The 57,671-nt window shown below is 41.2% G+C and carries 43 protein-coding genes, 1 pseudogene and 2 CRISPR repeat arrays (1 of these 46 running past the window's edge); of the genes and pseudogenes, 19 read left to right on the top strand and 25 right to left on the bottom strand.

Annotation, left to right across the window (positions count from 1 at the left end; translation table 11 throughout):
* On the top strand, positions 1–971 hold the end of the coding sequence (locus HC246_RS24765) for a SpvB/TcaC N-terminal domain-containing protein (protein WP_169366092.1). The gene continues 2,011 nt to the left of window position 1, outside the view; only the last 971 of its 2,982 coding nucleotides appear in the window; the start codon falls outside the window, past its left edge; the stop codon is at positions 969–971.
* On the opposite strand, the gene HC246_RS24760 is transcribed toward HC246_RS24765, so the two are convergent.
* Complete coding sequence (locus HC246_RS24760; RefSeq protein WP_225903043.1) at positions 864–2,006, bottom strand: transposase; 1,143 nt, start codon at positions 2,004–2,006, stop codon at positions 864–866. The two genes, HC246_RS24765 and HC246_RS24760, sit on opposite strands and share 108 nt — an antisense overlap.
* Here HC246_RS24760 and HC246_RS24755 point away from each other — a divergent pair.
* Positions 1,996–2,820: a toxin TcdB middle/C-terminal domain-containing protein gene (locus HC246_RS24755; RefSeq protein WP_169366091.1), complete on the top strand. Its 825-nt coding sequence runs from the start codon at positions 1,996–1,998 to the stop codon at positions 2,818–2,820. The two genes, HC246_RS24760 and HC246_RS24755, sit on opposite strands and share 11 nt — an antisense overlap.
* Before the next feature lie 103 nt (positions 2,821–2,923).
* A complete protein-coding gene (locus HC246_RS26150; protein ID WP_169361634.1) occupies positions 2,924–4,105 on the top strand; it encodes a transposase in 1,182 nt (393 codons plus the stop codon).
* Between the two features lie 15 nt (positions 4,106–4,120).
* Here HC246_RS26150 and HC246_RS24745 read toward each other — a convergent pair whose 3' ends face one another.
* On the bottom strand, positions 4,121–7,450 hold the full coding sequence (locus tag HC246_RS24745) for a UvrD-helicase domain-containing protein (RefSeq protein WP_169366090.1): 3,330 nt from the start codon (positions 7,448–7,450) through the stop codon (positions 4,121–4,123).
* Positions 7,451–7,833: 383 nt separating this feature from the next.
* On the opposite strand from HC246_RS24745, the gene HC246_RS24740 reads away from it, so the two are divergent.
* Genes HC246_RS24740 through HC246_RS24730 form a run of 3 tightly spaced genes read left to right on the top strand, consistent with a single transcriptional unit; the run spans position 7,834 to position 10,024 of the window.
* The gene (locus HC246_RS24740) at positions 7,834–8,457 is read left to right on the top strand and encodes a flavin reductase family protein (RefSeq protein ID WP_169366089.1); all 624 of its coding nucleotides are present in this window, start codon (positions 7,834–7,836) and stop codon (positions 8,455–8,457) included.
* 16 nt (positions 8,458–8,473) lie between these two features.
* Positions 8,474–8,998 carry a GNAT family N-acetyltransferase gene (locus HC246_RS24735; RefSeq protein ID WP_169366088.1) on the top strand — a complete coding sequence of 175 codons (525 nt, stop codon included), beginning with the start codon at positions 8,474–8,476 and terminating at the stop codon, positions 8,996–8,998.
* 42 nt (positions 8,999–9,040) lie between these two features.
* Positions 9,041–10,024: an aldo/keto reductase gene (locus tag HC246_RS24730; RefSeq protein WP_169366087.1), complete on the top strand. Its 984-nt coding sequence runs from the start codon at positions 9,041–9,043 to the stop codon at positions 10,022–10,024.
* A gap of 68 nt (positions 10,025–10,092) precedes the next feature.
* On the opposite strand, the gene HC246_RS24725 is transcribed toward HC246_RS24730, so the two are convergent.
* Entirely contained in the window at positions 10,093–10,242 is a 150-nt protein-coding gene (locus HC246_RS24725) for a hypothetical protein (protein ID WP_169366086.1), read from the bottom strand.
* Between the two features lie 47 nt (positions 10,243–10,289).
* Here HC246_RS24725 and HC246_RS26630 point away from each other — a divergent pair, with 47 nt between their 5' ends.
* From HC246_RS26630 to HC246_RS24710, 4 genes are all read left to right on the top strand, one after another.
* A complete protein-coding gene (locus HC246_RS26630; protein WP_263972580.1) occupies positions 10,290–10,418 on the top strand; it encodes a hypothetical protein in 129 nt (42 codons plus the stop codon).
* A 181-nt stretch (positions 10,419–10,599) separates the two neighbouring features.
* Positions 10,600–11,727, top strand: a complete 1,128-nt coding sequence (locus tag HC246_RS24720) for an ISAs1 family transposase (RefSeq protein ID WP_169366085.1) — start codon at positions 10,600–10,602, stop codon at positions 11,725–11,727.
* Positions 11,728–11,985: 258 nt separating this feature from the next.
* A complete protein-coding gene (locus tag HC246_RS24715; RefSeq protein WP_169366084.1) occupies positions 11,986–12,192 on the top strand; it encodes a hypothetical protein in 207 nt (68 codons plus the stop codon).
* An 87-nt stretch (positions 12,193–12,279) separates the two neighbouring features.
* Complete coding sequence (locus HC246_RS24710) at positions 12,280–12,417, top strand: hypothetical protein (RefSeq protein ID WP_169366083.1); 138 nt, start codon at positions 12,280–12,282, stop codon at positions 12,415–12,417.
* Here HC246_RS24710 and HC246_RS24705 read toward each other — a convergent pair.
* Entirely contained in the window at positions 12,414–12,923 is a 510-nt protein-coding gene (locus HC246_RS24705; protein WP_169366082.1) for a DUF1993 domain-containing protein, read from the bottom strand. The two genes, HC246_RS24710 and HC246_RS24705, sit on opposite strands and share 4 nt — an antisense overlap.
* Before the next feature lie 70 nt (positions 12,924–12,993).
* A complete protein-coding gene (locus tag HC246_RS24700) occupies positions 12,994–13,944 on the bottom strand; it encodes a hypothetical protein (protein WP_169366081.1) in 951 nt (316 codons plus the stop codon).
* Between the two features lie 179 nt (positions 13,945–14,123).
* On the opposite strand from HC246_RS24700, the gene HC246_RS24695 reads away from it, so the two are divergent.
* Positions 14,124–14,306, top strand: coding sequence for a hypothetical protein (locus HC246_RS24695; protein WP_169366080.1), 183 nt, complete (start codon positions 14,124–14,126; stop codon positions 14,304–14,306).
* A 397-nt stretch (positions 14,307–14,703) separates the two neighbouring features.
* Here HC246_RS24695 and HC246_RS24690 read toward each other — a convergent pair whose 3' ends face one another.
* The 3 genes from HC246_RS24690 to HC246_RS24680 are packed head-to-tail and all read right to left on the bottom strand — an operon-like array spanning position 14,704 to position 19,148.
* Positions 14,704–15,096, bottom strand: coding sequence for a hypothetical protein (locus HC246_RS24690; RefSeq protein WP_169366079.1), 393 nt, complete (start codon positions 15,094–15,096; stop codon positions 14,704–14,706).
* Positions 15,096–17,375 (bottom strand): CHASE2 domain-containing protein, encoded by a 2,280-nt coding sequence (locus HC246_RS24685; RefSeq protein ID WP_169366078.1) that lies wholly within the window; start codon positions 17,373–17,375, stop codon positions 15,096–15,098. The genes HC246_RS24690 and HC246_RS24685 overlap by 1 nt, the downstream gene beginning before the upstream one ends.
* An 18-nt stretch (positions 17,376–17,393) precedes the next feature.
* A complete protein-coding gene (locus HC246_RS24680) occupies positions 17,394–19,148 on the bottom strand; it encodes a ShlB/FhaC/HecB family hemolysin secretion/activation protein (RefSeq protein ID WP_318656006.1) in 1,755 nt (584 codons plus the stop codon).
* A 574-nt stretch (positions 19,149–19,722) separates the two neighbouring features.
* Between HC246_RS24680 and HC246_RS24675 the strand changes: the two genes are divergently transcribed.
* From HC246_RS24675 to HC246_RS24665, 3 genes are read left to right on the top strand one after another with little or no spacing between them, the layout of a single operon-like run.
* Positions 19,723–24,060 carry a two-partner secretion domain-containing protein gene (locus tag HC246_RS24675; protein WP_169366077.1) on the top strand — a complete coding sequence of 1,446 codons (4,338 nt, stop codon included), beginning with the start codon at positions 19,723–19,725 and terminating at the stop codon, positions 24,058–24,060.
* A 44-nt stretch (positions 24,061–24,104) separates the two neighbouring features.
* Positions 24,105–26,705, top strand: a complete 2,601-nt coding sequence (locus HC246_RS24670; protein ID WP_225903113.1) for a CHAT domain-containing protein — start codon at positions 24,105–24,107, stop codon at positions 26,703–26,705.
* 38 nt (positions 26,706–26,743) lie between these two features.
* Positions 26,744–27,556, top strand: coding sequence for a DUF928 domain-containing protein (locus tag HC246_RS24665; protein WP_169366076.1), 813 nt, complete (start codon positions 26,744–26,746; stop codon positions 27,554–27,556).
* Positions 27,557–27,747: 191 nt separating this feature from the next.
* Here HC246_RS24665 and HC246_RS27090 read toward each other — a convergent pair.
* Positions 27,748–27,810: pseudogene (locus tag HC246_RS27090) on the bottom strand (DUF4113 domain-containing protein); the annotation flags it as partial.
* Positions 27,811–27,851: 41 nt separating this feature from the next.
* On the bottom strand, positions 27,852–28,301 hold the full coding sequence (locus HC246_RS24655; protein ID WP_169366075.1) for a LexA family protein: 450 nt from the start codon (positions 28,299–28,301) through the stop codon (positions 27,852–27,854).
* Positions 28,302–28,483: 182 nt separating this feature from the next.
* On the opposite strand from HC246_RS24655, the gene HC246_RS26625 reads away from it, so the two are divergent.
* The 3 genes from HC246_RS26625 to HC246_RS24645 all read left to right on the top strand — a co-directional run bounded on the left by HC246_RS26625 (position 28,484) and on the right by HC246_RS24645 (position 30,651).
* Entirely contained in the window at positions 28,484–28,618 is a 135-nt protein-coding gene (locus tag HC246_RS26625; RefSeq protein ID WP_263972579.1) for a hypothetical protein, read from the top strand.
* Between the two features lie 204 nt (positions 28,619–28,822).
* Positions 28,823–29,347 carry an LOG family protein gene (locus HC246_RS24650; RefSeq protein ID WP_169366074.1) on the top strand — a complete coding sequence of 175 codons (525 nt, stop codon included), beginning with the start codon at positions 28,823–28,825 and terminating at the stop codon, positions 29,345–29,347.
* A gap of 35 nt (positions 29,348–29,382) precedes the next feature.
* Positions 29,383–30,651, top strand: coding sequence for a Y-family DNA polymerase (locus HC246_RS24645; protein WP_169366073.1), 1,269 nt, complete (start codon positions 29,383–29,385; stop codon positions 30,649–30,651).
* Here HC246_RS24645 and HC246_RS24640 read toward each other — a convergent pair.
* Together HC246_RS24640 and HC246_RS24635 are read right to left on the bottom strand one after the other, a co-directional pair.
* Complete coding sequence (locus HC246_RS24640) at positions 30,648–30,893, bottom strand: hypothetical protein (RefSeq protein WP_169366072.1); 246 nt, start codon at positions 30,891–30,893, stop codon at positions 30,648–30,650. The genes HC246_RS24645 and HC246_RS24640 overlap by 4 nt on opposite strands.
* Positions 30,894–31,039: 146 nt before the next feature.
* Positions 31,040–31,621: a hypothetical protein gene (locus tag HC246_RS24635; protein WP_169366071.1), complete on the bottom strand. Its 582-nt coding sequence runs from the start codon at positions 31,619–31,621 to the stop codon at positions 31,040–31,042.
* A 661-nt stretch (positions 31,622–32,282) separates the two neighbouring features.
* A CRISPR array of direct repeats spans positions 32,283–39,736; the repeat unit is 37 nt; unit sequence GTTTCAATCCCTAAAAGGGTTTCAGAGGCTTTGAAGC.
* 63 nt (positions 39,737–39,799) lie between these two features.
* Here HC246_RS24635 and HC246_RS24630 point away from each other — a divergent pair.
* The gene (locus HC246_RS24630; protein WP_169365058.1) at positions 39,800–40,642 is read left to right on the top strand and encodes an IS5 family transposase; all 843 of its coding nucleotides are present in this window, start codon (positions 39,800–39,802) and stop codon (positions 40,640–40,642) included.
* A 37-nt stretch (positions 40,643–40,679) separates the two neighbouring features.
* Positions 40,680–44,004: direct repeats of the CRISPR family, unit length 37 nt; unit sequence GTTTCAATCCCTAAAAGGGTTTCAGAGGCTTTGAAGC.
* 269 nt (positions 44,005–44,273) lie between these two features.
* On the opposite strand, the gene cas2 is transcribed toward HC246_RS24630, so the two are convergent.
* The 5 genes from cas2 to cas6 form a co-directional block, all read right to left on the bottom strand.
* Positions 44,274–44,546, bottom strand: coding sequence for a CRISPR-associated endonuclease Cas2 (cas2, locus tag HC246_RS24625; protein ID WP_169366070.1), 273 nt, complete (start codon positions 44,544–44,546; stop codon positions 44,274–44,276).
* A 151-nt stretch (positions 44,547–44,697) separates the two neighbouring features.
* A complete protein-coding gene (gene cas1d / locus HC246_RS24620) occupies positions 44,698–45,702 on the bottom strand; it encodes a type I-D CRISPR-associated endonuclease Cas1d (protein WP_169366069.1) in 1,005 nt (334 codons plus the stop codon).
* Positions 45,703–45,707: 5 nt separating this feature from the next.
* Entirely contained in the window at positions 45,708–46,295 is a 588-nt protein-coding gene (gene cas4 / locus HC246_RS24615; RefSeq protein WP_169366068.1) for a CRISPR-associated protein Cas4, read from the bottom strand.
* 56 nt (positions 46,296–46,351) lie between these two features.
* Positions 46,352–46,711, bottom strand: a complete 360-nt coding sequence (locus tag HC246_RS24610) for a four helix bundle protein (RefSeq protein ID WP_169366067.1) — start codon at positions 46,709–46,711, stop codon at positions 46,352–46,354.
* Positions 46,712–46,871: 160 nt separating this feature from the next.
* Positions 46,872–47,762: a CRISPR-associated endoribonuclease Cas6 gene (gene cas6, locus HC246_RS24605; protein WP_169366066.1), complete on the bottom strand. Its 891-nt coding sequence runs from the start codon at positions 47,760–47,762 to the stop codon at positions 46,872–46,874.
* 2 nt (positions 47,763–47,764) lie between these two features.
* Here cas6 and HC246_RS24600 point away from each other — a divergent pair, with 2 nt between their 5' ends.
* On the top strand, positions 47,765–48,238 hold the full coding sequence (locus HC246_RS24600) for a hypothetical protein (protein WP_169366065.1): 474 nt from the start codon (positions 47,765–47,767) through the stop codon (positions 48,236–48,238).
* A gap of 40 nt (positions 48,239–48,278) precedes the next feature.
* On the opposite strand, the gene HC246_RS24595 is transcribed toward HC246_RS24600, so the two are convergent.
* From HC246_RS24595 to cas3, 8 genes are all read right to left on the bottom strand, one after another.
* A complete protein-coding gene (locus HC246_RS24595; protein WP_169366064.1) occupies positions 48,279–48,833 on the bottom strand; it encodes a Uma2 family endonuclease in 555 nt (184 codons plus the stop codon).
* A 63-nt stretch (positions 48,834–48,896) separates the two neighbouring features.
* On the bottom strand, positions 48,897–49,148 hold the full coding sequence (locus HC246_RS24590; protein ID WP_169366063.1) for a hypothetical protein: 252 nt from the start codon (positions 49,146–49,148) through the stop codon (positions 48,897–48,899).
* Between the two features lie 3 nt (positions 49,149–49,151).
* Positions 49,152–49,853, bottom strand: a complete 702-nt coding sequence (cas5d, locus tag HC246_RS24585; RefSeq protein WP_169366062.1) for a type I-D CRISPR-associated protein Cas5/Csc1 — start codon at positions 49,851–49,853, stop codon at positions 49,152–49,154.
* On the bottom strand, positions 49,853–50,908 hold the full coding sequence (gene cas7d, locus HC246_RS24580; protein ID WP_169366061.1) for a type I-D CRISPR-associated protein Cas7/Csc2: 1,056 nt from the start codon (positions 50,906–50,908) through the stop codon (positions 49,853–49,855). The genes cas5d and cas7d overlap by 1 nt, the downstream gene beginning before the upstream one ends.
* Positions 50,909–50,970: 62 nt before the next feature.
* Positions 50,971–51,582, bottom strand: a complete 612-nt coding sequence (locus HC246_RS24575; RefSeq protein ID WP_169366060.1) for a type I restriction enzyme HsdR N-terminal domain-containing protein — start codon at positions 51,580–51,582, stop codon at positions 50,971–50,973.
* A 14-nt stretch (positions 51,583–51,596) separates the two neighbouring features.
* Positions 51,597–54,941 (bottom strand): type I-D CRISPR-associated protein Cas10d/Csc3, encoded by a 3,345-nt coding sequence (gene cas10d / locus HC246_RS24570; RefSeq protein WP_169366059.1) that lies wholly within the window; start codon positions 54,939–54,941, stop codon positions 51,597–51,599.
* On the bottom strand, positions 54,934–55,440 hold the full coding sequence (locus HC246_RS24565; RefSeq protein WP_169366058.1) for a hypothetical protein: 507 nt from the start codon (positions 55,438–55,440) through the stop codon (positions 54,934–54,936). The genes cas10d and HC246_RS24565 overlap by 8 nt, the downstream gene beginning before the upstream one ends.
* A gap of 265 nt (positions 55,441–55,705) precedes the next feature.
* The coding region (gene cas3 / locus HC246_RS24560) for a type I-D CRISPR-associated helicase Cas3' (protein WP_169366057.1) at positions 55,706–57,671 on the bottom strand (1,966 nt) is incomplete at its 5' end.

Here is a 57,671-nt window from a genome sequence, read left to right as displayed (position 1 = left end):
GGGTACAGGTTTATTTCAACCAGTCGGGGAATGGCTGGTCGGCAAAGCGATTGTTACGATCGTTTCCTGTGATCGATAGTGTTACCTCTGTTACTGTGGTCGATTTACTGGGTAATGGTACGGCTTGTTTGGTGTGGTCATCACCGATGCCTGGAAATGGTCGTAGGGTGATGCGATATATCGATTTGATGGGTGGACAGAAGCCACATTTGCTGATTAAGACGATCAATAATCTGGGTGCAGAAACGGTTGTAGATTATGCACCTTCTACGAAGTTCTATCTGCAAGATTGGTTAGCAGGTAAACCTTGGATTACAAAATTACCTTTTCCCGTGCATGTAGTGGAAAAGGTCACAGTTTTTGACAAATGGCGCAATACCCGTTTTGCTAGCACCTATAGCTATCATCATGGCTATTTTGATGGCATTGAGCGAGAATTTCGTGGCTTTGGACGAGTTGAGCAAACTGATATAGAGGATTTTGGGATCTTTTCCTCGGAAAATATTTCCAGCCCTTACATTAGTGATGACCGAACGCTTTATCAGCCACCTGTGAAAACAATTACTTGGTTTCATACGGGAGCTTTTTTTGACCGCGATCGCATTTTGAACCAATTTCAGCAAGAGTACTTTGCGCCGCAGGCTGAATCGCAACAGGGTAGCGATCGCTTTAGTGAGCAGTTGCTTCCAGAACCAGATTTGGCTGACTTAGATTTATCGGCTGAGGAATGGCGGGAGGCTTTGAGGGCTTGTAAGGGAATGATGTTGCGACAGGAAATATATGAACTAGATGTAGATGTAGATGCTTTCGCAAGGGAGGAGGAGCAACGAGTTACCTCAGATCTTGCACCATTCCTGAATATTCTAAATGGGAATAGGTTTAAGAACAATTTCAAAGCCATGACGAGCAGCAATATCGGCATTAATTCGGATGTATCGGAGAAGCTTCAACCAAAGGACAGAAGGGAATAAAACTGAAAGAGTTAAATCAGATGTAGCTTTCCAATCCAAGATAGGAGGACTCGACCATTGATCAATCCAATGAGCCAAAAGATAAGCAAGGAGAGAGAGGATAAGCCAACGGTAAACACCAAGTTTTGTCGATTGTCCAAAACAATGCAAACCAAAACGATGTTTGATGGTTTTGAAGAAACCCTCAATTGCCCAACGCTTACGCCCCAATATAACCAGATAAGCACCAGAATAAGGATGAGAAGAGACAACAAAGCGTAACTCACGTTTATTATCGGCTCTTTTGAGCCAGAACCAAGAGATGCTCAAAGGCGTAGTTAGCCCTTCGAGCATCTCTTGTTGTCCACGTTTGCCATGGCGATAAAGTTGTTTGACAGTACGTCCATCTTGAAGTTTACGATTGTTGCGTACACCGACAACAATGCGCCAAGACTTGACTCGGACAGAGTTGAAAAACTTGATGGTACTAAACTCAGTATCAGCAAGGACAATCACAGTTCTGTTTTGGGTTAGTTGCTTCGGGACTGTCCCCAATAATTTACAGGCTAAGTCAGAGGGACTGGGGTATCCTTTACCTCGCCATACTCTAAAACTCCACGGTACGCGCCACTCTCCATAGACCAGATACAGTACAACCAAATGTAGTCCTCGCTTGCCGTTGAGTATTCTCACCCATGGGTCAGGTTCGTCTTTAGGGGGATTACTCAAATGTAAAAACTTGCCGCTTTTTTCTAGGGTGGTCAAGTCTATCAGTATCTTTAATGGCACTTGTTTCGATGGACGATACTTGGCGATTTGTCCCAAAACTGCCTGCCTTGTTTCTCGAATCAACCCTTTCGTTGACCAGTTATAGTGATTGAGAAATCGACTTAACGAACTGGCTGATTTTATCTGTGTATGTTCTGGATATGGATGCCCTTGTGCTTCGAGGAATAGTCCCAATATTGCATTCAGACTTGCTTTTTGATACACACTTGGCATCAGACAAATTAGGCTATACACTAGCCCTTGGGCGTACTTAACGATGCTTTCCATAATCGTTATTAAATTTTCTACTACGCCCTTTTTTTCACATCTCTACTTTTTTTGCAACCTTTTTTTAGATTGGTGCAAGATCTCAGTTAAGCTCTTTTCGACTGCATATCACAACTGCCATATTCAACGCCTTCAACATCGTGGGACTAATCGCCATGCAGTTTTTCTGGTGACGGAGAGTGAAGCGATCGCCTATCATTATGAGTTGGATTTACGTTCGGAATCTGTGCAGCCCGATCCCCGTATTGCCCATACTCTCAATCTACGCACGGATGAATATGGCAATGTGTTGGAGTCAATAGCTGTCACCTATCCCCGCATTGGGAGGTATTTAGATTCCACCCTGCGTGATGAATACTTGAACTTGATTGCAGGTGTGCAGCAAGAAAGGCATCTTGTCTACACAGTAAACCGTTTTACTCCCCCTGTCATTGGAGATAACCATTATCGATTGCCTTTGCCTTACGAGGTCACAACCTATGAACTGATGGGGTTTTCACCTAGTTCACCAATATATTTCACCCTAGCTGAATTACGGAATGCGAATCTTAGTAACCCTGATTTAGAGATTCCCTATCACATCAATCGCACGACTCCTGCAAAGAGATTAGTAGAGCAGGTACGAATGCTGTATTTCCGTGATGACATGCAAACTCATCTCCCCTTGGGACAGGTCAATGCTTTAGCAATGCCTTACGAAACCTATAAACTGGCGCTAACCGATGATTTGTTGAATGCAGTGTTATTGGCGCAACTGACTCCAGATGTGAGGCGGGATTTAGCTGATGCGGACTTGAGTGGCTACCCTGATTGACTGACAAAAGTGGTAAGAGAAGTTGCGAGAAAGTATACAGAGATTGAATTTGAGTAAAAAAGAGGCGTATGCTGTTTTTTGAAGAAAAAGGAGCATAGGACAAATGACCCAAAACGCCTCACGTATCTATAATGAACTAATAAAATTCGGGAGTCAATACAGCCAGTGGTCAGATGTGCGCCATTTGGGAGTAATGGCGTGGATGATGGTGGGAATGATCGCCACAGGGAGTGTGAATTTAACGAAGTGGTTAAGCCATATCAACACAAAAGCATTGATCGCCCAAAGCACGCAAAGACAACTATCAAGATGGCTGAACAATCCGCGCATAAATCCAGCTAAGCTATACAGTCCAGTAATCAAAGAGTTAATCGCTAAATGGAAAGAGCCAGAAATATATCTGAGTTTTGATACCAGTCAACTGTGGGAAGAATACAGCATGATCCGATTGTGTGTAGTTCATCAGGGAAGAGCTTTACCGTTATGTTGGCGTGTAATCAAACATCGCAGTAGTAGTGTGGAGATGAGTAGCTATCAAGACATGCTCAAACGCGCATCGAAACTGTTGCCCGTGAATGTCAAAGTAGTTTTATTAGCAGACCGAGCATTTGCTAATCCAGAACTGGTGCGCTATGTGTGGGAATTAAAATGGCAATGTCGGATTCGGATCAAGGGTAATTTCTGGATATATGCCCCCAAGCATGGCTGGCAAACAGTCAAACAATTACATCTTCGTCTTGGTGAAGCTAAGTTGATCCACAATGTTAAAGTTCACAAAACTGAGTCCAAGCGTCTTACCGATGTGCATATTGCGGCGGCTTGGGAATCTGGGAGCCGAGAGTATTGGTATATTCTCAGTACTGAACCTACCACACTCCAAACTTTTTGGGAGTATGGTCTGAGATTCGATATTGAGGAGAATTTCTTGGATGATAAATCTAATGGCTTTGATTTAGAATCTTCGCGTTTACGTTCGGCTCCTGCCATTTCTCGCCTTTGTTTTGTGATAGCACTGACCACCTTGTTTTTAACGGCTCAAGGACTGGCGGTTGCTGATTCTGGCTATCGTCGTTTGGTTGATCCTCATTGGTTTCGTGGGCTTAGTTATCTCAAGATTGGCTGGAACTGGATTCACACCGCTATCACTAAAAACTGGGCTTTCTTGCCTTTCTACTCTTTTACTTCTTATCTTGACTCTCACCCTGCTATTGCTTCTCGTCGAAAACATCTTCAGAAATTATTCCGCATTGAGTTCTATGCTTCTACTCTCGACTATGCTTCATAGACTTTTGTCAGTCAATCAGGCTGAAGGCTTACTTCCGTACTTATAGCCATCAGCTTTGAGTTCGTCTTTAATATCAAAAGTTCCACCTTTTTTTGTATCGGTTTGATTATAAATCTTCATAGTAATGTACCTAATCTCATCAATAGGAGATGGATACATTGACCAGTTAAAAGTGGGAATTGTGATTTTCTTAGTTAATTCTTCAACAAAGGGAGGTACTATACCTCCATCGATTATTATGAATAAATGCTCTTTAGCACGGGTTAAAGCAACATAGAAAAGTCGCCTCTCTTCATCTATGATTTTGTCGATACTATCCCCAAAAATACGACTAAATAACAAGTCGGGATGTATAAGAGGATAACTCTCTGTATCTAATAGAATTACCACTTGCCCTTCTTTACCTTTAAATTGATGAGCAGTCGAAATAGTAACTAATTTTTTTTGAGTATTAGCAATCTTAAGCTTTTTAAGAATATTAGACAAAAAACTCTCAATATCTTTTCCCTTAAAGTCATTTTTACGAGTAATTAATACTACTTCTTTCCCATCCTTAATTAATTTACTTAGCAGCCTCAATATGGCGGGAGTAAAAGAGTCATTCTTATACTCTGTTTTTTCAATAGTAGACAAATTAAATTTGGCAAGATTAACTACATCAACTATTCCTAGTTCTTCTGTAGATGCTTTTGCGGCTATACCCTTCCCTTCCATTAATTTATTGCCAATCTCAACTATCTTAGTTTTCGATCTATAGTTGGTTGGAATGTTTAACTTTTGTGATGGATTAAATATTTGCGAAAATTTCTCATAGTAGTGAAGATCAGAGCCAGCAAAACCATTTATAGCTTGCCAATCATCACCAACGCAGAAAAATAATGCTTCACTATTTTGATTTCTAATTGCCTGAACTAAATTATAGAAAAGTAGCGAAAAGTCCTGATACTCATCAATCATGATGTACTTCAGTGATTTTAGATCGCCAGATTCCGATTTGCGTTTAAATTGAGTAACTCCATCATTTAAAAGTTGGGATGCTCGTTCCATAAGTCCATCAAAATCTTGTTCACCTGTTGCTTCTAGACGTTCTAAGTATGACTTGTAGAAAGCTTGTCCAAGATTTAGAAATCTCCATTCAATTTCACCTGTTTCAGAATTAATAAACTGATGGTTATCAATCTTTTGGCTAAGCTGATCAGGGGTTAAACATAGCTTGCGCGAACGCTGCATTAAACTAACCATTGCTTTTGTAAATCGATCTACAGCCCTATCTTTAATTTTCAACCAAATTTGTTCATCACTTAAACGGTTGAATTCAACTCTCATTATTTCTTGTAGAGTAATTTTTAAAAAGTTATCAAAACTTTCACGTCCTTCTTCTCTCAAGATTTGTAGATCTAGTTCAACAAAATCCCATTCAAAGTTATCTTGCCAAAATCGTCTTTTTTTAGCTGACATTTCATCGTAGTCAGGATCACCTTTCATTCCAAAATATTCAATTACAACTCCTTTTTTCTCAGAAGTGTTAGAAAAAATGGTGAAGTCAGGATGATAGTTCATTCCGTCCCACCAAACATGACGTTCATAAGCAAATTGGATATTGTGTTCAAACAAAAAATCAGCAATTACTTTCTCTCCGTATGATTTGTAATATCTACCATCAATTCCCATCTCAGTTAAAGAACGTCGGAATTGAATTACTTCCTCAGGAGATTTATCGAAACCTTGATGAACAATTTTTGACCAGTCTTCCCTAAATCTTTTTATCATTAGAGTTTTAATCTCTTCATAATAATTGGGAACACGTAAATAGTCATCAATAACACTCTGCAAAGCACGGCTTTGGTCTTGTCCTCCTTTAGGTGCATTGAATAGAAGCTTTTCTGTAGGATGAACTATTGCACGAGCTAAAGCGTGAAATGTCATCACATGAGGCATATCATTTGGCAGATGTTTTTTTAATCTGTCTGTGATTTCTTGCGCTGCTTTACGATTGAATACGAGTAGTAATATTTCTGATGGATGTACACCACAATGCTTTTGTAGAAAGATTGCACGATTAACAAGTGTAGATGTTTTACCACTACCAGCCCTTGCTATTACTTGTACATGGCTATTTACCGTACCAATAGCTAAGGATTGTTCTAGATCGGGTTTATTGCCTAAATTATTCCTTTGTACCCATGACCGAATAAATACTTGTTTCTTTTGTTGATACTCCACTGGTGAAATAAATGGGAAACAGTGATTCTGATAAAAATCGTTAGCTACTAAAAAATCTTTTTCAAATAATTCATTTAATTCTTCAAGTAAAGAAGCTCTCTTTTTCTCCCAAAATAACTTCTTTTTATGATGATATTCTTCAGTATTTATGTATTCTGAGCAAGCGTCCGCATAAAATTTATCTGCATTTTTATAGTCATCCTGAATAAATAAATCTTCTAATTGCAAAAATAGTGATTGCTTTAAATTTTGAAAAAATTGATTGCGTTTGTTTTGATAAACTTCATACGAAATATACTCACTGCATTCATGATGATAGTAACTATCTGCTTCGTGAAATTCAAACCCAGATAATAATTTTTCTAATTGTGAAAATAGTGACTGCCTTAAACTCGACAAAAATTGATTGCGCTTGTTTTGATAAATTTCATGCGAAATATACTCACTACATTCATGATAATAGTAATCATCTGCTTCAGAAAATTTAAGCTCAGATAGCAATTTTTCTAATTCACTTAGCAAATAAGAAAGATCTTGTGAAAAATCATCTAATCCGTCTTCCCATGGTATAGATTGGTGATTAAAGTATTCTTCTTCAAGATACTTTCTATAATTATCAGCAGAATCAAGATAATCATCGCTACTCAAAAAATTTGATAATTCTCTTTCATATTCGTCAGAATTGAGAAAATCATCATCATTAAGTAAATCAGATTCTATTCTTTCAATTGTTTTTTGATCAAATGCTCTCTGCTCCATTTGCTCATGTTGCTCGAAATTCTGATACTCTTCTTCAAGCAATTTGTAAGAGCGTGAATTTAGATGAACATCGCAATTTTGACTATTAAAATATTCATACAAGTTCTCTAAAAGTATAGGAGAAAATTCAATATCTTTAAAGTTATAGTGTAATTCATGCCATGAAAATTGAACTATTTTCCCAGAAAAGTTAATATGAATATCCTTTTTATGGACATCCATAATAAATCGATTGTTATCAACATATGTAATTATTCCCCAATCTCCATCATACGTTTGTATTCTTGACCAAATGGCATTTTGCCACTTATTTAGATCATTGCCCGCATATTTAAATAACAGTTCTAATCGCCATTCGTACATTGTAATTACCTAGATTGTTAGTCGAATAGCCTCAAACGCATGGCTCACATTGACCAAAACCTCATCAATAGATTCCCCCCTCAGTAACTAAATCTGGCAAAAGTGGAGAGGTCACCGTAAAAACCTTCAGACTGTGGAGTTAATAATAATGGGATTTTGTAAAGCATAGTCATAACTAGATTTGTCTAGATATTAATTTGCAAAACTAGTATTAGGCTAGCATTTTAAGACTAAATGGTGAAAGGTGTTAATTTCCTGACAATCGAAATAGTGATTATTAGCTAAAATCCTGTTTTAATCCGTCGTCAAGTTTTGTAGAGCGATCGCTATTCGATGAGACTGTTAAAAGCGATATGATGAAACCAAAAGGTTGACTATTCACTATGCATATAGATCCCAGTACAACATCCTCGCAAGACAACTACAAACTATTAACCAATCTGGTAGTTCCGCGCCCGATCGCATGGGTGACCACTCAAAATAGCGAAGGAGTGATCAACCTCGCCCCCTTCAGTTTCTTTAACGCGATCGGTAGCAATCCCTTGTATCTCGTTATCAGCATCGGTAACAAAGACGATGGCAGCCCCAAAGATACCGCTGCCAACATTATCGCTAATCGAGAATTCGTCGTTAATCTCGTCACAGAAGATTTGTTAAACGCGATGAATATCTCCGCCGCCAACTTCCCAACTGAAGAGAGCGAACTCACCGCCGTTGGACTCCATGGAGCCGCATCAAAACGAGTCAAAGTAGCCCGTATCGCCGAAGCGAAAGCAAGTTTAGAATGTGTACTGCATAGCCAACAGCCATTAGGAGCTTATAACCTCATCATCGGTGAAGTCGTGATGTTTCATGTGGATGACAGCATCATTGGCGATCGCTACCATATAGATGGATTTGCGCCCATCGGTAGAATGGGTTCCCCTGCCTACTATTGTCGGACAACCGATAAGTTTGACCTTCCACGCATTTCTTACGAGCAATGGCAACAAGATAAATACCAATGAGTTCAAAGCAAATTCTATGCAAATTCAAGCGCTTTCTCATTCGACACTCTCATCTGCGGTTGAATTAGCAAACCTAGTTTTTCCTTATCAAAAATTACTAGAAAGAGCAGACTTAGCTTTCCGACTAAGCCTGTCATCTGGATGGATACCAAAACTAATTCTTCGACTAGCGAGTGTTGCGGAGGCTCGTTATTGGGTTGCTCTGAACGAAGATGGAGATGTAATAGGAGTCACTGGACTTTATAAGTATCTTAATGCTAAAGATGATTCACTTTGGCTGGGCTGGACTTGTGTTTCTCCTATGGCGCGAGGTAAGGGAATTGGCGGACAACTAGTAGATTTTGCGATCGCTAAGGCTCGTTCAGAGGGCAAACAATTTCTAAAGCTTTATACCTCTAACCATCCGAATGAAGCCACCGCGCAGTATCTCTACGAACGTAGAGGTTTGCAAATCGTTAGCGAAAAAGAAATACGAGGAACTCCTTTCAAGAGAATATATCGTGAACTAGAGCTTAAACCCAAAAATGATTTCATCGGCTAACGTAAGTTAGTAAAGTAATTACCAGCAAACAGGAAACCAACCATGAAAACCAGAAAACTAGGCAATCAAGGACTAGAAGTATCCGAACTGGGACTCGGCTGTATGGGAATGTCTGAATTTTATGGCAGTGGTGATGAACAAGAAGCGATCGCCACAATTCACCATGCTCTAGACCTCGGTGTAAACTTTCTTGATACCGCCGATATGTACGGACCCTTCATCAACGAAAGGCTAGTCGGCAGAGCCATCAAAGATCGCCGAGATCGCGTCATTCTCGCCACTAAATTTGGTAATGTTCGCAGTGCTGAAGGTGGGCTCGGTATCAATGGTAAACCAGAATATGTGAGACAGTCTTGTGATGCGTCACTACAGCGCTTAGGAGTAGATGTCATCGACCTCTACTATCAACACCGCGTTGACATAACCGTACCCATTGAAGAAACCGTTGGCGCAATGGCAGAACTAGTCCAACAAGGGAAAGTCAGATATCTAGGGCTATCCGAAGCTGCCCCCGCTACAATCCGCCGCGCTCAAGCAATCCATTCTATTTCTGCCCTACAAACAGAATATTCCCTATGGAGTCGAGATCCTGAAGATGAGATCCTACCAACATTGCGAGAACTAGGAATTGGCTTTGTACCCTACAGCCCCTTGGGAAGAGGATTTCTAACAGGTGCGATCGCTAGTCCCGATGATTTTGCTCCCGATGACTTTCGACGGAGATCGCCACGCTTTCAAGGTAAGAACTTTGCCAAGAATCTCGAATTAGTAGAACAGGTAAAAGCGATCGCCAATGAAAAAGGAATCACGGCAGGACAGTTAGCCCTAGCATGGCTCTTGGCTCAAGGCGATGATATCGTGCCAATCCCCGGAACCAAACGTCGTAAATATCTCGAAGAAAATATCGGTGCGGCTACAGTGACTTTGACTGCTGAAGATATCCATCGCATCAATGCAGTAGCACCTCAAGGCATTGCCGCGGGCGATCGCTATCCTGCCCAAAATATGAGTTCACTTAATCGTTAAGCCTACTTGCTCGAAACATAGACGGGACAGATCATCAATATCTCCCGTCTACCTTCACATATCTATCATCATTTAATCAAGTTCCCATACTTAATTTCGGGCTTAATCGCATCAGGGGGATTGAGTAATTGTTGCATTACAGTATTGAGATCGCGTATTCTTTGCTTCATCAGAACCCATTGCATTTCAAGTTTGAATCGGGGGTTGATATAAATCATATATCGATCGCCTTTTAGTAAACTTAAAATTTCAGCCAACTAATTTTATGAAAACAATTCGCTGGATTCGGATAATTCTCTCAACGATTTTTATATTGTTGGGATTGGCTTTTGGCTCATATTTCTATATCAAAGAACATTCACCCGCGATCGCTACTTTCGATGGCTGTGCTTAGCGATCGCTTTTCTACTTTGGGAAAGTGCGGTAAAGAGAAAGAAAATAAAAAAATAAGGGATAGCGAGTCATCCTGAATATGAAGTAGTGGGAGAACCGAGAGAATTCCTCTATGATTCGCCCAGGGCAACCGCATAAAAAAGTGAATAAAATTGGGAGAAAATAACAAAAGAAAAACAGCAATGAATAACCCTATCGAAGTCAGTTTGCTAAGACACTTTGAAGGAGTAGAAGACCCGAGAGATAATCGAGGGAAAGAGCATAACTTGCTAGACATAATCGTAATCGCAATTTGCGCGGTGATAAGTGGGGGAGAAAACTGGGAAGATATAGCGCTATTTGGAGCATCAAAACAAGAATGGCTGGGGACATTTCTTGAACTACCGAATGGGATACCCTGTGATGACACATTTGCAAGAGTGTTTGCACGAGTGAACCCGCAACAGATGCAAAATAGCTTCATCAGTTGGGTGAAATCAGTAAGTCAAGCGCTGCAGGGAGAGGTAGTAGCCATTGATGGCAAAACCTTGAGACAATCCTACGACCGAGGAGCAGACAAAGGCGCAATTCACATGGTGAGTGCATGGGCAAGCGCAAATCGGTTGATATTAGGTCAATGCAAAGTCGATGAAAAATCCAACGAAATCACCGCCATACCAGAGTTATTAAAACTGCTGGAAATTAAAGGTTGTATTGTGACGATTGACGCAATGGGCTGCCAGAAAGAAATAGCTAGCCAAATCGTGCAACAAGGAGCCGATTATGTCTTAGCGCTCAAAGGTAATCAGGGAGGACTATTTGAAGATGTGCAGTGGTTATTTGAGCAAGCTATAAACACTGATTTTGTGGATGTAGACCATGACTTTTGCCAGTCCATAGATAAAGGACATGGGCGTTTAGAAATTCGACGTTGTTGGACTTTATCTAACTTGGATTACCTGACTCAATTGCCTCTATGGGCTGGTTTACAGACTATTGCCTTAGTTCAAAGTGAACGCAGAATCAATGGGAAAGTCTCCTCTGAAAATCGCTACTACATTTCTAGCTTGCCTTCCAATGCAACCGTTATTGCTGAGGCTGTTCGTACTCATTGGTCGATTGAAAATTCATTGCATTGGGTTTTAGATGTCTCTTTTCACGAAGATGCTTCCCGTATTCGCAAAGATAATTCTCCTGAAAATATGGCGATGCTGCGTCACTTTGCTCTTAATCTCTTAAGTCGCGATAAGTCTTCTAAGTTCAGTATGCGGGCGAAACGTAATAAGGCGGCTTGGGATCTGGCTTATCTTATTCATCTCCTTAACCTTTGACTTTTTATGCGGTTGCCCTGATGATTCGCCCTATAGACCGTCACCCTTAAAGCATCGCGAAGTCCAAATTCCAATTTGCAAATTCTAGTTTCGCAAAGAAGAATCATCTATTGGCGGTGCAAAGCACCGCCAATAGATGATTCTTCTTTGTCTTTTGTAAAGTTATTATTCTAAAAATCCTCTATTTTGTAAAATTGTATACAATAAGAACGTCTTACATATGCATTAGCGATTAAATATTTGGAGTTAGTTAGTATTATGTTGGGTCACAGCAGAGCAGCTCATTATCAAGAAGGCTTACGAGATCGCGATGCAGGAAAGCTGCCACGCAAAAAAAACTCTGATTATCTAGAAGCGTATCTTAGCGATCGCCCAGGTGGTCTAGATGTAGTGATGGACTATTTCCCAACGATAGAAGAATATATTCATTGGAAGTTAAATCACTCAAAGTCTTCAAGTATCTAAATAGCTAAAGCCCAAGCAAAGATTGGCGGCGCTTTGCGCCGCCAATCTTTGCTTGGGTTCTTGAAAGGAAATAAAAAAGCTTGCATTTTGCAACCTAATACAACAGGTATGCCAAGTTATGTCAAAGCCGAGTTAGCGATTGCCTATCAATACACACGAGAAATGGATGCTCGGCAGCTCGATCTAGAAATTTGCATAGGTAGTCGTATTCCAAGTAGCAATTAGCGAGGTGCACCCAAGAAATCCCGCTTACCAATCTCAACACCACAATGTCTGAGAATGTCATAAGCCGTCGTTACATGGAAATAGACATTTGGCAAAATGAAAAATAGTAAATAATCTTGTCCTGCAAAAGTCATCGTCTCCTTACCCACAGGTAAAGTAATAACTTTCTCTTCAGAGCCATCAATTTGTTCGGGAGTGAAAGACTCAATATATTTAACTACACTCCGAAGGCGATCGCCCAATTCGGCAAAGGTAGTTTCGTTATCTTCTATCACTGGAGCTTCTACACCAGCCAATCTCGCAATACCACGTCTAGCAATATCAGAGGCAATATGTACTTGACGATTGAACGGCAACATATCGGGAAACAAACGACTGGCAATAAGTACCGCAGGATCAATTTTTTTGGCTTCAGCGTGGGCTGAAGCTTTCTCAAGGATTGCAATTAAATTATTAAGAGATCGGACTAGGGAAGGAACCGCAACTTGATACATGGAAATGGTCATTGATATTTCTCCGATTTCTTTAATTTCTGAATAAACTCATTTTTGTATCCTAAATTACTATAACTGATCTTTAGATCGCTTCAAGCTTTGAATGCTTTTGCCGATGGCTTTCGAGTCGTTCGAGTTCAGCTTGCAATTTAGCAAGTTCTGAGGCTGACTTGCCCTTCCGCAAAATTGGAGTCTCCAATAAAGCTCTTAGATAGCCAATTCTACTTTCAACACCTGATACAGGTTGATTTTTCCTTGGTTCATAGAGACGCAAGCAATCGGCATTGGCTGTTTTGGGGGATGGATTTTGAGAGCGCTCTCCTGTGGAAATTTCAGCTTTTGGCGGACTAAGCCTGCCATGCGTTTCAATCCACATCGGATCGCTACTTTTTTGCTGTGGCTTTGGCGATTGCGTGGAAGCTTGAAAATCAACGTCGGCAAATTTTGGCAATTCTTGCCCTCGCAGGGGCGTTTCAGATCGGGCTAACGCTTTATATAGGGCTTTTTCTGTAACGTCTCTTTCTGTCTGGCTTTCAGCTTGTTCGATGTTTGGTGAAATCGCGGGGGAGGATGGTTCGAGATTGTCTGTGTTTGGTCTGTTACTCGTTTCTTTCTTTGTTTCGGTGAATTCTGGATGCCATAGCTCTTTGTGGTCGTATAGGGTTTCGACTGATACTTTTGCTGTTTTGGCGATCGCTTGTGCCATCCCTCGGATTGTTTCGGGCATTTCTCCTGTTGCTTTCAGTTCGGCTACTGCGTTGCGGATGCGCTTGTGCCGTTCTGCTTGTCTTTGGGCTTTTTGGTTTGCCATTTCTTCTCTGTCTCCTTCTTCGGTTGTTTCGTTGTTTTTGCTGCCCCATGGAAAGTGATTTTTTAGACACCATTTGGCGATGTCTTTGGCTTTTTGGGGCAGTCTCTTGCTGTCGCCGCAATATTTGATAAATCCTGCGGCGGCTTTTGCGGTTTTGGTGATGTATTCGGCGATCGCTTCGATTTCTTCACATCCTAAGAAGACTCGGGCGTATTTGCCCATCAGGTATAGCAGTTGGTTGCTTTGCCCTTTTCCTGTCCATCCTGCTTCGATTTGTTTTTCGAGGTCTTCTCGCCATTGAATTGGGCGGCGGTTGTCTTTGGGTGATTGATAGTTGGCTTTCGCTTCGGCGATCGCTTGGTTTAAGAGTTCTAGGTCTTGTTGCTCTTGGACGGTTAACCATGTTTCAACGAATTGATTTAGGTCGTTGCCAATTATCTGGAGGTCATTGTTTAGGAGGTAACTGCCTGTTTGCAGGGGTAGTCGATGTCCGTTGTATTCGGATTCGTATCGTTTGGTGTTGGGGAAGCTTTCGATTACTCCTGCGGCGATTTCGCAGTTGTTTTTTTGCAGGCAGCTTTTGATCGCGCAGGCGAGTCCGAAGCTGGGTACTTCTTGCCATAGAGGGTAGTAGATGTGAAGTCCTTGGCTGTGCGAGCTTTGGACGATTAAGGGTCTGACTAGTCCGATGTCTTCGAGGGCGTGGAGGACTTGTTGATATTTTTCATGATTGTTGTGGGGGTGATAGGGGCTGGTTTTGTCGATGTCGATCAGGGCGTATTCAGTTTGGTTACCAAATCTTACGCCGATGAGGATTTCTGGGTCTGCCCAATAGTCGTATAGTCGCCTGCCTGATATGGGATACCGTGTTTCGGTTTTCCATTCGGGTTTGCTTATCCGAATCTATGTTTTTGGCGTAGATAAATTTCCACGTATAGGGGAAAAAGCTCGCAAAGGTTTTGGATACTAACTCTGTAGTGGTTAGGGCTTTTGCTTCTCTTCCTTTTGAAATGGGTTTGGATATCCCGATTCCTTAGCGATGCGCTCGGCTGTGGCTTGGCTTAGGTAGCAGCCATAGCTTTCGGAGTTCAGCCATTTTTGATAGGGACTGATGCCGATTTGTGATTCTTTTGATTTACTGAAATCAATGACGATCGCTCCTCTTCCTTCGCTTTCGTAGCCATGCCATGCTACAGCTAGCAATAGTTCGAGGTTAACACCGATAAAATTTACATGGCTTTGCCTCGATTCGCTGCCACTCGGGAGGTCGGATAGGTTGTATTTCAGGCTCATTGTTTCGGGCTTTTCCTCAAAATTAATTTTCTCTAAATCACCTGCTAAGGATTTTCGGCAAGCTTGAAATAATATTTTCATTAACTCGACTCAGTAGCTAAATCTGTTTCATCATAAGAATTGGAATTTGTAGCAGTTTGACGCAGATCGTAAAGCCATTCGGCTACATCGGAGGGGACGGCAGTAAAGCGAATCCAGAAACTATTTTTATTTTCAGGACTAACTTCTACGACTTTGGCATAAATATTATCAATTCTTAGTTCGCGTTCGGAATCGATGAAGGTAATTTGCAAATTAGTTAAAGCCTCAACAGTAAAGTCGCTTTTGATTTCTGCGTTATTTGCTGAAAGTTTGTGTAGAGTACCCGTATATTTTTTTGTCTTAACGTGCTTCCCCTCTAATATTTTCCATTCTATAGAAATAGGTTGAACTAGTTGCACCAGAGTTTCTTTGTCTTCTGGTAGAACTAGATCGTTAATCCCTCCGATATCAAACATGACGATCGCTTCGTTAAATCCCTTGGGCTTAACGCGCATTTGGGCATCTATGCGAACAATGTCTTTAATTTCATGGAGAATTGCTTCGGAAACTAGGACTTGTCCGCCGACGCTATAGGATTCAATTCTCGATCCTAGGTTAACGGTACTTCCCATAACTGTATACTTTGCGCGGCGTTGCGAACCAATATTGCCTGCTAATACTTCGCCTGTATGTAAGCCAATCCCCATGTGGAGAGGGGGGATTTGCATGGCTTCTAGTTTGGCATTAACTTCTGTCATTGCTAGTTGCATGGCGATCGCACAGGTGACTGCTCTTTTTGTATCGTCTTCTCTCTGAATTGGTGCGCCAAACATTACAAAGATGCCATCGCCTACAAATTCATTAATTGTGCCTTGATATTTGGTAATTACTTCAGTCATGACATCAAGATAAAGCGAGATGGCTCTTACACCTTGTTCGGGTTCGATGCGTTCAAATAATGATGAAAATCCTCGCAGGTCAGAAAATAGTACTGTCACTTTACGTTTTTCTCCACCCAACCTTAAGCCTTCAGGAGTTTCTAATAGCTTGGCGACTACTTCATCGGTGAGATAACGTCCAAAGATCTGTCGCATTCCATTTGCACTTCTAGCTGTATAGACGCTCACCGCTATTGCTGAACCGAATAGCGCTAATAAGGAAGGTACTACAGGAATCCACCATCCCCATATAAATGCTATATAACTACCCGCAATAAGTGTTCCTCCTAATATTGGAATTACTAGGGTTTCCCAAGTTAGCTGCATCTGGGTTTGTTCAGATATAACTCTGGTGTATCGTCTCTTCCAGCATAGTAGTCCTCCGATAATTGCCCAGAGGGAAATCCACAGACATTCGACAGTTTTTATCCAAACTTGGATGATCGGTCGTCCGTCTATAGCGCTGCTGATTAATTGACTGGCAATATTCGCATGGATAGTTATGCCACTGGTTGGTGTAAAAGGATGACCTATGGTAGGTCTGTTGTTTGGAGTTATGAAATAATCGCCACTACTTTCTGCGATAACTCCTATTAAAACTAGGCGATCGCGAAAAATATTTTTAGGAGTACGCTCTTCCAGTACATCTGCTAGTGAAACTCTCTGAAAGTCATCCTGAAAATTGCGATAATTTGCTAATATTTGATATCCCCCTGCTTCTGCGCCAACATATCCTCCATCATTTGACTTAAATGGAACAATTATTGCTTTTCCTAGTTGATATTTTTTAATTTTGGCATCTAGGACTTTTGTTTCGATTTTTTCTGCTTTGAGATATTCCTCAGCTAAAGCTGCACTCAAACTAGCAATGGGTTTACCGCGCTTATCTCTCAGTGATAGCAAAACGCGACGGATCTTTCCATCGCCATCGGGAAGTAGGTCATTAGCTGCTAATTGATTGAGTTTTTCGAGAATAGGGGAAGATGGTACACCACCTCCATTTTGACTGCCAAGTACTTTGCGAATACCAATTAGATTTGGGGTCGATGTAAATACTGCTGCAAGTTCTTCATGCCCAGATTCTATGGGCAAATCACGGTATATATCTAGACCAATCACTCGAGGCTGTTGTTGTTTGATTATATTTAGCAGTTTGGCTAAATTAGCATCAGAAATCGGTGAATTGTATTTTTGTATATCGGATTCGTTAATTGCGACAAGTACGATGTGCTCGTCGATCTTTTCGGTCGGTCGCCATTGAAAGAACAGATCGTAGGCATCTAGTTCTAGAGGCTGCAACATTCCTAGGAAACGGAGTCCGAGTACAATACCTGCGGTGGTAGGAACGGTGATGATAAAACCTCGCCATTGCCAAAGTCGCTTTTTTAGGTTGTTCCACATTTCTATGTTTTAGGGTTTCTAGAATGGATTGGCAACCAGAGAAAAGTAAAGCCCACGTTCTTGTAAAGTTTGCTTATCGCCTGTAATTCGACTGAGGGGTATTCCCCAGTCCAACCGCATGGTGAGCCGATCGCTCATTTGAAAGCGCAATCCTACACCTACTGATGCTAGCGTACTAGGATCTGGATTGGTACTGGTGTTATTATTCCATGCTTCGCCAAAATCAAAGAATGGGACAACCTGTAATAGTCCGCTAATTTCAGGAACACGCATGAGGGGAATGCGTAATTCGGCAGACAACATTAGTCCGTTATCTGTTGACACACTATCTTGCCGAAATCCACGCAAGGTTTCTTGTCCACCAAAACTGATCTGTTCCTGTGATAGTAATGGGCGATCGGCAAGTTGCAAATCGCCCCGAAGAAACAAAAGAGTTTCTGGTGCTAACAACCTTACATATTGGGCTTGTCCTCGCCAAGCCAGAAATCGACTATCTGGGAAAGTTGTATTAATAGTAGCTCCAAAAGCATTAATCCCTAGACTAATTTGAGAGCGTGCGGCAAATACTTCTTCACCACTGCGTTGGACATATTCTTGAAAAAATCGAAGTGCAGAAATTTTTGTTTGTCCATTTTCATCCGCACCTTGGGAGGGGTAAGGAATTGTCCCACCCAATAGAGAAGCTTGGCTTTCAGTCCGATTTAAACTCAAACCTAACGCTAGTTCTTGGGAGGTGCTTTGAAGCAAAGGCTGACGAATTGATAATCCATAGTTACGTGAACTGGAGACAATATCAAGAAAATTAAATGGAACTTGGATGACCTTGCTAGAAGAAGTACCAAAACTAAAGCTAATTGTTCCATTGTAGGGATTAAATGGTAACGTATAGCTGGAATCAAAGGAATTGCTCCCGTCGGTATTAGAATATGTTAAGTTTAGGCGGTCTCCTAAACCTGTAAGATTTGCTTCGCTAAGTTGTATTTGACGGCGATCTGTTCCTACGCTGGGTGTACGTCCATTGTCAATGGTAATTGGTAAGCTAAAGGTCTTTGCTTCGGTAACTTTAACGTCTAAATTGTTTAATCCTGGTTGCAAACTTGGAGATAAATTAGCGGAAATACTGTCAATTAGGGGATTTATTTGTAGTAATTGCAACGCTTCTAGTAGTCGGTTGCTATTGAGTGGTTTCTGTGTGGCGATCGCGATGCGTGATTGAATATATCCTTGATTGAGTCTGGTTAAGCCTGTGACTTTGATTTCTTCGATCCCACCTTCAACGATCTGAATTCTAAAGGTTCCACTTTGAAAGTTTTGTTCGGGGATATATGCGCCAGAGGTAACGTATTTGTTATCTAGGTATAGTTTGGTGATTTTGGTGCGAATTTGAAACAGTTCGTTGATGGAAATGGGTTTGTTGAGATAGTCTTTGGTGATTTCTGCTAGTTCGGCATCGCTAAATACAGTACTACCAAGAATCTCGAATTTCTTGACGACAATAGTTTCAGAATTATTATTGCTTGGTATTTCAGGAGTTTGTGGTGTTATAGGCGCTAGTAAACGGTCTGGAGAGGGTAACTTTGTGGGTTCAGGGGGATTGATGGGAATAGTCTTAGGATTGGAGTCGGGAGCAATTGGGCGATTAGGAGGAAGATTTGTTTGAGCGGCTAATGTTTGGGTGAAAGAGCTAGAAGCGATCGCTAACAAAAAAACAGCTTTTTTAAAACTGTTTAAGGGTTTAGGTATACCCCTATACAATTTATTAACATTATTCACAAATTGCACTCCTAAAGCCAAAAACTATGCGTGAAAATTTAACATATTAGAATCAAAAAAGAAAATCGAACAAATCTCGTAAGAGTTTTTAATCAGTAGCTTATTTTGTGGTTCTAAAACATTCGATAAAATACATTTTCATAAAATAATTTGAAGCATAGGATCGACACGTATCCTGACTAAATTATTAAAAACCAATATAAGATTACTAATTTATGCAAAAAAGATGAAGATTGTTGCAAAAGTTTTCTTGTTTTTATAGTTTTTTGACTAGATATTAAGATCAATATTTAGGTTAAATATTTTAATAAAACCATCTTCCACAAATATTTGTTAAGTTTTTTCACTAGTTTTCTAACAACTAAATAATCAGAATATTTGCAATAAAGTAGACTTTACCTAACTTTTTCTAGCTAAACATCTAACTTTTCTAACTTGTCGATAGATTATACAAGGTGATACTTTTGTATAAGTACAATGTATCTAGAATTCTAAAGGCTAATTCTAAAGATTTTAGCTAGTTATTAAGACGTAATTTTTTATGTAAAACCATTAAATCGTGAAACTTTAAGGCATGAAACTAACTCTTCGTGATATCTGTTTATCTTGTGCTTGTGCTTTAAGCTATTTCTCTACTGCATTATCATCAGTTGCACAGATAGTTCCTGATAAGACTCTTCCTATCAACTCTACAGTAACTACATCAGGGTTAGTTCATACAATTAATGGTGGTACGAATGTAGGGAGCAATCTCTATCACAGTTTTCAAGATTTTTCAGTTCCTACCAATAACACTGCTTATTTTAATAATGCCCCACAGGTTCAGAATATCTTGACGCGGGTGACAGGAAATTCTATTTCTAATATTGATGGAACGCTGAAGGCTAATGGTAATGCCAATTTGTATCTTCTCAATCCCAATGGCATTATCTTTGGTGCAAATGCAAAGTTAGATATTGGTGGTACTTTTGTTGGTTCGACAGCTAATAGTTTTAAGTTGCCTGATGGCAGTGAGTTCAGTGCGACGAATCCTCAGGCTCCGCCTTTGTTGACTATGGATATTACTCCTGGTTTGCAGTATGGCGCGACTAACCCTAACTCTACATTGTCAAATGCAGGTAATTTGATTGTTAGTGAAGGGAAAGGAATTACTTTGCAGGGAGGCAACACAACTAATACTGGGATGCTAAAAGCTCCAAGTGGACTAGTTCAAGTATTGGGGAATCAGGTTAGTCTTTTGAACAATGCACAAATTGACGTGTCTGGGACTAACGGCGGGATAGTCTTAATTGGTGGTGATTATCAGGGAAAAGGAATTGTTCCAAACGCACAGCAAACTTTTGTGGATCATGGTGTAGTAATTAATGCAGATGCATTGAATAATGGCAATGGTGGAAGAGTCATTATCTGGGCAGATAAATTAACAGAATTTTATGGCAAAGTAACGGCAAAGGGGGCTGTGATTTTTTCATCAGCTAATTCAGTCGGTGATGGTGGTTTTGTTGAAGTATCAGGAAAGCTAAATCTGATCTTTGATGGCAAGGTAGATTTGAGTACAGCAAATGGGAAATTAGGAACACTATTGCTCGATCCGACAGATGTGATTATTTCTAATGGGTCAACGCCTGGAACAACCATAACTCAAGCATTCCTAGAAGGCTTGGCAAATACGACAAATGTGCTGATTGAAGCAACGAATGATATTACCATTGGAACTCTAACTGGAAACGTACTAAATTTTACTAGTGGTTCTGGTTCAATAACTTTTAAAGCTGATTCTGATGGAAATAATGTTGGTTCATTTTCTATGAATGCTAGCGATGCTATTTATACACGAGGTAGAAATATAGATATCTTAGGAGCTAGAATCGAAATTGGTGGCATATTTAGTACAAATTTTGCTGGAGGTAACAGTGGCAATATTTCACTTAAAGCAAATAGTGACATTACGGTAAAAGGAGCATTTGATTTTACGACCATCTTGAGTACTGATCTAAGCAAAAATGTTTCACTTGGCTCTTTTTCTTTTTCCAACATTACTAGCGCAAGTGACGGAGGAAATATTTCCATATCTTCTAACATTGGAAATGTTAAAATTGATGGAGGTATATATTCAAGCTCAATAACCTTTGGCAATGGGAAAAACACAGGAAATGCAGGAAGTATTTCTATCTCTACTAATTTAGGTAATATAAGTACAAATCATTTAGACTCTAGTGCCCGCAATGCTCTGGGTGTCCAAGGTAACGCGAAGAATGGTGGAGGAATTACAGTTACCTCTAATATGGGAAATATATTTCTGCAAAATATAAGTATAAATACAGATTCATTCTCTGATCTTGGCAATGCTGGAAATGGTGGAGTAGTTTCGATAGCTTCCATTAGAGGCAATATTTTTTTTAAAGACTCAAACATTGTTAGTAGTGTGACTACTAATAAGGGCAATGTAGGTAATGGCGGCTCTATTTTTGTAAAATCCCAGTATGGTGGCATAACCTTAATTAATACTTCACTAGCATCTTATGTATATTCACCTCAAACCACAGGAAATGGAGGAGCGATAACTATTAGTTCAGATACTTCTGATATTTTATTAGATCGCATACCTATTATATTAACAAGTACAAACTCTACCAATGGAAATGTAGGCAATGGTGGTGCGATTACGATAACCTCAAACTCAGGCAATATTTCTCTCCGTGATTATAGTTTGTCTTCTTTTTCTAATTCTATATCAGGAAATGCAGGGAATGGAGGAGAAATTACAGTTGCATCAAATACGGGTAAAGTTCTATTGACAAACAGTTTTTCTAATGGCGGAGGTTTATTATCATTCTCTGCTTCAAAAAATGGTGATGCAGGAAATGGCGGTAAGATTTCGATATTAACAACTCAAGGTGAGATTGTCGGTAGTTCTACATCAATTTATTCTTTTGCTATTTCAGAAACTGGAATAGCGGGAAATGGAGGTGATGTCACGCTTGAAGCACAAAATATTGAGAATATAGAGATTTTAACCCCTTCCTCATTTGCAACTTCTGGTAAGATTCAAATATACTCTCTTGGCAGTTTTCTTCTCACAAACACCAATATTTTATCTAGCAAGCAAGTAAAAATAACATCACCCTTCATTGGGACAAGGACAATTCAAGTTGGAGGCAGTGGACGATCTGGTGATGTATCTATCACTAGCACAGGTGATATCACTTTCAATAATAGTTTGATTCAAAGTGATACAAAGGGTATCGATCCAGCAGGAAATGTGACTATCTCTAGTCCAACATTGGTTATCTTCAATAACAGTTCACTACAAACTAATACTAGTAGTAGTGGCTTAGCAGGAAGCATCACTATCAGTGCTGACAGAGGAGTCTCAATCCTTGGTAACAGTGAACTCAATGCCAAAACTACAAACTCAGGCAAAGCAGGCAATATCACGATCAATACACCGCTTCTAAACCTTGATGGAACTGCTGAAATCACGACCACAGCAACAGCAACATCCACCAATACCGATGGGGGCGGCAGCATTACCCTCAATGCCTCCACAATGAATCTCTTCGGGACAGTCGGCATCTTTGCTGAAACCCAAGGAGTTGCTCCCGCAGGCACTCTAAAACTCAATCCCTATAGCAACGAATTAAACCTCAATATCTCTCTAGCCAACAACTCTGCCATTTCTGCATCGACAATAGCAAAAGGCAATGGTGGCGACTTGAGCCTTACTGCGCCTCAATCAATTACCATCTCAGGTAATGGAAAACTTGCTGTTGAAACATCAGGGACAGGAAAAGCAGGAAATATTAGCTTCATTACATCACAGCTAACCCTCACTGATGGTGTTACAGTTTCAGCTTCCACTGCTGGAGTAGGTAAAGCAGGAGATATTTCTGTTAAAGCCGATAACTTCACAATTTCCAATGGTGCAAGAATTCTCACCACTACATCCAGTACTGGCAAATCTGGAAACATTACCGTAAATGTTGTTGATAACTTTACTCTTGATGGAGCAAAGACTGGTCTATTCGCCAACACTAACACAGGTTCTTCGGGCAATGGAGGCAGCATCTTCGTTGATCCTGCATTTGTTTTAATCAAAAATGGTGCAGCAATCTCAGTTAACAGTGATGGAACTGGATTAGGAGGTAATATTTTCTTAACAGCCGATCGCTTGACCCTGAACAACAACGCCTCAATCTCAGCTGTCACCAAGAGTTCAGATGGCGGCAACATTAACCTAACCGTTCCCACACTCCTCTTGATGCGATACGCCAGCTTAATCTCGGCAACAGCAGGAGACAATATCAATGGCGGCAATGGTGGCAACATTAATATTAATTCTCAATTTGTCGTTGCCAACCGCTTTGAAAATAGCGACATCACCGCAAATGCTTTTAAAGGTGATGGCGGTTTAGTTTCCATTACCGCATATGGCATCTTTGGACTAGAGTTCCGTCCTCAACTAACACCATTTAGTGACATCACAGCTTCATCTGCTCTTGGAAGATCTGGCATCGTTACCCTAAACACTCCCAATATCGATCCCAGTCGCGGCTTGACCACACTCCCTCTTAATCTCGCTGACCAATCCAGACAAGTCAATCAAAGCTGCGCCATTGGCGGCAAACTATCCAAACGCGACAATAGCTTTACCATTTCAGGCAAAGGTGGCTTGCCTAAATCTCCTACGGATGAGCTTTCTAACACTCAGTCCCTAGTAGAACTAGTCAATCCCGTATCGAATAGCAGCAATCAAGCATCTATTAACGAACAAACGCAGAATGTTACCGCCAAAGCTCCTACAGCTATTGTTGAAGCAAATAACATTATTCGAGATAGTCAAGGCTTTATTAGAGTTGTAGCAGCATCTACTCCCCTTAGTCCTGCTATACCGCAGCTTAGCTGTCAGTAGTCACCAAATATTCAAAGAGAAACATATTCCTGAGGAAAATCACCTTGCAACTCAAAATTAGTCAAATCTTTGCTAATAGAATCCTTGCAAACAAAAGTATTGGCACATACCTATTACTGTTACTAATAACTGGCTGGAATGCTCAACCTAGCCTAGCGATAAGTTCTAATCAAAATCCTCCCGAAATCTCAACTGATAAAGTTATTAGTCAACCATCTAACCTGATTCAAATAGGACAGCAACAATACCAAACAGGACAATATGCCAAAGCGATCGCCACATGGCAGCAAGCACTAGATATCTATACAAAACAAGGCGATCGCCTCAATCAATCAGTCACTCTCGATAATCTCGCCCTAGCCTATCAACAACTCGGCAACTGGAAAGAAGCCAATCAAGCGATCGCCAACAGTTTAGAAATTCTGCAATCCAGTCCCAAAGAGTTATCATTACTCGCTCACACCCTCAATATCCAAGGCAACATTCAACTCGCTCAAGGCAACGCCCAAGAAGCCTTAACAACTTGGAAAAAAGCAACAGAAATCTACGAACAATTAGGGGATAAAGATAGTATTATTCGCAGCAAGATCAATCAAAGTCAGGCTCTAAGAGCATTAGGCTTATATCCACAAGCTAAAGAAAATATCAAACAAATACAAGCCGATCTCGAAAATCTTCCCGATACCGCGCTCAAAGCTTCTAGTTTACTCAACCTTGGAGAATCTCTAAGGCTGAGCGGCGACTTTCAAGGAGCTGAAGATCAATTAAACAAAAGTTTAGCTCTTGCTAAGAAACTCGACAACACTCCCATTATTGCTGATGCTCTCCTTAGCTTGGGAAATACCGCCTATAACCTCAAAGACATTCCCAAAGCGATCGCCTACTATCAGCAATTAGCCAATCTTAATATTTCGGCAACACCCAAAATTCAAGCTCAACTAAACCAACTCCAACTCCAGATCGAATCTAAGCAGACAGATTCAGCCCGACAACTCGCAACAGACATCCAAACTCAAATCCAAAACCTACCAACTAGCCGTACTTCAGTCTATGCAAGGGTAAATTTCACCCAAAGCCTACTCAAACTCAATCCCACTTCCCGCGATCGCGAAGCTGCCGCGCAAATCCTCGCCACTGCCGCACAGCAAGCCAAGGAAATCAATGATCCGAGAGCTGAGTCCTATGCGATCGGCTATATGGGTGCACTTTACGAGCAAAATCAACAGCTTGCAGAGGCTAAAAGCTTAACCGAAAGAGCGCTTGTCCTTGCCCAAACTCATAATGCCTCAGATATCGCCTATCGCTGGCAATGGCAACTCGGACGAGTACTTAAGTCTAAAGGCGAAAACAAACAAGCGATCGCCGCCTATAGCGAAGCCGTCAATACCTTAGCTTCCATTCGTGGTGATCTCGTATCTAGCAGTTCAGATGTGCAGTTTTCCTTTCGCGAAAGTGTCGAACCAGTCTATCGTCAACTCGTTGCTTTACTGCTCACTCCCGAACAAGGCAAGGAAGTCAGTCAAGCCAATCTCACCGAAGCGCGGAAGGTTATTGAGTCGCTTCAGCTAGCAGAATTGGATAATTTTTTTAAAGAGGCTTGTCTGACAGGCAAATCCACCCAGATTGATGAGGTAGATCGCCAAGCGGCTGTTGTTTATCCGATTATCTTACCCGACAGTATAGAAGTTGTCATTTCACTCCCTGATAAAGATCGGACTTTACTTCACAAAACCACAAGGATTTCTCAGTCAGATCTCGAAAGCCTTTTGAGTAAACTTCGCCAGAAATTAAGTCGTACTGCCCTTGAGTCAGACACTAAAATTTCCTCTAAAAAAATCTATGATCTCCTGATTAGCAAAGATATCGAGGCAAAATTAAAGGAAAAAGATATCAAAACCTTAGCATTTGTGCTTGATGGCTCCCTTAGAAATTTACCGATGGCGGTTCTCTATGACGGACAGCATTACTTGATTGAGAAATACAATCTCGCTCTCACCCCTGGACTGCAACTCCTCGATCCTCGCCCCCTCAAACGCCAAAAGCTAGAAGTATTTACGGGTGGAGTCAGTAAGAAAACTCAAAATTTTAATGCATTGCCAAATGTCGAGCGTGAGCTGCAACAGATTGCATTAGTTGTTAGTAATCAACCACCGCTTTTAAATGAAGAATTTACGAGTCAAGCCATTCACAATCAAATTAGTAAGATTCCCTATCGAGTTGTTCACTTAGCAACTCATGGTCAGTTTAGTTCTGATATTGATGACACCTATGTTTTGACATGGAACAATCGTCTTAATGTTAAACAACTAGGCGAAATTCTCCAAACTAGAGATCAAGATATTAGAATCCCGATTGAGCTATTAGTTCTCAGTGCTTGCAAAACAGCTAAGGGCGATAATCGTGCTGCCCTTGGTTTAGCGGGAATCGCGGTGCGATCGGGAGCGAGGAGTACGATCGCTAGTCTATGGTCGGTGGAGGATCGGGCAACAGCAACATTTATGGAAAACTTTTATAAAGAATTAGCAAAATCTGGAACAACCAAAGCTGATGCTTTGCGTAACGCTCAGATCAGTCTTCTCAAAAAGCCTGCTTTTACTCATCCTTTTTATTGGTCTCCCTTTGTTCTAATTGGGAACTGGTTGTAATTTAAACAGTCAATTTTTCGAGTATTTAAAAGAAAGTTATGTTTTATAAATATCTGCCGCGCTATTTTTCACTACTGCTTATCGCTGCGTTATTACAAAGTTCCTTATCATCTATCTTTTTAGGACGTGCTAACGCTCAAAAAATCAAAGGATTTGAACCTGCTCCAAGTAATCCACCAAGTTCTTTAGGAGGTGGAGTGCGCGGCTTATTCGATCCACCTGTTGGAGAACCTGACCCCACAGTTAGTATTGGTGGTGGAAGGCGAAATAGCGATGGGAAATGCCCTAAGGATCGTAATAACCAGCCTAAAGATAATCAAGCGAGTGATGCTTTAGAACAACAACTTATTCCTCTACTACCGACTAGTAAGTTTGGGATTACCTATTCATCTAATCCTAAATTTTACGCCTATATTCCCAAGACCTCAGCAGTTGCTGTTGTATTTACCCTTGAGAATCAGGATGGACAGGGAATCGCGCAGAAAAGGCTCGAACTTACTAATACCCCCAGCATTGTGAGCACTCAATTTGATCAACCGTTGGAAATTGGGAAAGATTATAAGTGGTTAGTCTCTGTAGTTTGTGTGGCTGACGATCCTGAAGATACCTTCTCTGAAGGTATTGTTCGCCGTGTCAAACCAAATCTGGCTTTGGTTGGGAAGTTAGAAAAAGCTTCAGACATCGAACGTGTAGAGCTATATGCTAAATCTGGAATTTGGTATGAAGCGCTGGCTAATTTGGCGAAATTAAGACTCGCTCAGCCTAACAATCCTGAAATAAAAGCTATGTGGATCAATTTACTCAAGTCTTCTGGCTTAGAATCTTTAGCTATTTATCCTGTCAATAAATAGGGTTTGCCGAAACAATTTTCAAAATTCAGCCTAAACTCGAATGTGGCTAGAAAAGTAAGTTTTGCTCTAGCCACATTCGAGTCTTGGGCTACCCAATCCTCGAACTGGCTTTGCCTTAATCTCTCGATGATCGCTATTGATCATGTTATTCGGGGTTAGTATTTACTATTTCTGAGATTAAGTGGAACTTTTTACCTAACAATTGGTAGTTCGTTCCAGTTTGAGGTGTAACGTGGCGATCGCTGACTGGATTTCGTTTGCTAAGACTTAGTAAGTCCAGTACCCGTGCGGCTAGTTATTGCAATCGACGTGGACGATGCAGGGCGCGGATAACATAGGTCACAACTCCCCAAATCTGGAATTCTGTGTCTTCAGTGATGCTGATTAATTGGCAGTTGGGATTTTCGGATAGTAGTTGTAGTCGGCGGCGATTGCGGCTGACTCGACGAATTACCAAATCGCTATTGACTGAGGCTACGACTATTTTCTGCTCGGTGACTTCGATTGACCGATCCACTATCAACAGATCTCCTTGCTGCAATCCACTCTCTAGCATTGGCTCTCCCTCAAATCTCATAAAAAAAGTGGTAGCAGGTTGACTAACCAGATAACGATTGAGATCTAAATGGGCTTCGAGCAGATCGTCTGCTGGTGAGGGGAATCCTGCGGAAACTCTGCTCGAATATAGTGGCAACTTTACCCGTGTGTCTGTGCAAGGCTTTTTGATTTGGCTGATACTAACCATTGTGATGCCCTAACTTATATCTATGATTATCGTACATTATTTAAAGCCTTTATGGTTGATTTTTTCTGTTCTCGATAGATAAAAATGGTTGGATAAATTTTGAGGTCGATTGCGATGGGCAGCTCTTGTCGGCTACGGTTAAGCCCAAGATGTTCAAAAAACTGGAGGACACGCAAGCGAATTTGCCTATGTGGGTCGCGGCGATCTCAGACAAGTTGGGGGCTGCTACTCCTCAGGGCTTTATCCTTGATGATGCGAATATCCAAGTCTTTGAAAAGAAACCTAAGGAACCTAAACAGTCTGAGATTGCTGCTTAGTGTGAACGTAATTTCGATTCTCAATTCTCAATCAATTCCCCATCCCAATCATGTTGAAGCGATCGCTCTCTGCAAAGGCGATCGCTTTTCATTTAACAAATAGTGGCATAATCTGCATGATCCAATAACCAGTGATCGGTTCTGAGATCGTCGTGATTTGGGTTTAGCAGATTTTAGTTCCATGTTCTAGTGGAAAATTGAAATATGAAATGGATAGCAATCGCAGGAAGTTGGCGACATACTAATTCGGAAATTGAGAACCAAGTGCGCGAAGAGGCGCGATCTCTATTTGCCTTGGGTGATGGACTTGTTTCAGGTGGCGCGTTGGGTGTGGACTTCTTTGCTACCGATGAAGCTTTACAAGTTGGTGTTGATGCTAATCGATTAAAGATTATTATCCCGTCTACGTTTGAAATATATAGCGCTCACTATTTTTATCGTGCTAGTGAGGGTGTAATTACTCATGAACAAGCGGAATCTTTGATTTCGCAGTTGGAAACTGTCAGGTCAATAGGTTGCTTGATTGAAGGGGATACTCAAATTATTGATAAAGTGGCATATTTCAATCGCATTACCCAAATCATCGATCTTGCCGATGAACTAATTGCTTTTCATGTCAATACAACTGAGGGGACACAGGACACGATTAACAAGGCTAGGGCAAAAGGCATTGAGGTTAAAGTTTTTAGCTATGCAATTAAAATTGATCGCACCAAACCTTGCCCCTAACTTGCTAGAATAAGATTGTCGTACAGTAATCAAATATGTTTGCTCTTGTTGACTGCAATTGCTTCTACGTTAGCTGTGAGCGAGTGTTTGACCCGTCGCTTGAGGGTAAGCCTGTGGTCGTACTGTCGAACAATGATGGTTGTATCGTGGCGCGATCGCCTGAAGCAAAAGCACTCGGTATTCCGATGGGTGCGCCTTACCACAAGTACAAACATCAGCTTCAAAACGCAGGAGCGATCGCACTGTCATCAAATTACGAACTTTACGGAGATATGAGCCATCGTGTCTACGGTGTTCTTTTATCATCTGTTCCAGAAGTCGAGATTTATTCGATTGATGAATGTTTTTTAGATTTATCGGGATTCATGCATTTGGGAACCGATGGCTTAATGGACTTTTGTATGCGGTTGCGACAGAAGGTTCTTAAATATACTGGCATTCCGACAGGTATAGGCATAGCTAAAAACAAGGTTCTATCTAAAGCCGCAAATCATGTAGCTAAACAATCTGTAAGCGGTGTAGCGGAATTAATAACCGATGAGCTGTGTGATCGCGTACTAAACAATCTAGCAGTTGAGGATATTTGGGGCATAAATAAACGCTTAGGATTGAGGCTGAGATCTCATGGCATCGCAACGGCGGCTCAGTTGAGAGATGCAAATGAATCGCTAGTCAAACAAATCATGGGCATTGTCGGTGTTAGGCTCATGTATGAATTGCGGGGGGTATCATGCTTGCCCTTAGAAGCGATCGCCCCACCACAGAAGAATATGGTATGTTCGCGTTCGTTTGGTCAGCCTGTAACTACGATGGCACAAATGCATGAGGCGATCGCCTATCATGCGGCAAGGGCAGCCGCAAAATTGAGACATAGAGAACTACGAGCATCGGTTCTAGGGGTATTTCTGACGACTAACCGATTCCAGCCTAATGACCTGCAATATAGTAATTCGATATCCGTATCTTTGCCGACGGCAACGAATAGCTCTCAAGTATTGATTCGCTATGCAAAGCTCTGTATAACCAGTATTTTTCGAGAAGGATTCAGTTATAAAAAATGTGGCGTTAGTCTCAATGATTTAAGCTCGGTTGATGCAGTGCAGTTGGATTTGCTATCACCCGCAGTCGATTGCCATGATGAAAAGCTAATGGCAGTAATTGACTTGCTAAATAGGCGCTATGGCTCTGGAACGATGCGCTTTGCCAGTGAGGGGATTAAGCAAGAGTGGAAGATGAAAACCGATATGCGATCGCCTAGATACACGACCCGTTGGGATGAGTTGCTGGTGGTGAAAGCAAATTAGGCAGCTTGCAAAATCAATTCGTTAGGAATTGCCACCCAAACTTTAAACTGGTTAGCTTCTGGTGCGATTAATATTGCCATGCCCAAATCCAAATCTCTTCTGCATCCTGCGATCGCTTCGGTGAGGGATTCATAGGCTTTATCGGCAACAAAGGTTTTACCTAGAAGAACAATTGCTTTTTCAGTGCCAGCGATGCTTTTGATGACTATCGAGCGAACTTGGTTTAGTGAATTGAGGATCATTGTCTTTGCCCTGCAAACGTTTTTCTCTATGGGATTAGTATCGCCTTCTATCAAGTTGGGGAGTGCGATCGCTAATCTCTGCTCCTGTGATGATGAATGGGAGAATATGCGATCGCTGTCACAAATTTAAAGGAGATATTGAAAAACTATGGCAGGATAATATGCAACCAAGCTCCTTTCCGAGCGCTATCAGGAGCATTGAGGAAATACTGCGCTTTGGCAGTCTCGAAGCTACCCCCATCCGCAACACAGGCTGAGTAAATTAGATTTTTGGAATACAAGCCGACAAAGCTATTTTCATTGTCTGAGTTGGGATAGGAGAAGCTAGCGCCATCAAATTCACTCCAAGAATCAAAGACATGGAAAGCTTGAATGATACCTGAATCATCAACATCTACACCATTGATCGCAATTACATGACCACTAACAGTTAGGCTTGTGTGAATAATTAGAAATGCCCCTGAGTCTCTAATCGCAGTCAGCATATCGGTCAGACTGGCGTTACCGTTATAGTAATATTTATTGCCAACAGCACTTTTCAGATATTTTCCTATGGTTGCAGGATCACCGGGTGTACCCAGAGATAGTAAAGTTGCTCGAACTGCGGGAATATCTGAGGCAGTTTTTCCCAAAGCTTCACAGATGGCAGCACTCTGACAGGTACAACCATCGGGCTGAACTAGAGCAGCATGATCGGCAGTTTGACGTTTAGTTAAGTAAGTAGTCATTAGAGTTATAAAAAATTAGTAAGAAAATAAACAAGCAACTTCACATAGCAGAGTAAAGTTGCTTATTATATTGTGAGAAAAAGGGTTTCGAGTTTAGACGATTCCCACAAAAATTTGGTTCAGTTTTTTGTGGGAGATTTCTGACGGTCGTAGCGATCGCACCAAGCGCCATAGCACATAGCAACAGAAAAGTCCAAGAATAGTTATTTGTCTCAGCAATTCTCATTATGGAAAAATTACCTTGATCCAGCGTTAGCTATTGAGAATAGTCGCAATAGCTGTCCTTGAAAAGCCGATGTCTTCGTTGAAAATTTGACGGCTTAGGCTAATCAAAAGTCATAATGAGAATTGCTGTATTTGTCTGGATGTGCTGCTCTCAATTGTTGGAGTTGGGTGCGTTGTTCAGGTGTCAAAACAGCAAGGCTTTGCTCCTTGTCACTCTTGTGAATGTCACGGATTTTCTACTTTTGTTCAGATGTGAGATTCAGTGATTTCCATGCACCCTTTTTGTTGCCCGATTGGATTGTAATCGCAAGTTGAGCGCGTTGGTCATCAGTTAATACACTTTCAACTTGCTGTTTAGAGGCTTCATGAAGTGTCTTGAAAGGGTTTCAGAGGCTTTGAAGCGCTTATCCGAGAGCGGGTATATGTGCGAATGGCAGTTTCAATCCCTAAAAGGGTTTCAGAGGCTTTGAAGCAAATGAGCTTTTATTAGCTCCTGTATATCCCTATAGTTTCAATCCCTAAAAGGGTTTCAGAGGCTTTGAAGCAGATTAAATAGATACTCTTCACCGATCTTTCCGTCGTTTCAATCCCTAAAAGGGTTTCAGAGGCTTTGAAGCTCAGCTACGTGATTACACTGCGGCGGCTCTTTCTGCGTTTCAATCCCTAAAAGGGTTGTTGTAGCTCTTGGTATTTGGAAGTTTCAATCCCTAAAAGGGTTTCAGAGGCTTTGAAGCGCTGTTACAGTGTCTTTATAGTTTGGATGCCATAAAGTTTCAATCCCTAAAAGGGTTTCAGAGGCTTTGAAGCAAAAGTCTGTAAAGTTCCGTCTTGAAAGTCTCGCAAGTTTCAATCCCTAAAAGGGTTTCAGAGGCTTTGAAGCTCCACCATTTACCTTGCCAAGAGCGACAAGTAGCGTTTCAATCCCTAAAAGGGTTTCAGAGGCTTTGAAGCTCAATCAAAGCTCCTTTTTAAAGTATTACCCCTAGGTTTCAATCCCTAAAAGGGTTTCAGAGGCTTTGAAGCCTCCCTCGAAGTCGAGTCTTACAGCAAATTTGGGATGTTTCAATCCCTAAAAGGGTTTCAGAGGCTTTGAAGCTTGGAGCAGGCACACAATTCAAGCCCGATCAACCCGTTGTTTCAATCCCTAAAAGGGTTTCAGAGGCTTTGAAGCTGCTTAAGAATTACCGATGCAATTTCCTTAAGCTCGGTTTCAATCCCTAAAAGGGTTTCAGAGGCTTTGAAGCTGCAGTCATATAATTTTTGGATAAATTTTGTTAGTTTTCGTGTTTCAATCCCTAAAAGGGTTTCAGAGGCTTTGAAGCTTGAATGGCTCATACATCCAAACACCATCAGGAATAAAGAGTTTCAATCCCTAAAAGGGTTTCAGAGGCTTTGAAGCAGAATTATTTATCAGCCTTCGGCGATATCACCTTATGTTTCAATCCCTAAAAGGGTTTCAGAGGCTTTGAAGCTAGCGATCGCCTTCCTCGTTTTATCCACCAATATCTAAATCACCTTATGTTTCAATCCCTAAAAGGGTTTCAGAGGCTTTGAAGCTGATGCAGAGAGCAAGCCAGAAAATGTCAATCGTGTTTCAATCCCTAAAAGGGTTTCAGAGGCTTTGAAGCCATTTGAACCCTACAAACCTCTCAATGATCTTAGCTTTCAAGTTTCAATCCCTAAAAGGGTTTCAGAGGCTTTGAAGCAGTCAAAAGGTGTTTATCTTACTGCAAACTGCAATGTTTCAATCCCTAAAAGGGTTTCAGAGGCTTTGAAGCCTGATGCGATCGCCTTGAAAATTGCGGAGTTGTTGCGTTTCAATCCCTAAAAGGGTTTCAGAGGCTTTGAAGCCATGTTGGCGATGAATTGGTAACAACTCCTTCTAGTTTCAATCCCTAAAAGGGTTTCAGAGGCTTTGAAGCGTCACTTTCTCGCAAGCGCCACAAGGCGTGTCTGTGTTTCAATCCCTAAAAGGGTTTCAGAGGCTTTGAAGCTCCAAGATTTTTTGTCCGCACTGTGGCAACGAAAAGTTTCAATCCCTAAAAGGGTTTCAGAGGCTTTGAAGCGGTATGGAATAGGCAAGGCGATCAACTCGATTGTGTTTCAATCCCTAAAAGGGTTTCAGAGGCTTTGAAGCGCGGATACATGGGATTTTCAACCGAAATAGTTTTTGTTTCAATCCCTAAAAGGGTTTCAGAGGCTTTGAAGCTTTCTATCGGTATTATCAGCCCCGAAAAGGTGCTAGTTTCAATCCCTAAAAGGGTTTCAGAGGCTTTGAAGCTTGGGCAACCAATGAGGTTAAGTAGTCAGCGTGTGCCGTTTCAATCCCTAAAAGGGTTTCAGAGGCTTTGAAGCTTTTCCTGCGTTACAACTGAGTTTTCCTGCGTTACGTTTCAATCCCTAAAAGGGTTTCAGAGGCTTTGAAGCCAGAGAAACCTTGTGAACGAGATTCAGTGATAACCAAGGTTTCAATCCCTAAAAGGGTTTCAGAGGCTTTGAAGCACTAGTACACCTAGCAGGTGAGAGCAGCTATTCAGTTTCAATCCCTAAAAGGGTTTCAGAGGCTTTGAAGCTCTTATTCTTGAAATGCTTGCCCTATAAGGGTTTTGTTTCAATCCCTAAAAGGGTTTCAGAGGCTTTGAAGCTTGTTGCCTACGATTTGCGCCATGCCTACGCATTAAGAGGGTTTCAATCCCTAAAAGGGTTTCAGAGGCTTTGAAGCGTGCTGAAACCTTGCCGATCATCCTTAAAGGAGTTCCGTTTCAATCCCTAAAAGGGTTTCAGAGGCTTTGAAGCTGTTGTGTATTTATAGAAAGGAGTTGTGCTATAAAGTTTCAATCCCTAAAAGGGTTTCAGAGGCTTTGAAGCAGGAGCGCCATTAGAAATCAGTTCCACAAAGCAATGTTTCAATCCCTAAAAGGGTTTCAGAGGCTTTGAAGCAGATGCTAAGAACTGAGAAACACTGAAACCTCTAGGTTTCAATCCCTAAAAGGGTTTCAGAGGCTTTGAAGCTCTAAGCGCATTAATTAGGATTGATCCTTTACAGGTTTCAATCCCTAAAAGGGTTTCAGAGGCTTTGAAGCGCTGAGCATCAAAGCATTATGCAAGGTTAAAGCTAAGGTGATAGTAGTTTCAATCCCTAAAAGGGTTTCAGAGGCTTTGAAGCTCAATGGTGCAAGGCTGGTCAACAGTTAGATTGTTGTTTCAATCCCTAAAAGGGTTTCAGAGGCTTTGAAGCACTTAGGATTCAACTTCTTTGTAAGAAGCACAAACTGTTTCAATCCCTAAAAGGGTTTCAGAGGCTTTGAAGCTTGGGATATCGTGGCAATCCTGCGGCTAGGGAACTGTTTCAATCCCTAAAAGGGTTTCAGAGGCTTTGAAGCTCTCACCAATAGCCGCCCCCTTGGGGTGTATTTGGTTTCAATCCCTAAAAGGGTTTCAGAGGCTTTGAAGCTAAGCCGCAAATCCTTTAATGCACTTGGATCGGGGGTTTCAATCCCTAAAAGGGTTTCAGAGGCTTTGAAGCAAGAGTCCTTCCACTTTTTTCAAAAAATCAAGTTCGTTTCAATCCCTAAAAGGGTTTCAGAGGCTTTGAAGCCTCACCTTTTTTAAACAATTTAAGCAATTCTTTGTATGTTTCAATCCCTAAAAGGGTTTCAGAGGCTTTGAAGCGATTGCCAAGCTTAGCACCATGACTCACAATACTCGGTTTCAATCCCTAAAAGGGTTTCAGAGGCTTTGAAGCTTGCACAGCAATCATGCTTGTGAAGGAGCGTATAAAGTTCATTAGTTTCAATCCCTAAAAGGGTTTCAGAGGCTTTGAAGCTCCGTCAAGCCAACAAATGATGGCTACTATAGTGGCGTTTCAATCCCTAAAAGGGTTTCAGAGGCTTTGAAGCAAATGGGAATGGACATTGAAGACGCTGAGTCTGTAATTGTTTCAATCCCTAAAAGGGTTTCAGAGGCTTTGAAGCTTATTGAGCAGTTCCTTGATAAAAAGGAGTTTAAAGTTTCAATCCCTAAAAGGGTTTCAGAGGCTTTGAAGCGTATTGATAGGTACAGGCTAACAACTATCAAGCAGGTTTCAATCCCTAAAAGGGTTTCAGAGGCTTTGAAGCTCCCTGCTCTCGATCTGCATCTTAATTTTGCCTTTGTTTCAATCCCTAAAAGGGTTTCAGAGGCTTTGAAGCAAGCCCTAGTCTCGTCTAGCGAAGTCGTTGTAATTGTTTCAATCCCTAAAAGGGTTTCAGAGGCTTTGAAGCCATCCAAGACTATGAGAGACTTTTGCAATCTCTTCGTTTCAATCCCTAAAAGGGTTTCAGAGGCTTTGAAGCCGCTTCCCTTTGTGTTGCGTATAGTAACTGAACAGGTTTCAATCCCTAAAAGGGTTTCAGAGGCTTTGAAGCACGAATCGCTTGAAATTAGTACCAGTTGCCATGTAGTTTCAATCCCTAAAAGGGTTTCAGAGGCTTTGAAGCATCCATGAAGGCTGCAAATTCCGTGCTTTCAAAAACGTTTCAATCCCTAAAAGGGTTTCAGAGGCTTTGAAGCTCTCCATTTGAATTGAAATTGTGGGCGATCGCGCCTGTTTCAATCCCTAAAAGGGTTTCAGAGGCTTTGAAGCCATGCATCCGCGTCTAGCTCAAGGTTCATATACCACTTAGCGTTTCAATCCCTAAAAGGGTTTCAGAGGCTTTGAAGCACCCGATTGCATAAGGCAGTTTGGGGTAAAAATGGGTTTCAATCCCTAAAAGGGTTTCAGAGGCTTTGAAGCACTAAACACCGTGTACCTGCTAACCAATAATCAGGTTTCAATCCCTAAAAGGGTTTCAGAGGCTTTGAAGCAGCCGATGAGGTTGGAGTAGTGTCGCTAATGGTTGCTGTTTCAATCCCTAAAAGGGTTTCAGAGGCTTTGAAGCTTTCGCGTGGATCAACTACATAGTTGGTCCAATCAGTTTCAATCCCTAAAAGGGTTTCAGAGGCTTTGAAGCCACTCCTTTTTTAAGGTTGCATGGCTCACAGGCAAGTTTCAATCCCTAAAAGGGTTTCAGAGGCTTTGAAGCCCCCAAATCTTTAATAAGCGAGCCTATCCTATTTTTGTTTCAATCCCTAAAAGGGTTTCAGAGGCTTTGAAGCGATAAGATTTCACAAAATTTAATTCCTGTCTTCATGTTTCAATCCCTAAAAGGGTTTCAGAGGCTTTGAAGCCTGCCATCCCTAATGGCGATCGCATCAGTATCTAGTTTCAATCCCTAAAAGGGTTTCAGAGGCTTTGAAGCCCCCTGCCAAGCCTATTGTTAAATCTGCCATTCCTGTTTCAATCCCTAAAAGGGTTTCAGAGGCTTTGAAGCCCTCGAAGTCGAGTCTTACAGCAAATTTGGGATGTTTCAATCCCTAAAAGGGTTTCAGAGGCTTTGAAGCGAAAACTGGGAAGAATCTGAGCAGATCTGCCCTGTTTCAATCCCTAAAAGGGTTTCAGAGGCTTTGAAGCTTCAATGGCAGGGTTGCCTTCATCATCAAATGTGTTTCAATCCCTAAAAGGGTTTCAGAGGCTTTGAAGCCAGAACTCAGCTTGCCGACTGAAGATGTAATCTCTGTTTCAATCCCTAAAAGGGTTTCAGAGGCTTTGAAGCTCGCAAAGTGCCAATCTAGTCTTTTGATGCGTTGCGTTTCAATCCCTAAAAGGGTTTCAGAGGCTTTGAAGCGCTGTGCGATCCTCAGCCAACATAAGTAATTGCTTGTTTCAATCCCTAAAAGGGTTTCAGAGGCTTTGAAGCATTAAGCGTAAATACTTCGGCGATCGCCTCTACGTTAGAGTTTCAATCCCTAAAAGGGTTTCAGAGGCTTTGAAGCCCTTTCAAGTCTTTCAAGGGTAGAATTGAATTTTATTGTTTCAATCCCTAAAAGGGTTTCAGAGGCTTTGAAGCTTCACTCCGCTTAGAAGTGCGACCGATTGTGCCATTGGTTTCAATCCCTAAAAGGGTTTCAGAGGCTTTGAAGCAGCGAGCCGCCTTTAGCTTCAATACGAATACTGCGTTTCAATCCCTAAAAGGGTTTCAGAGGCTTTGAAGCATCGGACGCTTTGCTTGTGATGTTACCCTTTTCAAGTTTCAATCCCTAAAAGGGTTTCAGAGGCTTTGAAGCTAGACATACTTTCTGCTCACACTTTCTAAATGAGTTTCAATCCCTAAAAGGGTTTCAGAGGCTTTGAAGCCGCATAGATTGGTGTCCCCTCTGGTGTAGAAACATCGTTTCAATCCCTAAAAGGGTTTCAGAGGCTTTGAAGCCATTGAACTTGCACAGGCTTCTAGTGAAGTATTGCCTGGTTTCAATCCCTAAAAGGGTTTCAGAGGCTTTGAAGCAGGTTTAACTAGGTAGATTAAGCAAGAATTAAGCATGTTTCAATCCCTAAAAGGGTTTCAGAGGCTTTGAAGCGACCTGAGCTAGCCTTATTGTTTAAAACTGTGGTTGTTTCAATCCCTAAAAGGGTTTCAGAGGCTTTGAAGCTTAAGCGTAGCATTGGCAACCGTAGGAAGGGGCAAATGTTTCAATCCCTAAAAGGGTTTCAGAGGCTTTGAAGCTTGATAGGTACTGAAATAAAAAGCAATGGATTGTCGTTTCAATCCCTAAAAGGGTTTCAGAGGCTTTGAAGCGTGCAACGTACTCTAGATTCTTTCCCCTACTGCACTTGGGTTTCAATCCCTAAAAGGGTTTCAGAGGCTTTGAAGCTTATGGATCGAGGGAACCGCATTAGGCAGGTTGAGTTTCAATCCCTAAAAGGGTTTCAGAGGCTTTGAAGCTTCATTAAATAAGTTCGCAAGTAATCCATTTGAGGTTTCAATCCCTAAAAGGGTTTCAGAGGCTTTGAAGCCTTCTACTCCCTTAGTCGCTTTCGTTGCTGATGAAGTTTCAATCCCTAAAAGGGTTTCAGAGGCTTTGAAGCGCCGATCGCGTCAAAATCCAAAATCAACTGAAAGGGTTTCAATCCCTAAAAGGGTTTCAGAGGCTTTGAAGCTTCCCTTTGTCTGGATTGTATGTATTAACTCGTCTGTTTCAATCCCTAAAAGGGTTTCAGAGGCTTTGAAGCATCAATCATCGCGTAGGTTGTCTGGTTCCCAAATCTGTTTCAATCCCTAAAAGGGTTTCAGAGGCTTTGAAGCTCTCAAGGATCAGGTCAGTAGAATGGCACGGTTGGGTTTCAATCCCTAAAAGGGTTTCAGAGGCTTTGAAGCCTAGTTCGATCCGATATCCACTAGGGGTCATAACGTTTCAATCCCTAAAAGGGTTTCAGAGGCTTTGAAGCAATAGTATAAGGATTTTTCTTGGAAGGTGAAGAAACGTTTCAATCCCTAAAAGGGTTTCAGAGGCTTTGAAGCCAAAAACTGGTAGATGCTGTTAACACCTTAATTGTTGTTTCAATCCCTAAAAGGGTTTCAGAGGCTTTGAAGCCTTGGGGGGCTTGGTGGTTTCCTACAGGATGGGTCGCTATGTTTCAATCCCTAAAAGGGTTTCAGAGGCTTTGAAGCCTGTTAGTAGTCCTAATCAAAAACCTATACCAAATGTGTTTCAATCCCTAAAAGGGTTTCAGAGGCTTTGAAGCTTGTGAACATGAATAGAATCGATAGATAGGTATAGGTTTCAATCCCTAAAAGGGTTTCAGAGGCTTTGAAGCCTACTACAGAGTACTCACTGAGGGGCTTTTTAACATGTTTCAATCCCTAAAAGGGTTTCAGAGGCTTTGAAGCTGCAAACTTGCAGAATACCTTGAAATAACTGCAAAGTTTCAATCCCTAAAAGGGTTTCAGAGGCTTTGAAGCTTCGGAGTTTATAGGCGCTACATCTTCCTTTTTCCTGTTTCAATCCCTAAAAGGGTTTCAGAGGCTTTGAAGCCCAGCCTACAGAGTCTATAGAACCCATTTGGTATCTTAGGAAGAAAAGAAAAATGAGTCAAATATGGGATATAGCAGCAGTCTAAGCGATCAAGAGTGGGAGATAATCGAACCTCTGTTGCCTAAGAAAAAGAAGACCTGTCCACCAACATGGACAAAACGGCAAATATTAGATGGAGTATTTTATCAACTCAAAAATGGATGTAATTGGGCAGACTTACCCAAAGATTTACCCCCATACTCCACAGTATATTGGCATTACAAGCAATGGAGAGCATCAGGAGTACTGAGAGAAATCATGACGGCATTACACGAGCAAGTAAGAGCACAAGCCGCAAAAAAGCCAAAGTGGACAACCTTAATCATCGTCGATTCCCAAGCAACCAAAAATACCTGTAACGCAAGCACTGAGTCCAAAGGTTTCTGCTCCTACAAAGCCACGAATGGGATCAAGAAAAATCTCGGAGTGGATGCTCTCGGTTTGCCATTCTTCACCCTTTGCACCAAGGCAAGTCTGTCCGATGATAAGGCTTTGATTGAAATGTTTGCTCAAAATATTGACTACTTTAAAGCTAAGCCTGTGAATATACCCAAGATCACTGTCATGGTTGATCATGGCTATCACCCTGACAAGTTAATCCCTGCTTTAGAAGCGATTTACCCGCAAATTATGTCCAAGATTCGGTTTAAGGTTGCACCGAAAATGTCTAGACAGGAAAAGGCGGAACTGGGCATATCTGGTTTTGTGGTCATTCCGATGCGTTGGATTGTCGAACGTTCCAATGCTTGGATGGATCGTTGTAAAAGTCTGGTCAAAAACTTTGACAGAACTTTAGACAATGCTAATGCCAGAATCCATCTTTGCTTTATCAGGCTTATGCTTAAGCGTCTCGCTAAGGCTTCCTAGGATACCAAATGGGTTCTATAGAAGCATCTAGATTAAGAGTTTCAATCCCTAAAAGGGTTTCAGAGGCTTTGAAGCTCCCTCTATCGCAATGCTTGCAGATCCTAGTCTTGTTTCAATCCCTAAAAGGGTTTCAGAGGCTTTGAAGCTTTGAGCATCTTGAATACCTTCGGCGGCGCTACCTAAATGTTTCAATCCCTAAAAGGGTTTCAGAGGCTTTGAAGCAGTAGCTCATATGATGCTTCTTATAATGCTTTCAGTTTCAATCCCTAAAAGGGTTTCAGAGGCTTTGAAGCCTCTAATCCAGTAGTAGCCACTTATAAACTCTTAAATGCTGTTTCAATCCCTAAAAGGGTTTCAGAGGCTTTGAAGCATTAATGTTATAGGGGCTGAAAATTATGTACAACTGTTTCAATCCCTAAAAGGGTTTCAGAGGCTTTGAAGCCTCAATTAGTCATGGCAGAATTCCTCAATATTTTGCATGGTTTCAATCCCTAAAAGGGTTTCAGAGGCTTTGAAGCTCTTTAGTCGTGACTGTTATGCAGTCTGATACTGCGTTTCAATCCCTAAAAGGGTTTCAGAGGCTTTGAAGCGAGGTAGCTAATTATGGATTCATCTAGATATAAATGTTTCAATCCCTAAAAGGGTTTCAGAGGCTTTGAAGCGCTATGAATCCTGAGCCGCAGCCTGTAGCAGTTCCGTTTCAATCCCTAAAAGGGTTTCAGAGGCTTTGAAGCGCAATCGCTCGGCTCTGGGAATTGGGCGATTAGCCATGTTTCAATCCCTAAAAGGGTTTCAGAGGCTTTGAAGCAGGTGAAAGGATAGGGACTTCTAGACCATAGCGTTGCGTGTGTTTCAATCCCTAAAAGGGTTTCAGAGGCTTTGAAGCGATAACCTTCACCCAAGCACCGCAAGGCGTGAGTGTGTTTCAATCCCTAAAAGGGTTTCAGAGGCTTTGAAGCCTAACTGTAGATTTACTGATGAGAATCTGCTAAGTTTCAATCCCTAAAAGGGTTTCAGAGGCTTTGAAGCTAGGGAAGGGCGGTCAGCTTTATACTGGCGATTCCGTTTCAATCCCTAAAAGGGTTTCAGAGGCTTTGAAGCTTCGCAGTTGCAGGTGGTGCACTTACTAATGCTTCGTTTCAATCCCTAAAAGGGTTTCAGAGGCTTTGAAGCATGGTCTAGACGATGACTGCGGAAATCAGCAAATTGTTTCAATCCCTAAAAGGGTTTCAGAGGCTTTGAAGCTCAAGTCTTCTAGCACTTCACAAAATTGTCGATTTGTTTCAATCCCTAAAAGGGTTTCAGAGGCTTTGAAGCGTGGCACTGTCCAGAAAGTAATTGTTTGCACCTTGGTTTCAATCCCTAAAAGGGTTTCAGAGGCTTTGAAGCGGCGGCTAACTCCCCGTAAGCCGATAAAGGTTAAGCGTTTCAATCCCTAAAAGGGTTTCAGAGGCTTTGAAGCGTTGGTATCTAGGTGATGAGGAAGTTGATGAGGGGTTTCAATCCCTAAAAGGGTTTCAGAGGCTTTGAAGCAGTGTCTACCAAAAAAGTACCTGTGATATAGGCATAGTTTCAATCCCTAAAAGGGTTTCAGAGGCTTTGAAGCTTAAATGTTTTGGCTACAAAATTGAAGATGAAAAAGTTTCAATCCCTAAAAGGGTTTCAGAGGCTTTGAAGCAGCCGATAAAGGTTAAGCCACTTGATAGGCGCGATCGCTATCGTTTCAATCCCTAAAAGGGTTTCAGAGGCTTTGAAGCCTCTAAAAGGTATCCCTCAAAATGAATGGGTTTATGTTTCAATCCCTAAAAGGGTTTCAGAGGCTTTGAAGCCCCTTCTATCCTTCATTCAAAGCTCCGAAAGAAGGTTTCAATCCCTAAAAGGGTTTCAGAGGCTTTGAAGCGGTATCGTAAGAAAGTTGGAATCCGTCGGAGGTAAAGTTTCAATCCCTAAAAGGGTTTCAGAGGCTTTGAAGCGATTCGCCTATCAAAAAAGAAAGCAGATGTTGCGGTTTCAATCCCTAAAAGGGTTTCAGAGGCTTTGAAGCTAAAAATGGCGGCTGCATTGTTAACGCCTTCATACGGATTGTTTCAATCCCTAAAAGGGTTTCAGAGGCTTTGAAGCAGAAGAAGATATAAAGAGAAGAAACAGAGGGCGCACGTTTCAATCCCTAAAAGGGTTTCAGAGGCTTTGAAGCTGAGATTCTCTCGAATGTGTCTCAAGCAATCGAAGTTTCAATCCCTAAAAGGGTTTCAGAGGCTTTGAAGCCATCCTAGGCTAGCACTTACTTGGTAATTTGGCAAGTTTCAATCCCTAAAAGGGTTTCAGAGGCTTTGAAGCGCTTCTTGAGAGCGCTTGGCGCAGTTTTGGGCAATGTTTCAATCCCTAAAAGGGTTTCAGAGGCTTTGAAGCTGAGAGAGCAGAAAAGAGTCTGTATGAATCCTTTGTTTCAATCCCTAAAAGGGTTTCAGAGGCTTTGAAGCTATTGTCGATTCTATAGCGTCTTTTGCGCCATTTACGTTTCAATCCCTAAAAGGGTTTCAGAGGCTTTGAAGCTTCTTATAAGGAGGTTGCAGAATATCATCTAGAATTTTGCGTTTCAATCCCTAAAAGGGTTTCAGAGGCTTTGAAGCGAAAGTAATAATAGAATTAGGGATGAGATTCTATTAGTTTCAATCCCTAAAAGGGTTTCAGAGGCTTTGAAGCCAGCTACAACAGCTATAGGTGCTGGAATTGTCGCTTCGTTTCAATCCCTAAAAGGGTTTCAGAGGCTTTGAAGCACGGGCTAGACTACGGCTTGAATAGCGGCAACGGGTTTCAATCCCTAAAAGGGTTTCAGAGGCTTTGAAGCAGCCTCTCTTCTATCCTTTATTCAAAGTTCTGAGAGTTTCAATCCCTAAAAGGGTTTCAGAGGCTTTGAAGCATAAGAGGGTAAGTTAGGAGCTTCTAAATTCCATCGTTTCAATCCCTAAAAGGGTTTCAGAGGCTTTGAAGCTTTTCGCGCCTCAGGCATATCAGCCAATCGTTCTTTGTTCATGTTTCAATCCCTAAAAGGGTTTCAGAGGCTTTGAAGCGTAAATCCCTATGAGGATGCTAATCCCGTAAGCATGTTTCAATCCCTAAAAGGGTTTCAGAGGCTTTGAAGCCTAGATAATATCTAGGATTATACCACGGGATGTCGTTTCAATCCCTAAAAGGGTTTCAGAGGCTTTGAAGCTAGATATTATCTAGGATTCAAGTTCATGGGATGTCAAGTTTCAATCCCTAAAAGGGTTTCAGAGGCTTTGAAGCGCTAGGATGGGTGCAATTCTATCGTCAAGGCAGTGGAGTTTCAATCCCTAAAAGGGTTTCAGAGGCTTTGAAGCTGCCCGCGCTTGAAAAATATATTATATTTGATTTTCAAGGTACATTTGCGCGAACGATCGCAATTGTAGCAGATTTGGACAGTTTGGAGCGAATCTAGATCTTGTAATAAACATTGAAAACATAGATATATCAGTGCATTCAGGACTTGCGCGAACCGAACAAATCGCCTGATCGCATCTAAAGCCATACCAGTTAACACATTGATTACCAACAATTGCATACAGTCCTCAAAAACACCCAACGACTCGCGCAACCTGTGAACTAAAAATTAAGCGAAAAAGATTGTGTCGTCGCGCACCTGTTCGCCGCCAATACGCTCTATTTTAGGCTGACAGCAAGCACAAAGGAAGTAAAAGCGAATACTATCTTCACTCGGTTTAATCAACTTACTCAAACGTGATCGCAACTTCGCATATTGAGCATCAGTAAGCTCACACTCAAACACACTAAACTGCATCCATTGACCGTAAGATTTGAGGATCTTATGGATTTTAGTACGGCGTTTGTCTTCAGGAATGTCGTAGGAGATGACAATGAACATGGGGTTTTAGCGATTAGCTGTTAGCTGTTAGCTTTTTAATTAGATTAGGTTAAAGTTTGGAGTTCATTTAAAATTTATTAGGCTTTCGTCCCATTAGCTCTTAAATCAGCCAAAAGCTAAGAGCTAATCGCTAACAGCTAAAAGCCAAAAACTACTTCATCACCAACGGTGGATACTTATCCGTTTCATCCATCAGATACTTAGCTAACAATCTTGCCTGAAGCTCAAAAGCCTCTTGATAAGTACATTGACGACCCATGACGGGATGCTTAAATTTTGATTGTTTCTTCTGCTCGTACAGTGTCAAAAATACTTTTCTTGCCTCATTGGACAGAGAAATCGCCTTGCTCAGAGGCTCAGAAGTAAAATCCTTGGGCGCGATCGCTTTACGATTGATTGCCGACAACACAATCGCATCGACAATCAAGGGGCGAAACTCTTCCATGAGGTCAAGGGCAAGACTGGGGCGACCATAGCGCTCTGTGTGCAAATAGCCAAGATAGGGATCGAAACCGACAATATTTAGCGCCCCTTGAACATCGTGACGCAATAGGGAATAGCCAAAACTTAACATCGCGTTCACAGGATCGATAGGTGGGCGACGATTGCGGGTTGTGAAGCTAAAACCATCGGCACGAATTAATTTAGGAAAAGCTTGCCAATAGACAGCACTGCCATGCCCCTCCACACCTCGCAAACTAGCGATCGCTTTAATGGTCGCCAGCGAATCGATCGCCCGTTCGAGATCGTCAATCCATTTCTGTAAATCATTATCGGGATAATCCCGCAGATGCCGCATTAATGACGCTCGATAATTTTTTAACTTGCCACGCACAAAGGCTTGCACCATATGGATCGCCTTCGGTGTTTCCCCTGCTGCATCCCACTGCGATCGCCTTACAAAAATATTTTTAGTTAGCTCAGGTTCTAGACGACCGAGAAAGCGCCCCGTTCCTGTCATAAACGACATCGGAATTTTTCGCTCTAGCAGTTCTATCACTGCCGCAGGTGAAATCGTGGCGCGACCGAGAATTACTAATCCATCAATTTTGATCAATGGGACATCTAGGATTTGTTTTTTCTCCGCCTTCACCGTTAAGCGTTCATCGGTCTTGCCAATAAACGAGTCATCCTGACTTACATAAACTGTTCCCATTGCTTTTAAGCTCCTTCCTTATATTTACTAACCTTTTCCTTCGCCATCGGTACGCATTGAGTAAACAGACTGCAACCCTTACACCGATTGCCATAGATTGCAGGAGGCATCTTGCCAGTTTCCATCATTTGCGAAATTTCCGTAATTGCCGCGATCGCCTTATTTCGTAACTCAGATGTAATCTCAATCTCTTGTCTTTGGTGTGTCTGAGCATAATAGACATAGCCCTTGGTAATGCTTTTTCCTGTCATCTCTTCTAAACAGAGCGCTTGAGCCACAACCTGCATTGCGTCATTATCCCACTCGCCTTTATGTCCGCGTTTATATTCAATGGGATAGAGATTGTCATCAACTTCTTCAATCAAGTCAGATTTGCCAATCAAGCCATATTGTTCCGACTTCAGCCAGATCGCCCTGATTTGCCAAGTCTCCTCCCGTTGATTTTCGCCAACTGTATGTACTCGTTGATGTAGATCGGTTCCTTCAATCGTGTAATGATTCTCGACAAATTCTCCTGCACAAAACATCCGCCAGCAACGATGAGGGCAGTAAGCGTATTGGTTTAAAGCGGCGATGGGGATTGGTTCATTCATAGTTTTTGGGGCGATTAGCGGTTAGCTTTTAGCGGTTAGCTTTTGGCTTTTGGAGGCTAGCTTTTGGATCTTAATTTTTGTAGCAAGGAGTTGAGCATTCTTTTTGTTTCGATTAGTTCTGGATTTATGGCTTGGTATGCTTCTTGGTTGATGAAGCCAAGATCTACAGACAGTAATAGCTGATATTCCAGTTCACTGGCTGATCCCATTGCTATTTGCAAAAATCTTGCAAAGTCAGCATCAGAACCTCTACCACAACCTTCTGCAATATTTGTCGGAATCGATGAGGAAGATCGGCGCATTTGGCTAACCAGACCATAAAGTTCTTCTTTGGGAAAATTGGAGGTAATCTTGTAAATTTTGAGTGTGATTTGATGCGAACGCTGCCATACTTTTAGTTCTTTGAAGTCTTTCATGATTTTTTTAGCTGTTAGCTGTTAGCTGTTAGCTTTTAGAGATTTGTGATTACAAGTATATTTTTAGAAGGATAAATAACTCCAAGAAGCTAACAGCTAATCGCTAATCGCCTTCTCCCAAAAAAAGCTAACAGCTAATCGCTAACAGCTAACAGCCTCTTCATCCAAAAAGCCTCCTCCCCATCCCCATTCCCATTGTGGTTTTGCGTCCAATTCCTGCAAACATTGCAAAGTCTGCTAGGGCATTAATTTGTTTGAGCGCATCTGGTGAAGCATCACCGAGAATTCGATAACCAATTTCACCGACACAACCGATAAAACTATGGGTGTCGTAATTCTTGACAACTTCTGTCTTAATGTCAAATTTACTGGGAAAGATATATTCGATAATTTCGGGATTAATTGGGATTTCGCTGTAGGTGTTCCAGCGATCGCATAGGCTCTTAAACACATTGTCGCGAGTGGGCAATGGCGAGTCGTATTTGCCCTGACGGAAAGCAGTGGGTGTGGCGAGGTGAAAGGTAATATTGCGTTCGGTGTCGGAAGCGCGATCGTAGATTTGTTGGTAGGTAGCGAAGTTTGACCAAGGTTGGCTTGATTGCGGTGTGCCGAGAATGCTGGTGATATAGAGGTCAGCAGAACCGAGATGAAAAGCTCGATCGGGGTTGAGATTTAACCAAAGTCCTGTGAGTTTGCCAAAGAGAACTTCATCTAAGAGGGAAATGCGCCACCAGCAAGGGGTTGAGGGGGGGATTTCTTGATTTTGCCAAGAGAGGCTTTTAGCTTTTAGCGGTTGGCTGTTAGCTTTTTTTAGTCTAGGTTTGCTGAAATTCCTGTCAGAGCTAACCGCTAATCGCCAATCGCTAACCGCTACTTGAATTGGACTCAACCCAAATCCTTTATTGGCTTTTTCACCATGCAGGCGATCGCCTAATTCCTTGTCAACGGAGCTAACTAAAGTTAAAAAAAGTGCGTGAATATGCCGTCCTGTCAGGTATTCAGGATAAATTGGTGTTTTAGGCATAAAGTTAACAACTAAGCTGTGAGGCATATATGAATGAAAATATTGATGAATTAACAGAGAGAATGTTTGCTACAGCAACTATTGATGATCCAGTTTTTGCGCGTCAATTATTTCTAGATATGGAGTCTAGCCTTCCTATTAATGTTCGGATTAATGAAATAGGGTTTCAGGCACTCAAAGAACAAGGTGTATATCTTGCTGACACAAATACAGTCTATGAGATGGATAAAGTGTTCTACGCTGGTGATATGGCGGGTATACTTTGTAGCATGAGTGCTAAGGATGCTGAAGTCTCAAACTCCGATCAAGACGATCAAGACGATCAAAAATCTAAACCATTGGTCATGTCTCTTACCCATCTTAGAATTGAGACGAGTCATCCTCTGGCGGCAAAAATCAGGGAATATCAGAAAATACGAAGTATGAGATTAGCGATCGCTAATAGTGGTAGAACACTCAAACCAGTCAAATCTAAGAAAAATAAAAAGGGCTTTGGGGCTTAATGGAGTAGTTGCGATCGCTCAAATAGTTTCATTCATTTTTTCATAACTGGACATCCTCATAAATATCTGAAAGAGCGATCGCTAAGTCAATCGACTGCAATTGTAGGCTTTCACCTATGCTCAAGGATTGGACTAACCAACCTTCGGGATCGCGGCGATAAAGCTCTACTTTGATTTCAGTTTGAGAAACCATCACATATTCTTGCAAGGATTCCAATTTCTGATAGTTGAAAAGCTTTTCTCGCCGATCAAGCATGGCTGTAAAAGGTGATAGAACTTCGATTAAGAGACAGGGTTTCTGTTTGACATAGGGATCGTTATCTGAGCGATCGCAAACTACCATCACATCAGGATAATAAGTCGCGTTATTTGCAGAGGCGATCGTGAGTTTCATCGCTAGAGCTAACAAACGAGAGCCAGTACCGCGCAGATGTGGATGGATACAACCAACTAGATTGATAACAATCAAATTATGATTTTCATCTTCCTCAGCCATTGCAAAAGCTTGTCCATTGACAAACTCATGCTTTTTAGGGCTTGATTGTTCGTAAGCGAGATATTCTGAGTAGGTTAGTTCTGGTTGTCTAGCAATCATTTGCAATATCCTCAAAAACTACATTCTATCTTCACGTTCGATCTCACCAGATCTGCACTTGTGCTATTGCTCTGCAAGATGATTATCGCTATGTAGGTAGATAACTTTAGTCAATGGAACATCTGCGATCGCTTCAGACAAGATATCGGGTTTGCTGTGCGCTCCATAGTACCAATGTTCGGCATTAACGTTTAGCTGTATTTCAACAGCTTCGACTTTTAAGACATCATTAAATCCGCCTTCGTAACCTCTTACGACAACTGGTGTGTCTGGTGGAAATTGTGACAGGCGATCGCATAGTTCTTGAATAGTCATAACCTATACCTTAAAGCGATATTCCATACGAGCAGGGATTTTGAAGCCGTCAACCTCATAAAAATGTCCGTTTATACTGACATTGCGAATCAGACTAACGGGGGGCATATTTACAGTGTCATAGCTCAAGACTTGGTGAGTAAACATCACATCAAGAGGATTGAGGGGATAAGGAAATATAAAATCTCCATTTCCCTGTTTAACTTTATCTAGCTCTTTCACCGTCAATTCTGCCTTACTCATCCATTTACCCAAACGAATCCATTTAGAGGGTTTAGGCAAAGGATTTTGTGACAAGATGAAAAATTCAAAAGCACTTTCGGGCGCGATTTCTTTCGCTCTACCAAAGCTAGGAATATTTTTTTGAGTTTTCTCCATCTCAACGTGATAGTTGTTATTGGCATATTTCCATGTGTGTAACACAGAAGTATGTTGCAGCGATCGCGCAGGGGTGACATAGATTCCCACTTCGTTAAGTTTGCTCAAATGCTCCTCATACATGGGAACCTGTTCGCGGCAAAAGTATCGGTATTCATGTTCTTTGGATACTTGCGTACCATAGCGATCGCTATCAACTAGTCCCAAAGCATAGCAAAGAGCATAGTTATGAACAATCGCTTCGGTTTCATACAATCGTCCGATCTCACGAGTGGCAAAGTAGAGCGTGTCATGTAGCTCTAGCTCACAGCGATAGATATGAGTCATTACTTTTTACCTGCTTTAGGCTTTTCGTCAGCTTTAGGCTTTTCAACTTTACTCTTGATATGTTTAACTGCATAGGCTTTAGCCTCATCATCGGCAGCTTTTAGTACAGTCTGAATGCTTGTTTCACTGCTAGTAATCGCTCTAACTTCTTTGAGCAACGGTTGAAAAGTTTCACCAATAAAATCATGATGCACGACAAATTCTTCCTTTAGTAAATCAGTGATCGCCTCTTTAGCCTTTGCCATTACGAGATCTTCACTCAATGGATCAATGGACTGGATAATATCAGCAGGAATGAGATCGTAAATTGCCTGTGTCCAGCGCAAATTGCTAGTAATTTCGCCATCAGCAAAGACAACACCAATCAATTCATTGCGTAAGCGTCCTGTACGAGTTGTCTGCGCTCCATAATGGCGAGTCCGCAGTAAGTTGTTAAAAACATAGAGAAATCCAGCCTCAGTAGGATCTTTCAAGGTGACAATACTAGGGAAGAAGACTTGAGGACGAATGTGATCTTGTGAATTAATACGAGAGGTAGTATCACCGATTACAGTATCCAATTTACCATCAGCCTTTTTTTCTCCTTTAGATGCCATTGTGCCATTTTCATATGGAGCATTCAAAGTAAAATTTTCGTTCGATTCATCAAAGGGAGTGATTGAGAAGGCTGTATCAACAACAACTTTAGACTTTTCAGAGCCAGAATCACCGATTGCAAAACCATAAATAATACAATCAGGATTATTCATTGCAAATTTGACATTGTACTCGCACTCTTCAGCAGTCATGAAACCATAGTTTCGCAACAATTCACGACCAATCAAACGCTCAGGAGTTGACTGTTTTCTCTTAAACATTGCTAGGCGACTAATTGGGATTTTATTTTCATCTTTAATGCCTGCGCTGACTCTAGCTTTATTCAGTTCACCATCAGTTTGAAAAAGTGGATAAGACTCAGTCACACGGACGGTAAGGAAGTGGACATACTTGCCCATAGGTTTATAAGGAATCTCATTGTGGAAAAATTTAGAATCGATAGATTTTAGAAATGTCATGGTTTTCTCTTTATGGAATTAGTTGTGTATATAAGTTGAAAGTTGGAAATGGCTAGTAATCATTAACCAATTAGTTCTTGGACAAGAATTCGGGTGATTTCGTCAAGATCATCAGGAATTGAATAATCTTCAAAACCTTGCTCAAAGTGCTTACTATGCCGATTGAGTCGAGCAAATTCCCAAGTTTTACCAGTCGTGACAGCACCAATAAAATGTTCTTGTGTGTGATCTTCTTGCCATTGATCAAGGGTAATCAACTGAGATACTAACTGCGTCATCCCAAAGTCCAAATCAGCCTTTTTTGCTTCCACAATGAGAAGTGTTTGAGATGATTCGATGAAATAGTCAAGATTACCCTGTAGATACTTAGAAACTTTGATGGGATACTCAACTCTCACTTTAGCTTTTGTGTAATGGATAACATCAGCTAAAAGAGGAGCAATTAACCATTCTCTCCGTGCGGATTCATTAGAGAGCGTCACATAGGGCAAAATTTCTTCAATTCTACTCTGTGTTTGTTGAATGCGATCTAGTTCGCCAGTATATTTGGGTAGACTCAATCTTTTGGTTTCTAGGGTGTAGCCAAATTCTTTAGCAAGATCTTCGGCTTCAATCTTTAGCTCGAAATATCGGCTAAAAGTGTAGGTTTCATCAGGGTTAAGAAGTTTAGTCATAGGTCGTATCAAGATTAAAGATTTGATTGATCGTTGTCTTCTTCAAGAATTTCAGGAATTTCGCTGGGTTCGTCAACCTTACGCTCCTGACGTTCTCGATCATCTTCGAGACGATAGAGATAATCACAGGTATCTCGAATTAGATTGAGTTGTGTTCCTGCTAAACGAGCGCGATCGCCTTTAAAAGTCCCCTCAAAAATTTCTTTGACAAAAAATAGTGAGAACTCATAAATGGCTTGGCGTTCTTGTTCACTGTTAAGTGCAGGTGTCCATTTGCCATCAACAAAAGCTAAAGTTGGTTTACCTTCTGCTGCCCTCCGCCGAACATTCGTCATGAGTTTAGCAAGCCTTGCAGACACAATATCAGTAAGCGATTCTGTATCATTGGCTAGGGCTGTATTGATCTTGATAATTACATCTGCTGCTTCATCAATTGGCTTGAGAACAGCATTTGCTTTAGCATACTGACTCTTAGCTCGATAAAAAGCACGATAAAGCTGTGTTAGTTTGCGAAGTTGATTCACGTCTTTTCCCTCTGGATCAAGATAGTAGTAGAGATCGAGATAGAGCTTTACCTTTTGAATTGGTGCAGTATCTCGGTCTTGTTTGCGTAACCACACATTGAGATAGTGGAAAACAAATAGAGGACTGGTTTCTAGGTCACGGGCTAATGCCGACAGTTTTCCCCAGTCAGGATCACCATCTTTTTTGCGATTAGCCTCTAAATGAATGCAGTAGGCAGCACTCAACGCATTAAGAGGTGAGAATTTTCGCTCTGCGGTCTCTTTAGGAATGATGGCATCAAGGCGAATGCGATCGCGTTTAATTAACGAACGTATGGCTTGATGCTCACCATCGAGTAAAGCTGTCTCCTCAAAATCAGCGCCACTGATAAAAGGTGGTACAGGTGACTCAGAAACAACGGTTTTTACATCAAGGATGAGAGGCAGTGCCATCGCTAACCATGACGGCATTACCCAAGATTCGGTATCTGTAGCATCTCGGCTTGGTGGTAGAGCGAGAAAGAAAAATGTAAGGGGCTGATCATCGGGATAGCCCAACATTTTAAATGTGCGATCATTTTCTGGCTTTAAGTTCTCTGTAATCAATAAAGAATCAATACTTTGATAATTTGCGATCTCAAATTTAGCAACTTGATCCTCGCTAATTAAATGTTTACGAATATCCACATTAAATTGAGTTCTCGCAATCCACGAATAGGCTTTTTGCAAGAATTTGTTTGTTTCAGGTGTGAAAAAGTAAGTTGGATATAGATAGAGATAACGATATTTGCGTCCTTCAAAGTCTCCACCAGTGGAGTTAGTCTGATTCATCAAAATTTGCCGTAGCATAATTTCAATTGACCAGATAGAACAAATTTGGCGCTTTGCTGCTTGAGCATTAAATAGAATCTGACGATTACTATAAACCTGTGGAGCAAAAAGAGTTGCTGATTCCATTTGTTCGCTGACGGTGTAAGCAGAGCTAGACATCGCACAGACATTTTCTCTACCACGTCCAACCACTTTAGCGGCTTTATAGCGTCCCATCTCAACTAAGAAGCTATCAGGCTGGGGCGCAATTACGGCTCCCGATGGTAAGGAAATACTACGGCTAACGTATGTCCGTAGATCATCCCAACCATCAGGAAAAGTAAATTCTTCATAGATGGGGCGGATTAACTTTGCTGCATGAATGGTTAAAACTTCCATGATTTGACGACTGCCATTGTCATCGAGATCGGGATGCTTCCGAAGATATTGAGCAGCTAAATAATACCAATCTAGGGGAACTCCTCCTGTTTTTTTGAGAGATTGAATTGCTTTTACTATGGGCATTTCGTTAGCTAAATCGAGAACCTCAGCTAACTTCTCGGTTAAATCTAATTCTGGTAAGGCTTTACGCTCTGTTTTAGGTTGTTGTTTTTGCCAGTTATTAGCGCGATCGCACCATTCGCGCCAAATCCCACGACATAGGGTATCGCCAAATTCGGCTAATCGGTCGATCAATGGATTATCAGGAAAATCTAAATCTAGATTGTCTGGTAATTCTCCTGCTGCTTGAGCTTTCGCCAAGCTATCACCACGTTTTTTCGCTGAAGAAACTTTGGTGATTGGGATTAATTTCGATGCAGCACTGACGCTCACTTGCATGAGTTGCACACTGTCAAAAAATAGCCAGTAGTAATCTGCAAATTTAAAGCCCTTGCCATCACGTCCAAAGCCTGTTTGTCTACGTTTTAGTTGACCTGCACAAAGCGATCGGATTTTGGCAATAACTTGATCGGGAATTTGATCGGTGTTGATTTCGGTAGCTGTAGATTTAGCTAGATAAACAACACCATCAGGCAAAAAGAGTAAAGGTGTGTAGTCATCCTTGGGATGAGCATCCATCAAAGCATTATTCAGGATGTTAGTAAGTACACCTCGATTATCTGAAAGTGAATGATAGGTAAATTTAAGTTGTCCATTACTCAGAGAATGGATGATTTCAAATATACTTCCCTTTTGTATATCACTTGGATGCTTTATTACAGAAGCAAATCGATCTGAGAGCTTGACTAGATTAACAAGAATCGATCTTACCTTATCATCTAATTCTTCATTATTTAAAGGTTTAAGACCACGGGCTTTAAGTCCTAAATCAGCATCCCATTTGTCTCCTGCATTACTACTAATCCAGATGATGTCGTCAATATAATTTTGCCAATTGTCACCTAAAAGTTGATCTATGCCAAGATCCTCAATTTTTGCAGCAATGTATGCTCGTCCGAAATCTGGAGCATCCATTTTATCTGGACTATCATTATCCCAATCTCGATTTTTAAACCTGCCTTCTAAGTCACCATTGGTTAGCCAAGTTATATAATCAGGGAACTTTTCATAGTCATGAAGTAGATAAGATGCAATGTATATAGAGATTTGGAGATCTTCGCAATATCTCTTAATTACATTTGTTTGAAGTTCTTTATCTAAAAGACGTTTGATGATTCTATAGGTTGGAAATAGACCATTAAGTAAGTGTGAAACTAATGACTGATCCGCAGCATTGTCACGTCTAACTAAATCTTGATTAGCAGCTTTTCTTCTTGCATCAAGTTTTTCAAAGAAATCTCCACCTTTTGCAGTTGTTCCAGCAAGTTGAGAAATGAGTTTAGGCAATACATGATTGGCAAACTTTTCAAGTATGCGATCATCTTTATTACCTTCAGCATTTTTAATCGCCTCTTTAAATAACCGAATTGTCAGCAGTTCGGGGCGATCTGGTTGTTTATCTTGTCCCGTATCTTCCGTAGATCCAAAGTCTATAGACTCTGTAGGCAGATCATCATCGAAAATTGATAGTTGTTGCTCATTCATGTTTTTTGTTTGTTGAGTCAGTGTTTAACAATGATCTGAGTTCTTCAAGTCTTACCCAGTTACCCTTCCGAGTTTTGACTTCGACATATTCCCAACCGTTGGCTGTTCGATCTTGGTTGACTGCCATTGCTAAAGGACTAGGGCGCTCGTACTCTATCCCGTTATAGACAACGCAACCATTACTAGACACAACCATGCCATTTATGTAAATGCGACCAAGTTCATCAGCAATTTCGCGTCTCAAACGTACTCTCACAGGCATTTTGGGGGAAATTAGTCCAGCATCAAGTAGTTCAGATAATTTGATGCGTTGTTGGTGGCGTGACTTACAAGAAGCCTTATTAAAGTCAAGTGTTAGTTGCCCTGAAGGAGAGCCAACCGCTTTGCTGTTAGGTTTGAGTGATTGCTGATGCTGTCTAGACTTTAGCCAATGCTTTAAATCAGACTTCAAAGTTACTGGCATATGCTCAAGTTCTTGCTGGCTTAGATAAATGCTCATACAGTCATCCTTCACTAAGTGTTGTTATAAACTTAGCGTAGTCAAAGCTTTTTTGTCAACAGTCTATTTATCTAGGCTATAGTAACAAGATAACTTACCAAGGTTATAGTGACAAACTAGTTTTATCCGTATCTAATAAAATATAGGTTATAGTTTTGACGGGGAGAAATCGTCCAGTACAGTGTAATACTGTTTAAAGCTAAACCCAGTAGGGATTGAAATACTATCGCCTTATAAATTGACTGACGCATTTCTCTCCTATCTCTTAAAAAATCCATCCTAAATCCTCCTTAGATTTCCAAAATCTCACTAATGTTTCTAAAATAAGTGAAGATTTGCCAAATGCAATCGTGTAAGGTGGTGAGCCTCGATCGCTAAAACTATACTTGTCTGCTAAACCATAAGCCTGAAAATGAATTGGTAAGCCTAGCTTTGCCCGTAGTGTAGCGCGATCATAATCAGAGATATAGCAAACTAAGCCTCGACCTCTCAGCGATCGGCAAATTTGATTGATCCCGTCTACCTCTGGATGTAAAATTTCCAATCCTTTCAAAACTTGAACTTTTGCTAATCTTGCGATATCGCCTATATCTTCATTTATATAAAATTTCCAATCTTCACGCACATCTCGATAACCAGTTAATTTGAGATAACAAAGCACATCCTTAAATCTACTTCTCATCGCATTTGCCATTTTTGCTCTTTGAATAAATTCATCCTCTTCCATCCATTCAAAAGTAAAATTACTCAGGATGCCCTGTAAGTTATAGGTTTTAAAGCGATCGCAATCTGGCTCATTAGGATTGGTTAGATCGTAAATAGCACAATCTAATTGACTGCTACCTCGAAAGCTCCGAGCCTCATCAATAACTTTGGATCTGCCATCATTTTTTAGTTCGCCAATATGCCCATATTGCTGTTTAAGCTTAATTCCTAGAGCATTTTGGATGTCTTTGCCAAACCCATCAGCAGCTTCAGGATAAGTTTGTGACATTCTTTTTAATTCAGAAAAAACAAAAGCAGATTGAATCCCACCCCAGCGTTTTGGATATTCTGTAAATTCATTGATAAACGGATAGGCTTGACGAATTGCATCATTAAAAGTTGGACGTTCATAGGTTTCACCATCAGTTAAAGGCTTAGACTCTAACTCAAACAACCGTGAAAGAATGAAATGTGGTAACAGCGCATAAGCTTGATATGCTGAGAATCCCTCATGTCTTCCCAATCGTCCTAATCGCTGTACAAAATTCCCACCATCCGCCGCTTCAAAAATTAGAAAATTGATCTTGAAATCGACACCCACATCGATAGTCGATGTACCAATCAAGAGATCGGCTTCTTCAACCGATGAAGCTTTTTCGGATTCTCCTGTTAGACCCGTATTTTCTCTAACTTCTAGCCCATGCCTCTTAAACAGTGGTTTTAAAGCAACAGTTAGCTTCTTAACTGCGGCGATCGAATTAAGGATGATTGCCCCTTTACTTTGAGGATGATCCAGAAAAAACTGCAATATTATACTTTCTGCATTTTCCAAAATCCATTCATAGCTTGATCGTAAGCTTGGCTCTAAGTTACACGGGAAAGTGAGATTAATAGACTGGTTAATCTGTCTCCATAGCCCTGAATTATTTGGACTATCATAACAATAAGCCCCATGACTCAAGGGATTTATCCAAACATATTTCATTCCTGATTTAGTCAGAAACTCCTGTAGCATTTCGCTAGGCGTAGCAGAGAGAAATAAAAACTTACGTTTTCCTCCTGTATGTTGCATTAAAAGTATTGAATTTAAGATACTTGCAATTTGAGGTGATGAGAAAATGTGAAATTCATCAAATACAAAAAGTTTGTAGTTGTCGTCAATTCTTTTGAATACTTTATCTGGATTATCCCCTTTCCCTTGGGCATTCCGCCTTAAATAACGAAAGTCATGGATGTAATGAAAAATATCTGGATTTGTTAGCAAAATCTCTGAGTTATCAACCCGATTTAGCAAACCTGACTGTTTAGAAGGTAAATTATTTGTCTCAATAAAATCTTCCAAAGTAGTCGCATTTAATCGATAAATCTGTGGATCATATCTAGGATTAAACTTAGTTTTATAGGACTGAACCTGCTTTTCTTGATCTCTCGCAAGCTCATTAGTTGGATACATTGCAAGTGTGTAATTTTTACCAGTCATAGCGGATAAATAAGCCGCTAAGCTCTTACCATCACCAGTCATGGCA

It is taken from the genome of Pseudanabaena yagii GIHE-NHR1 (assembly GCF_012863495.1).
Classification (GTDB): domain Bacteria; phylum Cyanobacteriota; class Cyanobacteriia; order Pseudanabaenales; family Pseudanabaenaceae; genus Pseudanabaena; species Pseudanabaena yagii.
This window is presented reverse-complemented; position numbering and strand designations above follow the sequence as displayed.

Excerpts from the sequence above, each read along its gene's own strand:
- HC246_RS24575 (WP_169366060.1), bottom strand. The coding sequence starts at position 51,582 with ATGACTAAACTTCTTAACCCTGATGAAACCTACACTTTTAGCCGATAT.
- HC246_RS24695 (WP_169366080.1), top strand. The coding sequence starts at position 14,124 with ATGTTTCAACGAATTGATTTAGGTCGTTGCCAATTATCTGGAGGTCAT.
- HC246_RS24730 (WP_169366087.1), top strand. The coding sequence starts at position 9,041 with ATGAAAACCAGAAAACTAGGCAATCAAGGACTAGAAGTATCCGAACTG.
- HC246_RS24655 (WP_169366075.1), bottom strand. The coding sequence starts at position 28,301 with ATGGTTAGTATCAGCCAAATCAAAAAGCCTTGCACAGACACACGGGTA.
- cas1d (WP_169366069.1), bottom strand. The coding sequence starts at position 45,702 with ATGGGAACAGTTTATGTAAGTCAGGATGACTCGTTTATTGGCAAGACC.
- HC246_RS26150 (WP_169361634.1), top strand. The coding sequence starts at position 2,924 with ATGACCCAAAACGCCTCACGTATCTATAATGAACTAATAAAATTCGGG.
- HC246_RS24745 (WP_169366090.1), bottom strand. The coding sequence starts at position 7,450 with ATGTACGAATGGCGATTAGAACTGTTATTTAAATATGCGGGCAATGAT.
- HC246_RS24600 (WP_169366065.1), top strand. The coding sequence starts at position 47,765 with ATGAATGAAAATATTGATGAATTAACAGAGAGAATGTTTGCTACAGCA.
- HC246_RS24635 (WP_169366071.1), bottom strand. The coding sequence starts at position 31,621 with ATGACTACTTACTTAACTAAACGTCAAACTGCCGATCATGCTGCTCTA.
- HC246_RS24755 (WP_169366091.1), top strand. The coding sequence starts at position 1,996 with ATGCTTTCCATAATCGTTATTAAATTTTCTACTACGCCCTTTTTTTCA.
- HC246_RS24590 (WP_169366063.1), bottom strand. The coding sequence starts at position 49,148 with ATGACTATTCAAGAACTATGCGATCGCCTGTCACAATTTCCACCAGAC.
- HC246_RS24565 (WP_169366058.1), bottom strand. The coding sequence starts at position 55,440 with ATGAGCATTTATCTAAGCCAGCAAGAACTTGAGCATATGCCAGTAACT.
- HC246_RS24705 (WP_169366082.1), bottom strand. The coding sequence starts at position 12,923 with ATGACCATTTCCATGTATCAAGTTGCGGTTCCTTCCCTAGTCCGATCT.
- cas5d (WP_169366062.1), bottom strand. The coding sequence starts at position 49,853 with ATGACTCATATCTATCGCTGTGAGCTAGAGCTACATGACACGCTCTAC.
- HC246_RS24720 (WP_169366085.1), top strand. The coding sequence starts at position 10,600 with ATGAATAACCCTATCGAAGTCAGTTTGCTAAGACACTTTGAAGGAGTA.
- HC246_RS24715 (WP_169366084.1), top strand. The coding sequence starts at position 11,986 with ATGTTGGGTCACAGCAGAGCAGCTCATTATCAAGAAGGCTTACGAGAT.
- HC246_RS24640 (WP_169366072.1), bottom strand. The coding sequence starts at position 30,893 with ATGATCCTCAATTCACTAAACCAAGTTCGCTCGATAGTCATCAAAAGC.
- HC246_RS24760 (WP_225903043.1), bottom strand. The coding sequence starts at position 2,006 with ATGGAAAGCATCGTTAAGTACGCCCAAGGGCTAGTGTATAGCCTAATT.
- HC246_RS24610 (WP_169366067.1), bottom strand. The coding sequence starts at position 46,711 with ATGAAAGACTTCAAAGAACTAAAAGTATGGCAGCGTTCGCATCAAATC.
- HC246_RS24735 (WP_169366088.1), top strand. The coding sequence starts at position 8,474 with ATGCAAATTCAAGCGCTTTCTCATTCGACACTCTCATCTGCGGTTGAA.
- cas7d (WP_169366061.1), bottom strand. The coding sequence starts at position 50,908 with ATGACATTTCTAAAATCTATCGATTCTAAATTTTTCCACAATGAGATT.
- HC246_RS24595 (WP_169366064.1), bottom strand. The coding sequence starts at position 48,833 with ATGATTGCTAGACAACCAGAACTAACCTACTCAGAATATCTCGCTTAC.
- cas6 (WP_169366066.1), bottom strand. The coding sequence starts at position 47,762 with ATGCCTCACAGCTTAGTTGTTAACTTTATGCCTAAAACACCAATTTAT.
- HC246_RS24725 (WP_169366086.1), bottom strand. The coding sequence starts at position 10,242 with ATGATTTATATCAACCCCCGATTCAAACTTGAAATGCAATGGGTTCTG.
- cas2 (WP_169366070.1), bottom strand. The coding sequence starts at position 44,546 with ATGTTCATTGTCATCTCCTACGACATTCCTGAAGACAAACGCCGTACT.
- HC246_RS24675 (WP_169366077.1), top strand. The coding sequence starts at position 19,723 with ATGAAACTAACTCTTCGTGATATCTGTTTATCTTGTGCTTGTGCTTTA.
- cas10d (WP_169366059.1), bottom strand. The coding sequence starts at position 54,941 with ATGAATGAGCAACAACTATCAATTTTCGATGATGATCTGCCTACAGAG.
- HC246_RS24645 (WP_169366073.1), top strand. The coding sequence starts at position 29,383 with ATGTTTGCTCTTGTTGACTGCAATTGCTTCTACGTTAGCTGTGAGCGA.
- HC246_RS24630 (WP_169365058.1), top strand. The coding sequence starts at position 39,800 with ATGGGATATAGCAGCAGTCTAAGCGATCAAGAGTGGGAGATAATCGAA.
- HC246_RS24685 (WP_169366078.1), bottom strand. The coding sequence starts at position 17,375 with ATGTGGAACAACCTAAAAAAGCGACTTTGGCAATGGCGAGGTTTTATC.
- HC246_RS24740 (WP_169366089.1), top strand. The coding sequence starts at position 7,834 with ATGCATATAGATCCCAGTACAACATCCTCGCAAGACAACTACAAACTA.
- HC246_RS24690 (WP_169366079.1), bottom strand. The coding sequence starts at position 15,096 with ATGAAAATATTATTTCAAGCTTGCCGAAAATCCTTAGCAGGTGATTTA.
- HC246_RS26630 (WP_263972580.1), top strand. The coding sequence starts at position 10,290 with ATGAAAACAATTCGCTGGATTCGGATAATTCTCTCAACGATTTTTATA.
- HC246_RS24650 (WP_169366074.1), top strand. The coding sequence starts at position 28,823 with ATGAAATGGATAGCAATCGCAGGAAGTTGGCGACATACTAATTCGGAA.
- cas4 (WP_169366068.1), bottom strand. The coding sequence starts at position 46,295 with ATGAATGAACCAATCCCCATCGCCGCTTTAAACCAATACGCTTACTGC.
- HC246_RS24665 (WP_169366076.1), top strand. The coding sequence starts at position 26,744 with ATGTTTTATAAATATCTGCCGCGCTATTTTTCACTACTGCTTATCGCT.
- HC246_RS24700 (WP_169366081.1), bottom strand. The coding sequence starts at position 13,944 with ATGGGCAAATACGCCCGAGTCTTCTTAGGATGTGAAGAAATCGAAGCG.